At 45.7% G+C, this 57,671-nt stretch carries 50 protein-coding genes and 1 pseudogene (1 of these 51 running past the window's edge); 29 read left to right on the top strand and 22 right to left on the bottom strand.

Annotated elements, in window-relative coordinates:
- Nucleotides 1-848, bottom strand: the 5' portion of a protein-coding gene (gene aroB / locus H6F74_RS03270; RefSeq protein WP_190436226.1) for a 3-dehydroquinate synthase. It extends 250 nt beyond the left edge of the window; the window shows 848 of its 1,098 coding nt (coding positions 1-848); its start codon is at nt 846-848; its stop codon lies beyond the left edge, outside the window.
- Nucleotides 849-949: 101 nt separating this feature from the next.
- Here aroB and H6F74_RS03265 point away from each other — a divergent pair, with 101 nt between their 5' ends.
- Nucleotides 950-1,045, top strand: a complete 96-nt coding sequence (locus H6F74_RS03265; RefSeq protein WP_190436420.1) for a cytochrome b6-f complex subunit PetL — start codon at nt 950-952, stop codon at nt 1,043-1,045.
- Nucleotides 1,046-1,127: 82 nt separating this feature from the next.
- Here H6F74_RS03265 and H6F74_RS03260 read toward each other — a convergent pair whose 3' ends face one another.
- The 5 genes from H6F74_RS03260 to H6F74_RS03240 all read right to left on the bottom strand — a co-directional run bounded on the left by H6F74_RS03260 (nt 1,128) and on the right by H6F74_RS03240 (nt 4,669).
- Nucleotides 1,128-1,640, bottom strand: coding sequence for a hypothetical protein (locus H6F74_RS03260; protein ID WP_190436224.1), 513 nt, complete (start codon nt 1,638-1,640; stop codon nt 1,128-1,130).
- Nucleotides 1,641-1,920: 280 nt separating this feature from the next.
- Entirely contained in the window at nt 1,921-2,304 is a 384-nt protein-coding gene (locus H6F74_RS03255) for a hypothetical protein (protein WP_199300787.1), read from the bottom strand.
- A 618-nt stretch (nt 2,305-2,922) separates the two neighbouring features.
- Nucleotides 2,923-3,087, bottom strand: coding sequence for a hypothetical protein (locus tag H6F74_RS03250; protein WP_190436221.1), 165 nt, complete (start codon nt 3,085-3,087; stop codon nt 2,923-2,925).
- 371 nt (nt 3,088-3,458) lie between these two features.
- Entirely contained in the window at nt 3,459-4,376 is a 918-nt protein-coding gene (locus H6F74_RS03245; protein WP_190436218.1) for a histone deacetylase, read from the bottom strand.
- 53 nt (nt 4,377-4,429) lie between these two features.
- Nucleotides 4,430-4,669: a hypothetical protein gene (locus H6F74_RS03240; protein ID WP_190436215.1), complete on the bottom strand. Its 240-nt coding sequence runs from the start codon at nt 4,667-4,669 to the stop codon at nt 4,430-4,432.
- 216 nt (nt 4,670-4,885) lie between these two features.
- On the opposite strand from H6F74_RS03240, the gene H6F74_RS03235 reads away from it, so the two are divergent.
- The 4 genes from H6F74_RS03235 to H6F74_RS03220 all read left to right on the top strand — a co-directional run bounded on the left by H6F74_RS03235 (nt 4,886) and on the right by H6F74_RS03220 (nt 11,198).
- A complete protein-coding gene (locus H6F74_RS03235) occupies nt 4,886-6,184 on the top strand; it encodes a chloride channel protein (RefSeq protein ID WP_347269470.1) in 1,299 nt (432 codons plus the stop codon).
- Between the two features lie 329 nt (nt 6,185-6,513).
- The gene (gene gyrA / locus H6F74_RS03230) at nt 6,514-9,060 is read left to right on the top strand and encodes a DNA gyrase subunit A (protein ID WP_190436212.1); all 2,547 of its coding nucleotides are present in this window, start codon (nt 6,514-6,516) and stop codon (nt 9,058-9,060) included.
- Nucleotides 9,061-9,084: 24 nt separating this feature from the next.
- Complete coding sequence (gene lnt, locus H6F74_RS03225) at nt 9,085-10,791, top strand: apolipoprotein N-acyltransferase (protein ID WP_347269471.1); 1,707 nt, start codon at nt 9,085-9,087, stop codon at nt 10,789-10,791.
- A gap of 68 nt (nt 10,792-10,859) precedes the next feature.
- Nucleotides 10,860-11,198, top strand: coding sequence for a DUF4870 domain-containing protein (locus H6F74_RS03220; RefSeq protein WP_190436205.1), 339 nt, complete (start codon nt 10,860-10,862; stop codon nt 11,196-11,198).
- Between the two features lie 89 nt (nt 11,199-11,287).
- Here H6F74_RS03220 and H6F74_RS03215 read toward each other — a convergent pair whose 3' ends face one another.
- From H6F74_RS03215 to H6F74_RS03205, 3 genes are all read right to left on the bottom strand, one after another.
- Nucleotides 11,288-13,165: a tetratricopeptide repeat protein gene (locus H6F74_RS03215; protein ID WP_206756285.1), complete on the bottom strand. Its 1,878-nt coding sequence runs from the start codon at nt 13,163-13,165 to the stop codon at nt 11,288-11,290.
- Nucleotides 13,166-13,244: 79 nt separating this feature from the next.
- Nucleotides 13,245-14,591 carry an AAA family ATPase gene (locus H6F74_RS03210; protein ID WP_190436199.1) on the bottom strand — a complete coding sequence of 449 codons (1,347 nt, stop codon included), beginning with the start codon at nt 14,589-14,591 and terminating at the stop codon, nt 13,245-13,247.
- Between the two features lie 240 nt (nt 14,592-14,831).
- Entirely contained in the window at nt 14,832-15,650 is an 819-nt protein-coding gene (locus H6F74_RS03205) for a DUF4142 domain-containing protein (protein WP_199300786.1), read from the bottom strand.
- A 433-nt stretch (nt 15,651-16,083) separates the two neighbouring features.
- On the opposite strand from H6F74_RS03205, the gene H6F74_RS03200 reads away from it, so the two are divergent.
- The gene (locus tag H6F74_RS03200) at nt 16,084-18,105 is read left to right on the top strand and encodes an FAD-dependent oxidoreductase (RefSeq protein ID WP_190436407.1); all 2,022 of its coding nucleotides are present in this window, start codon (nt 16,084-16,086) and stop codon (nt 18,103-18,105) included.
- 204 nt (nt 18,106-18,309) lie between these two features.
- Here the strand turns inward: H6F74_RS03200 and H6F74_RS03195 are convergent, their stop codons facing one another.
- The gene (locus H6F74_RS03195; RefSeq protein ID WP_190436196.1) at nt 18,310-18,855 is read right to left on the bottom strand and encodes an isochorismatase family cysteine hydrolase; all 546 of its coding nucleotides are present in this window, start codon (nt 18,853-18,855) and stop codon (nt 18,310-18,312) included.
- Nucleotides 18,856-19,055: 200 nt separating this feature from the next.
- A complete protein-coding gene (locus H6F74_RS03190) occupies nt 19,056-20,063 on the bottom strand; it encodes a hypothetical protein (RefSeq protein WP_190436194.1) in 1,008 nt (335 codons plus the stop codon).
- A 79-nt stretch (nt 20,064-20,142) separates the two neighbouring features.
- Between H6F74_RS03190 and H6F74_RS03185 the strand changes: the two genes are divergently transcribed.
- On the top strand, nt 20,143-20,751 hold the full coding sequence (locus H6F74_RS03185; RefSeq protein WP_199300785.1) for a hypothetical protein: 609 nt from the start codon (nt 20,143-20,145) through the stop codon (nt 20,749-20,751).
- 176 nt (nt 20,752-20,927) lie between these two features.
- The gene (clpS, locus tag H6F74_RS03180; RefSeq protein WP_190436191.1) at nt 20,928-21,251 is read left to right on the top strand and encodes an ATP-dependent Clp protease adapter ClpS; all 324 of its coding nucleotides are present in this window, start codon (nt 20,928-20,930) and stop codon (nt 21,249-21,251) included.
- Between the two features lie 48 nt (nt 21,252-21,299).
- Here the strand turns inward: clpS and H6F74_RS03175 are convergent, their stop codons facing one another.
- Complete coding sequence (locus H6F74_RS03175; RefSeq protein ID WP_190436188.1) at nt 21,300-22,586, bottom strand: acetylornithine/succinylornithine family transaminase; 1,287 nt, start codon at nt 22,584-22,586, stop codon at nt 21,300-21,302.
- Between the two features lie 192 nt (nt 22,587-22,778).
- On the opposite strand from H6F74_RS03175, the gene H6F74_RS03170 reads away from it, so the two are divergent.
- Complete coding sequence (locus H6F74_RS03170) at nt 22,779-24,470, top strand: sodium:proton antiporter (protein WP_242021773.1); 1,692 nt, start codon at nt 22,779-22,781, stop codon at nt 24,468-24,470.
- On the opposite strand, the gene H6F74_RS03165 is transcribed toward H6F74_RS03170, so the two are convergent.
- On the bottom strand, nt 24,467-25,144 hold the full coding sequence (locus H6F74_RS03165) for a TrkA family potassium uptake protein (RefSeq protein WP_190436186.1): 678 nt from the start codon (nt 25,142-25,144) through the stop codon (nt 24,467-24,469). The genes H6F74_RS03170 and H6F74_RS03165 overlap by 4 nt on opposite strands.
- 102 nt (nt 25,145-25,246) lie before the next feature.
- Here H6F74_RS03165 and H6F74_RS03160 point away from each other — a divergent pair, with 102 nt between their 5' ends.
- A complete protein-coding gene (locus H6F74_RS03160; protein WP_190436183.1) occupies nt 25,247-26,335 on the top strand; it encodes an NAD-binding protein in 1,089 nt (362 codons plus the stop codon).
- A gap of 34 nt (nt 26,336-26,369) precedes the next feature.
- Nucleotides 26,370-26,498: pseudogene (locus H6F74_RS30855) on the top strand (PD-(D/E)XK nuclease family transposase); the annotation flags it as partial.
- Between the two features lie 150 nt (nt 26,499-26,648).
- Here H6F74_RS30855 and H6F74_RS03150 read toward each other — a convergent pair.
- Both H6F74_RS03150 and H6F74_RS03145 read right to left on the bottom strand, forming a co-directional pair.
- Nucleotides 26,649-27,215, bottom strand: a complete 567-nt coding sequence (locus tag H6F74_RS03150; RefSeq protein WP_190436180.1) for a retropepsin-like aspartic protease — start codon at nt 27,213-27,215, stop codon at nt 26,649-26,651.
- Nucleotides 27,216-27,546: 331 nt separating this feature from the next.
- Complete coding sequence (locus tag H6F74_RS03145; protein ID WP_190436177.1) at nt 27,547-27,753, bottom strand: glycogen debranching protein; 207 nt, start codon at nt 27,751-27,753, stop codon at nt 27,547-27,549.
- A gap of 487 nt (nt 27,754-28,240) precedes the next feature.
- Between H6F74_RS03145 and H6F74_RS03140 the strand changes: the two genes are divergently transcribed.
- The 9 genes from H6F74_RS03140 to H6F74_RS03100 all read left to right on the top strand — a co-directional run bounded on the left by H6F74_RS03140 (nt 28,241) and on the right by H6F74_RS03100 (nt 38,219).
- Complete coding sequence (locus H6F74_RS03140) at nt 28,241-29,239, top strand: ABC transporter substrate-binding protein (protein ID WP_190436174.1); 999 nt, start codon at nt 28,241-28,243, stop codon at nt 29,237-29,239.
- Nucleotides 29,240-29,289: 50 nt separating this feature from the next.
- Nucleotides 29,290-30,291: an ABC transporter substrate-binding protein gene (locus tag H6F74_RS03135; RefSeq protein ID WP_190436170.1), complete on the top strand. Its 1,002-nt coding sequence runs from the start codon at nt 29,290-29,292 to the stop codon at nt 30,289-30,291.
- A gap of 34 nt (nt 30,292-30,325) precedes the next feature.
- A complete protein-coding gene (locus tag H6F74_RS03130; RefSeq protein ID WP_190436167.1) occupies nt 30,326-31,330 on the top strand; it encodes an ABC transporter substrate-binding protein in 1,005 nt (334 codons plus the stop codon).
- Nucleotides 31,331-31,332: 2 nt separating this feature from the next.
- Complete coding sequence (locus H6F74_RS03125) at nt 31,333-33,954, top strand: ATP-binding protein (protein WP_190436164.1); 2,622 nt, start codon at nt 31,333-31,335, stop codon at nt 33,952-33,954.
- Nucleotides 33,955-34,356: 402 nt separating this feature from the next.
- Nucleotides 34,357-34,650 (top strand): metalloregulator ArsR/SmtB family transcription factor, encoded by a 294-nt coding sequence (locus H6F74_RS03120; RefSeq protein ID WP_190436161.1) that lies wholly within the window; start codon nt 34,357-34,359, stop codon nt 34,648-34,650.
- A gap of 37 nt (nt 34,651-34,687) precedes the next feature.
- Complete coding sequence (locus H6F74_RS03115) at nt 34,688-35,527, top strand: phosphate ABC transporter substrate-binding protein (RefSeq protein WP_242021772.1); 840 nt, start codon at nt 34,688-34,690, stop codon at nt 35,525-35,527.
- Complete coding sequence (gene pstC, locus H6F74_RS03110; protein ID WP_199300784.1) at nt 35,508-36,359, top strand: phosphate ABC transporter permease subunit PstC; 852 nt, start codon at nt 35,508-35,510, stop codon at nt 36,357-36,359. Before H6F74_RS03115 ends, pstC begins: the two co-directional genes overlap by 20 nt.
- Nucleotides 36,360-36,458: 99 nt before the next feature.
- Nucleotides 36,459-37,376 (top strand): phosphate ABC transporter permease PstA, encoded by a 918-nt coding sequence (pstA, locus tag H6F74_RS03105; RefSeq protein ID WP_190436153.1) that lies wholly within the window; start codon nt 36,459-36,461, stop codon nt 37,374-37,376.
- A gap of 33 nt (nt 37,377-37,409) precedes the next feature.
- Nucleotides 37,410-38,219: a phosphate ABC transporter ATP-binding protein gene (locus tag H6F74_RS03100; RefSeq protein WP_190436150.1), complete on the top strand. Its 810-nt coding sequence runs from the start codon at nt 37,410-37,412 to the stop codon at nt 38,217-38,219.
- Here the strand turns inward: H6F74_RS03100 and H6F74_RS03095 are convergent.
- From H6F74_RS03095 to H6F74_RS03085, 3 genes are all read right to left on the bottom strand, one after another.
- A complete protein-coding gene (locus tag H6F74_RS03095) occupies nt 38,184-38,705 on the bottom strand; it encodes a GNAT family N-acetyltransferase (protein WP_190436144.1) in 522 nt (173 codons plus the stop codon). The genes H6F74_RS03100 and H6F74_RS03095 overlap by 36 nt on opposite strands.
- 53 nt (nt 38,706-38,758) lie before the next feature.
- Entirely contained in the window at nt 38,759-39,883 is a 1,125-nt protein-coding gene (locus H6F74_RS03090) for an RNA polymerase sigma factor, RpoD/SigA family (RefSeq protein WP_190436140.1), read from the bottom strand.
- Nucleotides 39,884-40,418: 535 nt separating this feature from the next.
- Complete coding sequence (locus H6F74_RS03085) at nt 40,419-40,634, bottom strand: hypothetical protein (RefSeq protein ID WP_190436445.1); 216 nt, start codon at nt 40,632-40,634, stop codon at nt 40,419-40,421.
- Between the two features lie 90 nt (nt 40,635-40,724).
- Between H6F74_RS03085 and priA the strand changes: the two genes are divergently transcribed.
- Complete coding sequence (gene priA / locus H6F74_RS03080) at nt 40,725-43,328, top strand: primosomal protein N' (RefSeq protein WP_190436137.1); 2,604 nt, start codon at nt 40,725-40,727, stop codon at nt 43,326-43,328.
- Nucleotides 43,329-43,391: 63 nt separating this feature from the next.
- Here priA and H6F74_RS03075 read toward each other — a convergent pair whose 3' ends face one another.
- The 3 genes from H6F74_RS03075 to H6F74_RS03065 form a co-directional block, all read right to left on the bottom strand.
- Nucleotides 43,392-44,120 (bottom strand): Uma2 family endonuclease, encoded by a 729-nt coding sequence (locus tag H6F74_RS03075; RefSeq protein ID WP_190436133.1) that lies wholly within the window; start codon nt 44,118-44,120, stop codon nt 43,392-43,394.
- Between the two features lie 33 nt (nt 44,121-44,153).
- The gene (locus H6F74_RS03070; RefSeq protein WP_190436130.1) at nt 44,154-44,834 is read right to left on the bottom strand and encodes a response regulator transcription factor; all 681 of its coding nucleotides are present in this window, start codon (nt 44,832-44,834) and stop codon (nt 44,154-44,156) included.
- A 61-nt stretch (nt 44,835-44,895) separates the two neighbouring features.
- Nucleotides 44,896-45,987: a HAMP domain-containing sensor histidine kinase gene (locus tag H6F74_RS03065; protein WP_190436127.1), complete on the bottom strand. Its 1,092-nt coding sequence runs from the start codon at nt 45,985-45,987 to the stop codon at nt 44,896-44,898.
- Between the two features lie 250 nt (nt 45,988-46,237).
- On the opposite strand from H6F74_RS03065, the gene kdpA reads away from it, so the two are divergent.
- The 8 genes from kdpA to H6F74_RS03025 all read left to right on the top strand — a co-directional run bounded on the left by kdpA (nt 46,238) and on the right by H6F74_RS03025 (nt 56,559).
- Nucleotides 46,238-47,923 carry a potassium-transporting ATPase subunit KdpA gene (gene kdpA, locus H6F74_RS03060; RefSeq protein ID WP_190436124.1) on the top strand — a complete coding sequence of 562 codons (1,686 nt, stop codon included), beginning with the start codon at nt 46,238-46,240 and terminating at the stop codon, nt 47,921-47,923.
- A gap of 128 nt (nt 47,924-48,051) precedes the next feature.
- Nucleotides 48,052-50,175 (top strand): potassium-transporting ATPase subunit KdpB, encoded by a 2,124-nt coding sequence (kdpB, locus tag H6F74_RS03055; protein ID WP_190436121.1) that lies wholly within the window; start codon nt 48,052-48,054, stop codon nt 50,173-50,175.
- Nucleotides 50,176-50,246: 71 nt separating this feature from the next.
- A complete protein-coding gene (locus H6F74_RS03050; RefSeq protein ID WP_190436118.1) occupies nt 50,247-50,516 on the top strand; it encodes a potassium-transporting ATPase subunit F in 270 nt (89 codons plus the stop codon).
- Between the two features lie 180 nt (nt 50,517-50,696).
- Entirely contained in the window at nt 50,697-51,278 is a 582-nt protein-coding gene (gene kdpC, locus H6F74_RS03045; RefSeq protein WP_190436115.1) for a K(+)-transporting ATPase subunit C, read from the top strand.
- An 83-nt stretch (nt 51,279-51,361) separates the two neighbouring features.
- Complete coding sequence (locus tag H6F74_RS03040) at nt 51,362-52,525, top strand: sensor histidine kinase KdpD (protein WP_190436111.1); 1,164 nt, start codon at nt 51,362-51,364, stop codon at nt 52,523-52,525.
- A gap of 19 nt (nt 52,526-52,544) precedes the next feature.
- Complete coding sequence (locus H6F74_RS03035; protein WP_190436395.1) at nt 52,545-53,753, top strand: anhydro-N-acetylmuramic acid kinase; 1,209 nt, start codon at nt 52,545-52,547, stop codon at nt 53,751-53,753.
- A 383-nt stretch (nt 53,754-54,136) separates the two neighbouring features.
- Nucleotides 54,137-54,595, top strand: coding sequence for a hypothetical protein (locus tag H6F74_RS03030; protein WP_190422532.1), 459 nt, complete (start codon nt 54,137-54,139; stop codon nt 54,593-54,595).
- A gap of 425 nt (nt 54,596-55,020) precedes the next feature.
- Entirely contained in the window at nt 55,021-56,559 is a 1,539-nt protein-coding gene (locus H6F74_RS03025; RefSeq protein WP_190436108.1) for a serine/threonine-protein kinase, read from the top strand.
- A 380-nt stretch (nt 56,560-56,939) separates the two neighbouring features.
- Here the strand turns inward: H6F74_RS03025 and H6F74_RS03020 are convergent, their stop codons facing one another.
- Nucleotides 56,940-57,137 (bottom strand): NblA/ycf18 family protein, encoded by a 198-nt coding sequence (locus tag H6F74_RS03020; RefSeq protein ID WP_190422536.1) that lies wholly within the window; start codon nt 57,135-57,137, stop codon nt 56,940-56,942.
- Nucleotides 57,138-57,671: the final 534 nt, after the last annotated feature.

The following is a 57,671-nucleotide window of genomic DNA, read 5'->3' as shown; positions in this document are numbered from 1 at the left end:
GCAATTTCACCCGCCGCTACCATGCCAATAGCTACAGCTTCACCGTGATTAACTACGCGGTATTCGGTTAAGCTTTCGACTGCATGACCGATGGTGTGACCGTAGTTGAGAATTGCTCTGAGTCCAGCTTCTTTTTCATCTTTGCTTACTACATCAGCTTTAGCTTGGCAAGAGCGAGTCAGGATTTCTTGTAATAATCCTGGGTCTAGATTGTCCAGACAGTCGAGATATTGCGATCGCTCCATCTGAGAAAATAATTCTGCATCCCAGATAATCCCGTACTTAATAACTTCTGCGATTCCAGCCCGAAACTCGCGCACAGGCAAAGTTTTCAGCACTTCTGGATCTATTAAAACTTCTCGCGGTTGATGGAAAGCACCAATTAAATTTTTCCCTTGGGGATGATTAACTCCCGTTTTCCCGCCAATTGACGCATCAACCATCGCCAACAGCGTTGTCGGTACTTGCACAAAGTTAATCCCGCGCAGCCAACTGGCAGATGCAAAGCCAGTCATATCGCCAATCACGCCACCGCCCAAAGCTACCATAGTTGAGGAACGTTCTAAACGATTTTCTAAGGCAGCGTCGTAGATTTTTTGTAGTGAGTCGAGAGTTTTGTAGCTTTCGCCAGCTGGGAGCGTAATTTGTGCGACTTCAAAACCAGCTTCCTTGAGGGATGCGATCGCCACTTCCCCATAATATTGAAAAATTACCGGGTTAGAAACGACTAATACCTTCTTACCCAGGTTTAGCGAGATGATTCTGTTGCCGAGTTTTGCCAGATTGCCAGATGCGATCGCAATCTCGTAAGATTCCTGTGGTAAATTAACCCCAATAACCGATTCCATAAGTCTTCCCCATCAAAGAGCGATCGCTTGTCGGCTGTATTCTACTCCAGTTGATGATTCAATAGTTCATAGTCGATATTAGGTTAACGCGAAAAATGGATATCTCTGCTGCGATCGCTTACATTTTGATTTTGGGTGCTGCCTTTGGTGCAGCTTTAGCGCTATTTTTCGGTCTTCGCGCCATCAAGCTAATTTAACAAGGATGGATTGGGGATTGGGGACTAGGGACTAGGGACTGGGTAAGATTCTTTCCAATTCCCAATCCCCAATCCCCAATCCCTATTTTCCTGAGACTGTCAGCTGTTGCAAATTTCGCTTCTTACTTTCTACTTGATTGTCAGTAGCTAGACGCGCCATCTGGATTGTTTTTGGGAAAACTCCTACCAACTGAGCCAAAATGTCATCCGGCATTTGCGTAGTTGCTTCGGGGCCAAAGTATCTCTCAAATAGCCTTAAAATCGCCACGGCACGGTGCAACGGTACGCAATGCTCAATTGCTTTTTGATTCAAGCGAATCCATTGCTGCCGGATGACATAAGCTTTTTGACGTTCTGCAAGAGACTCTGGGTAAACCACAGACGGATTGCCGATGGGGATTACCCGACGGCAATTGATATCAAACAAACTGCCCACAGCTGCGCCTGGGCCTGCCATTTCCGCATGATGCCGATGGCAGATGATTATAGCACTGCCGGGAAACCCGTTGACCTTAAGCAGTTGCCCACTCTTCAACTGATTTAAGATTTCTGTGGGTTGAGCGATCGCGATGGGGACGAGAGCTTTGTCTGGCATCGTAGGTCACAGAATCTTCAATTTTAAGTTTTATACATTTCTTTATATACGGAAGTGATTAAAACTGTGTGAGGGGTGTGATACCCATCTTTCTTTTAAGTGATCTTCCTCACAATATTTTTGTCACAAGCACAGTACGTGTGCAAGAAATTTAGTTAGCAAGGGAATTATGCCGCCCAACCTGTACTCGTCTCTACATGATGCCGAGGACGCGCGAAAAACTATGCTTGTGTTCTCTCTCTGATTAAGTTCGTCTGGCGGCATCCAAGAGCGCCTGAAATTACTCTATGGTCGCCAGAGGTAATATTGCTGTTTTAGCGTTCTGGTTGAGGAGCAGTTTGCCTGTAGCACTGACACTAAAATCTTTTCCGGGTGTGAATCCTTTGCCAATCAACTGCTTGCAGACAGCGACTGAAGTAATTCTGCGGATTTCTTGCATCACATCGCTAGGAATCAGATGTTTTATAGTCCAGATAACTGATTCGGTGTCAAACCACATCAAACGCTCAATACTCACCAGCATCACACCAGCTACATCTTCAAGCGTCATCTGAGTTTTGAGATTGGCAATTAGGTCTTCCCCTATCTGGCTGTTACGGGTCATCATTGCCGCAGCCATCTTGCCAATTTCTTGTTCCAACTCTAAACAGTTCATTTCTGCCATTTGAGTTTTCTTCCTGATTGTTTTCGCAGTTCTGCCAAGTATACCCAAAGAAAGACGTAAATATTCCGTTAGATGGATGTAAAGAAAAGTTTTTTTTCTAAAATTATATGAACCCTGTTTATCACTCGACCTAAAAAAGCAAACAGTCGCCTTTAACGGGAGAAGCGATCGCTTAGTGCATAGATTGGCATAAATCTCAAAGCTTCCTGACCGAGAAGGGAATTGGGAATTGGGAATTGGGAATTGGGGAAAAAGTCTTACCCAGCCCCCAGTCCCCAGTCCCCAGTCCCCAGTCCCCAGTCCCCAGTCCCCAGCCCCCAGTCCCCAGCCCCCTTAGCTAAAAAAAAACCCCTGAATAGGGGTAGTTGTTGTCTCTACTGGTGAATACTTATCGATGTTGAGTCCCAGGTACTGTGGAGTAAGTCTAATCTGGGTTCTTAATCAACATCACTTGTAAAATCTGGACAATGGAACAAACTCATAGCAGTCTTCTTACAGGAAGTGGGTATTGGCGTGTTCTACACGGTCAATGCTGACGATTCCGAAAATCTGTAACCGTTGAGTGCGACGCGAGTGTTGAGTGCGTACAACTCAACTGACGAATACTGTGAGAACTGTCTAGCGAGAACCGAATTGCCGTGTTGGGAAATTGTCGTCAGATTTTTCTATCTTTTCGATTGCTGTCAAACCGATGTATGAAGCCGCCAGCAGCAATCCTGCTGAAACTAGATAGGCGTTTTCAATAATCCGGAGTGCTGTTTCAAAAGTAATGTAGGTAGTCATTGGTTCGTCTTTTCAGCTTTGGGCTGTTGTTTATCTTCCCTTATTACTCCACACCTTGGCTATGAATTTCCTCAGAAAGATCACTAGATTCTGCTTCAACCCAAAAAATTTCCCCGTAATTATACGGCTACGACTTGACCGCCTGAAAAGTAAAGGTAATATAAGGTAACTACAAAAACCGTAAAAACACTGAGATTGACTACCAGGGGAGTGCTTTCCTAAAGCAGCATCGAAGAGAAGCTTTGCACTTTTATACCATCTCGTTACTAGCTTTCGCCTCAAAACAAAATGTTCCCAGGCTATGTAGCCTAGGAACGAAAGCAAAGGTAAAGGCTGAGACTGGGGACGAGAGGAAGGAGAATGTCTTCCTTCTAGACCAAACACCTTTCGATAGTCGCTAGGACAGACTCAGATAGCGCCGAGAGATCATAACCGCCTTCAAGACCAAAAAGGATGCGACGGGTTACTTGCAGACAATAATCTGTAAATACGCCAAAATCTTGCGGTTGCAAGTTGATGCTGGCTAACGGATCGTCTGCATTTGCGTCGTAGCCTGCACTGACAATCAACAAATCTGGCTGAAAGTCGGTTAAAAAAGGCAGGATTTTTTGTTCAAAACGCGGTTTATAATCAGCGATCGCGCTGCCGGGAGGTAATGGTAGATTTAGTACGTTGTTGTAGTTTCCTCGTTCAGAGGCTTTTCCGGTGCCGGGATAGCAAGGATACTGATGCAGGGAACAGTAGGCAATTTTGGGATGGGTTTCGACAATATCTTGCGTACCGTTGCCGTGATGAACGTCCCAGTCGAGGATGGCAACGCGGTTGATTCCTGGTTGTTCAAGGGCGTGGTAAGCTGCGATCGCGGCATTCGAGAACAAGCAAAACCCCATGCCGGCGATTCTCTCGGCGTGATGTCCGGGGGGACGCGCTAGCACAAAGGCTGGGTTTCCGGTTTCGAGTACCCTATCCACTCCATCCAGCCATGCACTCACGGCTAATAACGCGACATCGTAACTCTGGGGGGAAACCAGGGTATCGCCGTCCAAGTGTCCGCCGCCGTTTTGGGCGATACGCTGGACTCTCTCGATGTGATCTTGAGTGTGAACTTGTTGTAAGATAGGCGCGATCGCTCTATCTTTCACTGGTGTCGGCAGCTGCCAATCAATTTGAGATGCCCAAGGAGCAGCATTTATTGCTTGTACAATTGCTGTTAGGCGTGCTGGTCTTTCGGGGTGAAATTGTCCAGTGTTGTGATTGAGAAAGTCATCCGAGTAGATTACTGGCAGCATAGTCGGAGCAAATTAGGCAGCATTGATGCTTTCTGGCATTGTATCTATCGTGGTTATTTGTCTTCCTCCGATAAATCTTGCTTATAAATATTGTCTATCATATCTGTTCCGCCTGGGTCGTTAAGCGATTGCATTGGCGGTGCGACAGCCGGGTTATTGATCAGGTATTGTGGATCTTCTTCCATCAGAGTTTCGTTGATTGATGGAGGCTGTTTAATTTTAGCGATCGCTTCTTTGACTTCTGGCTCTAATTCTTTGTCTTGTTCGTTCATGTTTTCTTCTTGTGCGCCCATAGCTAATTCCAGGCTTCTACTTGTATTTACTCTGTTTCAGCTTAAGCTTGCCTCTGGTAAGGCACCCACTACCTTGAGGCTTAATTTGAAATCAAATATTTTCACCCTATTAGGTTTCGATATCTCTAAAATCCATAAATTAAAATTCTTCGGCTTACTTCTGGAGTTAGCGTAAAGTAAGCAACTCTTTCGCCTACGATATCAAGGAAACAAGCCGTGTCACCCAGAAATCGCCCTCCAAATAATGAAACTCAACGCTGGACATTTCCTCAGCTTTTTGGGCTGGTAAAGCGTAATCCGTTAATGATTTCCCGCTGGGTCTTCCGCTGGGCGATTGTTGGTACTGTTTGCGGATTATTCGCTGGGTTGTACTGGAACATTCTGGAGTTGATGATTCACGTCCTACACCAAGTTGAGGGGCCGAGACTACTCCTATTGATGCCTCTGGCTGGTTTACTTGTTGGCACGGTAATTCATTTTTTAGGAAATCCGGGAGAAATTGCCGTAATTGTCGATAATATCCACTTTCGCGGCGGACGGCTGGATGCAACTAAAAATCCGTCAATGATTCTGGCATCTCTACTCAGCATATCGGCTGGCGGTAGTGCTGGCCCAGAAGCGCCACTGGTACAAGTAACCGGATCTTTTGGTACGTGGGTAGCGGATCGCTTGCATCTGGAGGGGGAAGACCTGAGAACGATGAGTTTGGCGGCGATGGCTGCTGGTTTCACTGCTTTGTTTGGCGCACCTCTTGGCGGTGCAATATTCGCTTTGGAAATTTTGCACCATCAACACGTTGTGGAGTATTACGAAGCAATGCTTCCAGCGATTGTTGCCAGTTGTGCGAGTTATCTCGTGTTTGCTGTAATTACTAAACTGGGTATTGCACCGACTTGGCATTTTCCCCAGTACCTTTTAGAAAACGTTGATGATTATGGCTGGGCAATTTTGTTCGGGGTTATTGGGGCGATTGCTGCATGGGTGTTTATGGCAATTTTTCGCGGGTGCGATCGCATCTTTGCCCGCATCGGTGGCCCGATTTATTTCCGCACCACACTCGCAGGTCTGGGATTGGGCATTTTAGCGGTATCTTTCCCCCTAACTCGTTATTTTGGTCACGAAGAGTTAGATACCGTCTTGGTGGGTAACTTTTCTGCTGTTTTCCTCTTTACTCTAGCTTTGGCAAAGATGGCTGCGATCGGCGTTACTGTCACTGGAGGTTGGCGGGGTGGGTTTATCATCCCGCTATTTTTTACAGGTGCGTGTTTGGGGAAAGCGATCGGAATTTTAATTCCCGCACTCAATCCTTCTCTTGCCATGATTTGCACAATGGCAGCGTTAAACGCAGCAGTGACGCGAACACCTATAAGTACCACTTTATTGCTGTCGAAACTTGCCAATATCAGCCCTTTAACGCCAATCTTGTTCGCTAGTTTAATTGGCTTCTTTCTCGCACCCAAAGCACCTTTGATTGCTTCTCAACTCAAGACTCAACAAGAAGCGATCGCAGAATAGTCATTGGTCAATATTCATCAGCAGCTATTGTGTCCGTATGCGATCGCGCACTAAGCTGATCAATTTTCTCGCCATAGCGACCAATCAATAAAAACCCTCATTCCTCGCACGCACAGCGGACGTAAGATAATCCTGTTCGGTTCCTGTTTCGGGGAGGGTTGGGGAGGAGTTTTTCGACACACCAATTGTCAATGACTAACGCCCAATAAAAGCCAAAATGTGATAAAATTTTCATATAATTTGTCATTCTTTAGAATTAAGGCGGAAATAATCGCAATTTTTTGCGTATTATCTGCCATTATTCTACATTTTTGGAGCTTTTTCATAGTATGACCACTTCCCAGGAGCGGATTATCCCAACGGATTTAGGGAATGAGATGTCCCGGTCTTACCTGGAATACGCAATGAGCGTAATTGTCGGTAGGGCGCTGCCAGATGCCAGGGATGGTCTGAAACCCGTACATCGTCGCATTCTCTACGCAATGCACGAACTGGGGCTTACCCACGATCGTCCTTTCCGCAAGTGTGCAAGGGTGGTGGGGGAAGTGCTGGGTAAATACCACCCCCACGGTGATACTGCGGTATACGATGCTTTGGTACGGATGGCGCAGGATTTCTCCATGCGCGACCCCCTGATTAACGGACACGGCAACTTTGGTTCAGTTGACAACGATCCGCCCGCGGCAATGCGATACACTGAATGCCGCCTAAGATCCCTCACAGGAGCCGCCCTTTTACAGGATATTGAGTCGGAAACTGTAGATTTTGGGGATAACTTCGATGGTTCCCAGCAAGAACCGCTGGTATTACCGTCGCGCATTCCCCAAATGTTGCTCAATGGTTCCAGTGGTATTGCGGTGGGGATGGCAACGAACATTCCACCGCACAATCTGGGAGAGTTGATTGATGGATTAATGGCGCTAATCCAGAATCCAGAAATAACCGACCTCCAGTTGATGCAGTATATTCCGGGGCCAGATTTTCCCACAGGAGCGCAGATTCTGGGAGTATCTGGGATTAAGGAAGCTTATACAACTGGGCGCGGATCGATTACGATGCGGGGTGTCGCTGAAATAGACACCATTGAACATCGGGGACGACCGGATCGGGAAGCGATTATTATCACTCAGTTGCCTTACCAAACGAATAAGGCAGCGTTGATTGAGAAAATCGCCGACATGGTGAATGATAAGAAGCTGGAAGGGATTGCAGATATTCGGGATGAAAGCGATCGCGATGGGATGAGAATCGTGATCGAACTCAAGCGAGACGCTTATCCCCGCGTTGTCCTCAACAACTTGTACAAGCAAACGCCCCTGCAAGCGAACTTTGGGGCGAATATGCTGGCGCTAGTGAATGGGGAACCCCAAACGCTCACAATCAGACAGTTCCTCACCGTTTTCCTAGATTTCCGGATTGAGTGCATCACCCGCCGCACCCGCTACGAACTGCGGAAAGCAGAAGAAAGAGATCATCTGCTGCAAGGGTTACTGATTGCCCTGTTGCACCTAGATGAGATGATTGAGTTGATCCGCCGCGCCGCCGATACACCAACGGCAAAGACGCAGATGATGGACAACTACGGGCTTTCTGAGGCGCAAGCGGATGCAATTTTACAGATGCAGTTGCGGCGACTGACTGCACTGGAAGCTGAGAAAATTCGCTTAGAACACGATGAGTTACAAGCGCAGATTGCCGACTTGCAAGATATTTTGGCACGACGCGAACGTATCTTAGAAATCATCCAAACCGAGGTGACGGAAATCAAAACCGTCCACGCGACACCTCGCCGCACCGTCATCGAACACGCGGAAGGTGAAATTGACGACACCGACTTAATCGCCAACGAAAAAGCCTTAATTCTGCTAACAGAACAAGGTTATCTCAAGCGGATGCCAGTTAACACCTTTGAAGCGCAAAGCCGCAACACCAGAGGTAAAAAAGGTACTGGCATGAAAGAGGATGATGGCGTTGAGCATTTCCTCACCTGCTGCGACCACGATAGCGTTTTATTCTTTAGCGATCGCGGGGTCGTCTACTGCCTCAAAGCTTACCAAATCCCAGCTTCTTCTCGCACGGCGCGGGGTATCCCCATTGTGCAAATGTTGCCCATTCCCCGCGACGAAAAAATCACCTCAATCGTGTCGGTGAGCGAATTTAGCCGGGAAGAATACCTGGTAATGCTAACTAAAGGCGGCTACATCAAAAAGACAGAATTAGCTGCTTTCAGTAACATCCGCTCCAATGGCTTAATTGCCATCTCCTTAGAAGAGGGAGATCAATTGCGGTGGGTGCGACGCGCTAGAGTGGATGATAGCATCATCATCGGATCGCGCCAAGGCATGGCAATTCACTTCCGCACCAATCACGAGCAACTGCGTCCCTTGGGTCGTGCTACTCGCGGAGTCAGAGCAATGGCTCTCCGTACTGGGGATGAACTGATAGGCATGGATATACTGCCAAGTCAAGTAGTCGCGAAAATAGCGGAGATTGAAGAACCGGAAGCAGCTGAAGACGCTCCCATCCTCAACGGTAACGGGCCGTGGGTGCTAGTAATTACAACAGGCGGATATGGGAAACGGGTGCCAGTTGGTCAATTCCGGCTGCAAAATCGCGCTGGGATGGGATTAGTTGCCACTAAGTTCCGCAAGCCTAACGATAAACTAGCTGCTCTGCGAACCATCAATGAAGGTGATGAGCTAATGATGGTGACAAGCCGAGGCATTATCATCCGTCAAGCAACAGATGCGATTTCCCTGCAATCAAGAATGGCAACAGGGGTAAGAGTGCAACGACTTGATGAGGATGATGCGATCGCTGCGGCGGCGTTAGTTCCCCCCTCTACTGGTGATGAGGAAGAAGTTCCAGAAGAATAAACCATGAAGGAGGAAGGATGAATGATGTTGAACATATTTCGCCTTCCTCCTGTCTTGATAAAGCGCATTTCTTGGCGTTCAATTATTGCCTTAGCAAGTGGTATCTTGATGGGGTTAACCACTGCACCAGTAGGTGCGTGGTTTTTTGCTTGGATTGCCTTAGCGCCCCTGTGGGTTTTGGTTGTCGAAGAACGTAAAAAGTTAGAAGTAAAAGAGCAAAAGAAACGAAAATTCTTTCTTTTACCTTTTGCAACTCCCCTTTTTAAGGGGGGTTGGGGGGATCTCCTTTTGCCTTTACTTTGGGGAATCGGCTATCACGGCGTAGCTTTATTTTGGATTACCGGGATTCACCCGATGACGTGGTTGGGAGTTCCGTGGCTGGCGAGTTTAGCGATCGCATTCTTCTGCTGGACTTTTATCACCCTTTGGGGAGCCGCATTAGTTACAACTTGGGCAACTTGTCAAGCTTGGATTAATCGAAACTCCAAAATTTCTGCCTTAATGCGCGTTTTAATTGGAACAGCTTTGTGGTGCGGACTTGAAAGTCTTTGGGGTTCCGGAAGCCTGTGGTGGACTTCCCTTTCCTTCACCCAAAGCCCTCACAATCTGGCAATTTTACACCTCGGTCAAATCTCAGGGCCCAACACAGTAACAGCAGCAATCGTCGCAATAAATGGCTTAATTGCCGAAGCCTTAATTAACCGCAAACAAGGCCAAGAAAAAACTAATTCTACCTCTTCCTCTATATCTTCTGCGCTTGGGCGGTTCCTTCTCCACCCAGGCTATTTAAGTATTGCGGCTGGAATATTTATAGGGTTGCATCTCATAGGATTTGGATTGTACAGCCGTCCCCTACTTCAACCGCCAGAAGCAGCATTAAAAGTAGGAATTATTCAAGGAAATATCCCCAATAAAATCAAATTTGATCGGACTGGCTGGGAGCGTGCTATAGAAGGATACACCAGCGGTTATAAAGCTTTAGTACCAGAAGTTGATGCAGTTATAATCCCAGAAACCGCATTGCCCTTCGTATGGAATCAGCCAGAAAGAGTTGGCAGTTCCTTCTACTCAGCTATTAAGGAAAACGGTGTTGTTGCCTGGGTGGGAGGATTTGGCAAGCAGGGAAATAACCTGACAAATAGCTTATTTACTATCACTGGCAAAGGTGAAATTTTCAGCCAATACGACAAAGTTAAACTGGTGCCTTTGGGAGAATATATTCCCTTTGAGCAATTTTTAGGAAAGATTATTGATAAACTTTCCCCTTTAGATGCTCAGCTAATTCATGGGAAACAAAACCAAATATTTAATACACCTTTTGGTCTTGCCATCATCGGGATTTGTTATGACTCCGCCTTCCCCGAACTTTTCCGACATCAAGCAGCTGCGGGTGGGCAATTTATTCTTACAGCTTCTAACGATGCTCATTACACCTCAACGATGATGGGTCAACATCATGCCCAAGATTTGATGAGGGCGATTGAAACTGATCGCTGGGCTGTCCGCGCAACTAATACTGGATTTTCTGGTGTGATAGACCCCCACGGCAGAACTCAGTGGATTTCTAGAATGAATACTTATGAGATTCACGCACATACAATTTACCGCAGACAAACGGAAACTTTGTATGTGCGTTGGGGCGATTGGTTAACGCCATTATTGTTGATTGGTGGCGCGATCGCGTGGTTCTTCAACAGCTTCTGGAGAAATAATTATCGTCCGAGAGACTGATGGCAAACTAAAGTTTTGAAAGGCTACCATCGAAGTGCGATCGCATTTCGTAGATGAGAGGCAGTGGCATGAGTGACTTAGATCGACGGAAGCTTTTATCTGGGCTATGTCATGGAGCAATCTTTTTGAGTTCCACTATCGTATCTATCGGCATACCCATTGCAATTTTGTTCATCACCGATGATCCAGTGGTCAAAGAGAACGCCAGAGAATCCCTCAACTTTCACATCAATCTTTATATTTATTCAGCCATTTGTCTGATGCTGAGTTTTATCGTAATTGGTATACCACTGTTTATTTTGCTAGGCATTGCAAGTTTTGTAATGCCAATTATTGCTCTTGTCAAGGTTCTCAGCAATCCTAATAAACCCTACCGTTACCCGTTGATTTTTCGTTTAGTGCAATAGCAAATAATAGCTAAGCGAGCGGTGTAGATCCAGATTTACTAGCTTAAAAAAAGACTTTTGCTAAAGCGCGATCGCTTACTTCCTCAATTTTATGTGTTACCGCTAATGGAACTCTCTTGAGCATCCGCCATCTGCTGCACATCAGCAATCATTTGGCTAACGTTTTCTACCTCTGGAGACGTGAATTGTTGAAAAACTGCTAAAGATTCCTGCAAGTAGGCTACGGCTGTAGTAAAGTCTCCCTGAGTATATGCTAATAACTTCCCTATGTTCATCAAAGCTGATGCTTGAAATTTCTCCTCACGCAGGTAATTCCAACATTTAAGAGCCTGCTGATAAAACTCAATTGCCTGTTGATATTGCTTTGAGAAAGTGTAAACATAACCCAGAGTATGCACAACTACGGCTTCAAACCGGCACTCACCAATTTCCCGTGTTATTTTCAGACACTGCTGATAACACTCAATTGCTTGTTGGTACTGCTCTAGGGCATTGTAAACACCGCCCAGATCATTCAGAGTTAGAACTTCAAATTGACGATCACCGATTTCCTGTCTAATTTCCAAGCACTGGTGATAACATTCAATTGCTTGCTGGTACTGCTCTAGGTCTCTGTAAACACCGCCCAGCTTATTTAGAGCCATCCCTTCAATTTTGCGAGTACCGATTTCCCTTGCAATCGCCAAGCACTGCTGATAAGACTCAATTGCTTGCTGGTACTGCTCTAAGGCATTGTAAACATCACCCAGAGCATTCAGAGGTATGGCTTCAAATTTACGATCACCGATTTCTCGTACAATTGCCAAGCACTGCTGATAAGACTCAATTGCTTGCTGGTACTGCTCTAAGGCATTGTAAACATCGCCCAGATTGCTCAGAGTTATAGCTTCAAATTTACGATTACCGATTTCCTGTCTAAATTCCAAGCACTGGTGATAACACTCAATTGCTTGCTCGTACTGCTCTAGAGTATTGTAAACATCGCCCAGAGCATTCAAAGCGATACCTTCAATTTTGCGAGTACCGATTTCTTTTACAATTGCTAAAGACTGCTGATAAGACTCAATAGCTTGTTGGTACTCCTCTAACAAAGAGTAAGCATCGCCCAGAGAATTCAGAACTATGGCTTCAAACACGCGCTCGCCAGTTTCCCGTGCAACTCCTAGTGATTGCAGGAAGAAAGCCATCCCTTGCTCAACTTGCCCCTGTTTGACATAGATAGCTCCTAATTGAAACATAACAGTAATTTTTTTGTTTTTTAAATCCTCATTTTTATTTACTAACTTAAGTGCTTTTTCCAGGTATTCTGTCGCTTTTGTGAATTCAAACTGGTTGCTGTTAACCTCTCCTAACTGAGTCAAAATATCAATCCGGGTCTGTAAATTATCTTCTGTTTCATGACAACCAGAGGGGCTGTATTCCATCAAGAGTCTATGTAACAAATCAACTCGCTCTTGTTTTTCAGGCAACTCTAACTCATTGATAATTTTTTCAGATTGGAGAGTTTTGGCAAGGGCATCATCTTTAGTAGATTGAACTGTATTAAAGTGAAAAACGCCTGATTTCCACGCCCAAAAATCAGGTGCAAATTTAGCTAGACGAGTAATCGCATAATCTGGTAAGCAAAAAAGAATAGGATGAGGGACGCTTTTAGTAAAGGAATCCCGAACAAAGTTGAGATCCTGTAGCACGGGTGGGTATTCCCCAAACATCCCAATTGATTTTTCTAACCCTTGCAGGATTAAAACTAATTTTTTATCAGGGTCAATATTTATATCTGGAAGCTTTTGGATTATTGCATCCCTCAAAAATCGCAGTTCCGGATTGTTAAAATTTAGCAACTCAAACTGAATATCTTTGCATTTAGGATGCTTTTTGAGTGCTTCTATCAAAGTATCTAAATCTTTATAAAAATTAATTTCTATAAATCCAATTGTAAAACCTTCAGCAAAATCTAGAAAAGTCAACAGTTCAGATAACTGCTGCTGATTTATAGAAATAAAGTTATTGAAATTTGAAGCTAATTCAGATAGCTTCAGGTAATCATTAAGGATATTGGAGACCTTGTTTAAGAGCTTTTTGGAAGGCATCTATTTGCTTAATCACTGGGTTAACGTAGTTCCACCGATTGGTGCCGTTATATTCTAAAACAGATGTATTAAACAGCATCAATTGCCCTATCTCGTCTTTATTAATATCTTTATTTATGCACACTTCTGCTAAGAGAGGATAGTGTTCTGTAGGAATAACTCGCTCAAAGTTAAATTGCTCCTGTTTAACTGCATAGGTGACATCTTCAACCGTAATTTTCTTGTGACCACGAGTGCTGGCAGTTTGGCAAGCAGTTCGCATCATCTGCATTAACTGGCGGACATGACCACCGCTGGCTTTTGCTAAATTTAGTAAGGGTTCGGGCGATTCAAATACAGCCTCAATTTCGACTCGATGCTCAATCAAACTGGCAACCGCGTCTAGTGCTTTTTGGTTATAGTCTAAATCTACGCGATCGCGTTCAAATTCATAAATATTTACCATTGGTACAATGTTGGGTTTATCGAAAACGTTATTTAAGTTTTTTTCTGAATAAAGTATAGAAATAGGTACCGTGTAGATAATCGTGCAGTGTAGTTCTTGCAACTGTGCTGCATAGTCAAAAAACAAATGATTGCCAACATTCGGTGGTACTCGATCTAGATTATCAAAAATTATCAAAAATCCTTTGGAATGCGGAAATTTAGTTCGTAATTTTTTATAGCCATCACTCACCAAAAGATTAATATCACTTTTGAGGCGAGAAATATCTCTTTCTAGCGCTTCTCTAATTGATATTTTTTTCTTTTCCGAACCTTTGATTTGAGCAGTTACTTTAGCTAATAATTTAGCAATAAAAGGAATCTCTGCACCGGCTTCTGCTGTTGTTTCTATACCAACAGAGTTTTCTATAGTTGTTTCGGTCTCTTCAGTAATATCTTTAAACCAGGACTCAAAGCTATTTAGAAGTTGAGTGTCAAACTTTAAACCCAAAATGCGTAATTCATACTCAACAAGCTTGATAATCACCAAATACAAATCTGTATAACGAGCATCGTTAATATCAATTTCTTCATCTGATTCTAAGTAAATCACCCGATAATCAGATTCCCATCGACTCTTAATGCGCCTCAGCTCTGTACTCTTACCGCAGCCTCTATGCCCTGTAAATAAAAGTGTAGTAAATTCTCCAGCTTCTTGAAAGTCTAAAATGGTGCTAACATCTTCAACCGCCTGAGTTTTCCGTACCGTTGATAGGTGAACATAGTATCGCTGGATGTTTTCACCTTCTAGTGGGCGTACATCACAAACCCGATACGCAGCTTTAAGAGTCGTAGCACGATTGGGAGGAAGTGGAACCATCGGGTTAGCCTAGTTGTAGTAACTGAATAGAGCTATAAAAATTTATATAGCCAAATTCTAGGCGATTTGCTGTGCCATCTCAAACCCTATCGTGTCTTGCGGCAAAATCTACAAAAGCGTAGGTATGCAAGTAGCGCTTGCATACCTACGCTTTGCGATCGCTCCTTCCTCCAAATCTAGCAAAGAGCGATCGCACTCTCCCAGAGGAAAATGCGATCGCTCTTTAGTTATTGCCCGATGCTACTGGTTCATCTGTGTCCCAGGAGTCATCTGCGTCCCAGGATTCGTCTGGGTTCCACGGTTCATCTGCGTCCCAGGAGTCGTCTGGGTTCCACGGTTCATCTGCATACCCGGTCTTGCAGGGGTAGCATCGTTTTTTCCAGCAAATGTGTTGCGTGTCATCGTCGCCGCCATTTGCAAATGGCCCTGCACCCTTGGCAAAATCCTAGCAGCAAAAGTTCTCAGATCCGGATCTTGTCCCAGCAGCACTTGACGCTGGTACACAGCCTGACTTTCCATGTGACCGTTAAGCCCGCCCTCCATCATATAGGCTTTATCGAAATTCTCTCCAGACAACTGCTGAAGCTGCATCATTGCTGCTTCATACTTTGGCCCGGGAGTGGTTGGAGGAGTGACACCCTTCTGGGCGGCTAAGCTCATGAGTTCTTTATTTGCTTGCGTATGCTCGTTAATCATCTGCTGAGCGAACTGCTTTACCTCAGCGTTTGTTGACTTTCGCAACGCTAGTTGCCCAAGTTGTACTTCTGCTATTCCCCCGTGAGCAGCATCCATAACAAACTGCCTGTCTAAGGCGCTAAGTTGGTTGTTTCTTGGCGACATTCCAGGTGCTGGCGACATCGGCCGGTTTGGTGACATTCCAGGTGCTGGTGACATTCCAGGTGCTGGCGACATCCCAGGTGCTGGCGACATCCCAGGTGCTGGCGACATCCCAGGTGCTGGCGATGTGGGTCGGCTTGTTTGAGCTACGGCTGAGTAACCCAAAGACGCAAATAGTCCAGCTGCCACCAGAGCGGCAGTTGCTGTTGCCCGTCTAATCATTGTCAAAGTTCCTTACCTTTCTGAGTTTATATGTGTCCTAATACATTTATTAATCTGTCACCAGATTAATAATTTTAGGACGGTTTTAAAGCGCGATTTTTGTGATTTTTACCCAGACTAGGAGGAATATCTGAGCAGTCAACCATCTATTGTTAATGATGCTTTACTTTGGATAAATTCCCTCTTTCTTTAGGTATGTGTATTTACCAATTAAAGCTAAAACTTAATTCTAAAGAAACTATTAGACACCTAACTATAGATAGATGAAGGTTTATCAAAAAGCAAAATTAAAAAAACTTTAAAAGCAGTGCTTGGGCAATATCCAAGTCACAAAGAGGCACTTGTGTAGCAAAAGCTTGCATTGAACAATTTGGGAGTGGTAGCGTCACAGAGCTAGTTAAATTTACGTAGAAGCTGCAATATAGCCCAAATGATGAAGCGATCGCTCCTTAGCCTCACTATCGGCTTAACTTTCCTAGAATCAGTCGTTCCAGTCGCCTTGGCCGCGCCACCCAGAAGCCCAGACCAAACTGTAGAATGTGAAATTTTGGTTGCGGGAGGCGGACTTTCCGGTGCCGCAACAGCGTATGAAGCCTTGCTATCCGGGCGAACCGTTTGCTTAACTGAGATTACCGACTGGGTAGGCGGACAGATTTCCGCCCAAGGAACTTCAGCACTAGATGAACGCCCCACCCAGCGCCAGCAGCTATTTTATTCTCGCGGTTACTTGGATTTGCGGCAGCGGATCAAGAGTAAATATGGAGAACTCAACCCAGGCGACTGTTGGGTAAGCGAATCCTGCTTTTTGCCCAAAGATGCTCATAACATACTCTTCAATCAGTTAAAAGATGCCGCCAGACGGGGAAAAGGTACGCTGAAATGGTTTCCCTCGACGGTGGTTAAGGAACTAGACATCAACCAAAGTGGGAAACTGATTCAAGGCGCGATCGCTATCCAGCATCGTCCAGTTAAAGGCGCACCACCGCTAAACACTTTACCGCTGTCTCAAACCATCGAAGATTCCTATCGCTACGAGAATTCCCCTCAGTTTGAAAAAAGTATTGTCCGCTTCGTACCCCAGCAGCGGAAAAAGCAAACCGGGGGAACAGCCCCTGATTGGTATGTAGTTGATGCAACGGAAACCGGGGAATTGATAGGCTTAGCGGACGTTCCCTATCGGCTAGGTATCGACCCCCGATCTTACCTAGAACCATCGTCCTCCAGCGAAACAGGCGATCGCTACTGCACCCAAGGCTTTACCTACACCTTTGCTATGGAGGCAACCGATAAACCGCAAGCCCACACTGCGCCGCCGTTTTACGAACAATATGCGCCTTACTACAGCTATGAATTACAGCGATTGGCGGACTTTGGGCTTGTCTTTACTTATCGGCGCATTTGGAGTCCGAAAGAGGGACAACAAACCAAATTTGGGGGTGTTACTTATAGCGCACCAGCACCTGGCGACATCTCGATGCAGAACTGGACTTGGGGTAACGACTACCGCCCTGGAACTGCCGAAGATAACTTAATTTACTCCCGCGATCAGTTGCAAGCCAGCGGACAGCTACAGCCCGGAGGGTGGATGGGAGGACTGCGGACAGAAACCCTCCGTAAAGGTGAAGAAAATGCCTTGGGATATTTCCATTGGTTGGTAGCCGGAACTACTGATTCTCAACTAGGCGTAAACGTCAAGCAGCCGCAACCAAATAATCGCTATTTGAGTGGGCTAGATTCCCCGATGGGAACAGCACATGGCTTGTCTAAGTACCCATATATGCGGGAAGGACGGCGGATTATTGGACGACCTGGTTGGGGACATCCCCAAGGCTTTACCTTGTGGGAAATTGATATTTCTCGTCGCGACTACAACGATGAATATTACCGCAACACTCTCTCACCACAAACCTATCGTAGTTTACGGGCAGCAATTGCAGGTTTTGAAGCAGCAAGTGCGATCGCAGGCACCAAGCCTTTAGATCAAATCATGCGGCGCAGTCGTTCCACAATTTACCCGGATTCTATCGGTATTGGTCATTATGCGATTGACTTCCATCCTTGCATGACTATGAGTCCGGCAGAAGCCCCAGGTAACAAAGAACGTGAGGGCGAACGGCGGGGTGCAGGACAAGCGTATCCGTTCCAAATTCCACTCAGAGCATTAATTCCCCAAAAAATCGACAATATGTTAGTCGCTGGGAAAAGTATTGCCACCAGCCACATCGCCGCCGCCGCCTATCGGGTACATTCCTTTGAATGGTCAGCTGGTGCAGCTGCGGGAACAACAGCCGCTTTTGCCTTGGAAAACGGGATAATGCCTTATCAGCTAGTAGATGAACTGCCACGTCCGGAACCGCAATTAGAAGCACTCAAACGTCGTTTGCAGAAAAATAGCAACCCAATTACTTTTCCAGATACCTCAATTTTTAACCAGAATTGGGAAGAGTGGAAGTAAGATTTGCTAATGGCTAATTGCTAATGGCTAATTGCTAATTGCTAATTGCTAATTGCTAATTGCTAATTGTTTTTTTATTACTATAGCAATCCTATCTGAGGCGTAAAATTCTCTCTTTTTTCTTTTTGGAACGCCTCGGTGGTTCGTTTTTTTACAAACCAATTAGGATTGCTATATTAGCAATTAGCAATTAGCAATTAGCAATTATTTTGCCGTTTCTACAGGTGCAGCCAGCCACCCATCGCTTACACCAGCGTCGCGCAGCCGCATAGCACCGATATTGCGGCTGAGTACCGCTAAACCTGCCAAGTGAGCTTGCAAGCCTGCCGTACTAGCGCAGCAATCGGTTAGGATAATTGGTTCTACGCTGATGTCAAAAAGATCCATTGCGATTTTTAACACGCACATATCGGTATCGATACCGACGATGAAGATCCGCTTAATATCATGCTTTGAGAGATAGTCTGCCAAGGAATCCGGCAGCCCACATAGTCCCCACTTGGAAAAAATGAGGTCTTCTTCTGCAAAGGTTTGGAGTTCCGGGACAATGTTTGTGTCTGGTTCGTGGTTGCAGCCGTCCCAGTTGAGGAAGCGACTATATGGCCCATTTTGCGAGTTGATAAACCGAGTAAACAAAAGCGGTGTATAGTGCGATCGCGCGATCGCACGGGCGATGCGTCGTGGGATGTGATGGGTGAATTCGTTGATGAAACCGGGTTGCACATCAACGATCAGTAATGGCTCGGACATTTAAACGGTATTTTATAAATTGAGGAATCTATCTTTCATAATTAGAAGAGTTATTAAAGGGAATTTCTACCCCTCTAAAGTTATAAACCCACTTTTGCAGCCTAATTTTAGGTTAGGTTGAGGCAACCGAAACCAAACAAAGGCTCATTAATTGTTGCTGGTGGCTAATTGAAGAATTACCATTAGCCATTAGCCATTAGCTACTTTTCAGACCAAATTGGCAATTGATTAATTTCTTCTAGGGTTAACTCGACATAGGTGATGTCATTTTCCTGGGCAACTTCTTGACCAAAATAGCCCTCCGGGCCATCGTGGGTGTGGGGGCCGCTGATACTAGCTGTATACTTGCCTCGCAGACGAGCTTGATTATATTCGCTGCCAACGTTCCACAGCCAGCGCGACGGGAAAATAATGCCGCCTATATCTTCAACCCAGTCTCGACGACCTCGCAGATGGTAGAAATGCTCGCTGGCATTAAAGCCAGTTCTGCCATTAAAGACACCACCAATCGAAACTATAATGATTTTTGCATCTAGCCACTTGTCAAGATAGGCAGCTGCACCCAAGGAAACTTCTACACCGCCACTCGTACCAGCGAGAATAATTTTAAAAGGTTTATTCTGAAGCTGTGCGATAGGATACTTAGCATTCATCCGTTCGATGATGGCATCGGCAATTCCCTGATTATAAACTTCGCCATAGCGAGGATCGGCTGAGATTGCGAATCGCCAGATATTGCGAATTTTGATCAGCACGTTTGCTATTCCAAACCAACCATCTGCCTTATTAGCAAAGTTCCATAGGGGAGCTAGCACTCGCTGACCTCCTAAACCCTTGTTAGCTGCTGAGTAAGGGAAAACATCCCCTACGGCTACGCAGTTGGGATTAATTTTAACTATCCGGTCTAGAAACTCTTCTTCTCCGGGAGTTAATTCATTAGCAGAAAAATCCCCCACTCCTGAGAGATAAACAATGTAACAATTTATTTGGGAAGATTTAACAACAGAAGTTACCGCATTGTTAGGTGGCAGAGTATAAGGCTGGTTTTTCTTCAATCCTACAGTTTCAGCCCCTTGCCCTAGCCACCACATCAGTGTTCCGACAGGCGAGATGATTCCCCAAATTAGGAGGATGAATCCCGCTAGGATCAATAACCTTAAGGTTCCACCCCGAAGCCATAGAAGTATCCGCCCAATTAGTTGCAGCATTCAAGAATGTCTAGTTACCTGATTTCATTATCATGCCGCAAAGGTTGAACTTTTTTTGTAATCTGCTGTCTGAAACTGTATGCTATCAAGTTGTCAGCAATTGCGATCGCAGGGATTCAACGTGAGTGACCAGAAATCAAAAGGCAGTTTTGGAAAGACGCTTTGGAAGGCTCTCTCTTTGGATGCAAATTTTTATGAAAATGCTCCCAATACTCCAATAACGAATCGCATAGCCCGCACGATGGTGATTTTCGCCGCAGTGTCTCACGCTTTGGGCAGTGCAGTCATTTTATTAATTAATCGGGCATCGCTTCCTGTGCTGGTTGTCGCACTTTTGATAGATGGCATCAGCGTCGTGGCAGGCTACTATTTTTGGACTTTAACTATCTCGAAGATTGGGGATTGGCTAAAGCCGAATCATGTAGCGTTTGGGGATTTGCTGATTCCGATTGGCTTTGCCTATGCTCCCCAAGTGCTGAACTTCTTAACGTTGATTCCTTTGCTTGGGCGGGGTATTGAGTTGGGGCTATCTGTCTGGAGTTTGCTGGCTGTTATTGTTGCAGTACGCCAAGGTTTAGATATTACTACGGTTTGGGCAGCGTCGATTTGTTTGGTGGGGTGGCCTCTGATTCAGATAGCGATTGGCTCTGTACAGGTACTTCAACAGGATTTGGTAGGGCGCTTTTAAGGGATAAAAATTTAAAATGCCAGACAAGCGTGGTGCGGGACGTATTACCCAAAGCGTCGCCAGGTTAGAAGTTGGGGGAGGTTAGGCTTTGGTTTGGGGGATTTCTGTAATAAATCGTTAAAATGAGATAAATAGCTGTAAGTTAATTTTGTTAAAGTATTTTCGGAAACTGCCTTATGACTAGCAGACTTTCAGCGGTTGACGCGATCGCCTCTGCACCAATTCAAGCTCCTGAACGGTCTAGTCAAGTTGTCCGCAAACAATATCCCAATTACAAAGTCATCGTGTTGGACGATGATTTTAATACGTTTGAACACGTTCACGAGTGCTTGGTGAAGTATATTCCCCAGATGACGAGCGATCGCGCTTGGGAACACACCTACGAAGTCCACTTTGAAGGTCAAGCACTCGTTTGGGTTGGCCCCCAAGAGCAAGCGGAACTTTACCACGAGCAACTTTCTCGCGCTGGGTTAACTATGGCTCCTGTGGAAGCGGCGTAAAAAAGATAGCTAATGGCTAATAAACAATTAGCCATTAGCCATTAGCCATTAGCCATTAGCTATAACTGTTGCCATTGCTTTTTCAACTGCTTGCAAGGCTTGGTCTATTTCTTGAGCTGATACAATTAGCGGCGGGACAAAGCGGATTACTTTGGGGCCTGCGGGGACGAGTAACACACCGTTAGCGATCGCTTCTTTGACGACATCAGCACTCGTTAGCTGAGTTTCGGCGTTTAATTCCATACCATTAATTAAACCCCAACCGCGCACTTCGCTAATTTGGTCGGGATATTTAGATGCGATCGCTTTCAACCCGGCCCTTAACTGTTCGCCGCGTTCTTGCACATTAGCAAGCAGATTTTCTTTCTCTAGGGTTTGACAAACAGTTAAAGCCACAGCACAAGCAAAAGGGTTTCCGCCAAAGGTGCTGGCATGATCTCCCGGCTGGAAGACATCACAGAACTTCTTGCACATTGTCGCACCAATCGGGATGCCGCCCCCTAATCCCTTAGCAGAAGTGAAGATATCCGGTTCAATTCCCAGATTTTCATATCCCCAGAATTTGCCGCTGCGACCCATGCCAACTTGCACTTCATCTAAAATTAGCAAGATGCCGTTCTCATCGCATATTTTCCGCAATTCTTGGAAGTATTCCACATCGCCGGGACGCACGCCGCCTTCTCCCTGCAAGGCTTCCAGCATAATTGCGGTGACGGCTTGATCGCCTTCGTCTAGGGTAGCGATCGCATTCTTGATCGCCCCAATATCGTTGTATGGCACGTAGAAAAATCCCGGCATCAACGGGTCAAAATTCTTCTGATACTTCGGTTGACCTGTGGCGGTAATCGTCGCCAACGTGCGCCCGTGGAAGCTGGCGTGAGCAGTCAAAATAATCGGCTTTTGTATCCCTTTGACCGTGTGGGCGTATTTCCGAGCCAGTTTAATCGCCCCCTCGTTTGCCTCAGCCCCAGAGTTGCAGAAAAACACCCGATCCGCGCAGGAATGCTCAATCAGCCATTTTGCCAGTTCCCCTTGCACGGGGATGTAATACAAGTTAGAAACGTGATGCAGAGTCTGAATTTGCCGCGTTACTGTTTCCACCAAGGCTGGGTGAGCGTGTCCTAGAGTACAGGTAGCAATCCCGGCTACAAAGTCCAGGTACTCGCGTCCCTCCGTATCCCACAAACGGCAACCTTCACCCCGTTCTAAAGCGATGGGATACCGCCCGTAGGTGGTCATCACAGACTCGTTAAAGCCTGCTGGATCGTAAGGGGAAGATACTACTGGCCCTGACTCGGCTGGTATTGACGGATCTTGAATGAGAGTTTCTATCACTGGTTACTCCTGGTGAATTTTTTATGGTTATTTCGCATCTTAATGGGAATTCTCAAAAATTTTTGTCTAAACGGAACATCAAACCATGACAAAGCAATTATTGCATCTAAAAATACTGGTTGCTGGTGCGATCGCTCTGTGCTAACGTAACTGCGAAAACTCTACATCTGTAAATGTAAACTGGAGCGTGGAATGCTGCGATCGCTCCTCACGTTTGTTTGTACCAATCAGCTAAATCAGATGATGCGTCTATTCTCCTTAGCGAAACCCCTTGTCTGGTGCTTTCCGCAGCCGTTTATTCTCGCTAATCTTAACGAAACCAACCAACAGCCTCAAGCAAACATTGCAGAATTAGTCCCGATTCTGATTATTCTCCTGCTAGTTGCCACAGTTGTTGCCCTAGTGACACAGCGGCTTCGCGTTCCCTACGTCACGGGTTTAGTGTTGGCAGGTTTGCCGATTACAGAGCTATTTTCTCGTCGGATTGGACTAGATCCTTCCCTGGTGTTGAATCTTTTCCTGCCAATCCTCATCTTTGAAGCTGGCATCAATACAGATGTCAGCCGTCTCCGAAGCACATTTAAACCAATTGCCCTCTTAGCTGGCCCTGGGGCTTTACTTTCTTCTGCGATGATTGCCGTTCTGTTGAAATTTGGACTGGGGCTAGCTTGGATACCGGCGCTACTAATTGGAGTCATTCTCGCAAACACTGATACAGTTTCAATGATTGCCGTTTTTAAGGAGATACCTGTACCCTCCCGGCTTTCCACCATCGTTGAAGGAGAAACCCTATTCAACGATGCCGCCGCCCTAGTTTCATTTAACCTGATTCTGACCGTGTATTCGACAGGTTCGCTCACGGTATTAGAAGGAATCCAACAACTGTTATTTGTTGCCGTAGGAGGCAGTCTCGTCGGCTTAGTTTTGGGCTACTTAAGCATACCTGTATTTATTCGTTTACACGACCCCCTTAGCAGTCTTTTACTGACAGTTGCAGTTGCATTAGGAACCTTCCAGATTGGGCAATCTTTAGGGGTATCCGGTGCTGTGGCTGTGGTTGTGGCTGGATTAATTTTCGGGAATATTGGACTTTCTCGCAGCACGTCTGCTTCCGAGCGAATTGCGTTGTTGAGTTTTTGGGACTATGCCAGTTTTGCGGTCAATACCTTTATTTTTCTGCTGATTGGTGTAGAAATAAACCCGGTGACGTTCTGGAGGACTTTGCCAGCGGTTCTGCTTGCGGTTTTGGCTTACCAAATTGCGCGAGTTCTCACTGTCTATCCGTTGTTGGCTGGGGTACGTTTGTTTGACCGTCCGATTCCATTGCGTTGGCAGCACGTCCTGTTTTTAGGTAACATCAAAGGCTCTCTTTCAATGGCTCTTGCCCTCAGTTTACCTACAACACTACCGGGGCGAGAGCAGCTGATCGCCTTAGTGTTTGGTGCGGTGCTGATATCTCTCGTAGGGCAGGGTGTAAGTTTACCTTGGTTTGTACGGCGGTTGCAGCTATCCCATTTCTCAGATTCTCGCCAGCAGGTTGAGGAATTGCAAGCTCAGTTGATTGCTTCTAAGGCAGCTCAAGATGAACTGGATAGTCTCCTGAAAAAAGGAGTTTTGCCAAAAAGTGTTTACGAAGAAATCCGAGCCGCATATCAGGTGCGAGTGGCAGGGGCAGAAAAAGCGCTGCGGAATCTTTATAATCGTCGTCCGGGAGAATTAGTTGAAGGCGATCGCTCAAAACTTGACGCGATTAGACGACGATTGCTATTGGCAGAAAAAGGGGCGTTGAATGAGGCAATTCGGCAGCGAATTCTCTCTGAGGAAATCGTGCAAGGGCGGATAAAAATGATTGATGAACAACTGATGAAACTAGAAGATGATTAGGTGCAACCGTTGATAAAATCGATGGCTTGATGTAATGATCCTGGCTTCGTTACCATTAATATCGTCGCTCCCGGCTCTAAAACTGTACTGCCGTTGGGAATCTCTAAATCCATGTGGGGATGGGATTGATAACCAATAATTAAAGATCCCGTAGGAAATTGGGGTTCTTGAGCGATTTCAGCAAGGGTACGACCGACAACATAGCACTTTTCTGGAATCGAGAGTTTTAAAACTTCTATTTGACCCTGCTCAAAGTGCATCATTGATTCTACTTGCGGATACTCAATCGCATTTACCATTGTGGAAACTCCTAAATCGACGGTACTGATGATATGAGAAGCCCCGACAAGGCGTAGGGGTTCGGCAAAATCACGGTGGCGCATTCGACTCACAATATGGGAAACGCCGTAGTGTTTAGCGAGAGTGACCATTGCTAGATTTAAGGCATCGTGCCGGAGAACGGCTGCTACGGCATCAGCTTTGTGAATCCCGGCTTCTAATAGCACTTCGGTACTGACAGCACTGCCTTCAAAAGCCATTGCGCCGACTTCTTCGCGGGCATAACGGCAGGCACTCGGATCGATATCAATTACGGCGACGGTATGCCCCAGTTCTACCAGCCGTTGCGCCAAATCCAACCCAACAAGTCCGGCTCCGCCAATGAGTACGTACATAGTTGATCTCTAAGAATGTTGACTTTATGTTTCACTTTACAAGTTGGGAACAGTTATCCTGCGATGGAATGCTCATTTTTTTTTACCTCTATTTTGATCTAAGTGAGTACAGGCACTGTACGCGATTCTCGGACAGCACTTGAACAAAAATATCGACGTATCCGCAAAGAGCTAATTGGCGGGACAATCGCTCTCGGCGGCGTAGCCCTCGGCGGCACTCTTTGGTATAAGCTGGTTGAAGGCTGGTCGTGGTCAGACGCGGCTTATATGACTGTGATCACCCTGGCAACTGTGGGGTATGGGGAAACTAATCCTTTAGGCGATCGCGGTCGGCTGTTTACCATTACCCTGATTTTGATGGGTGTGATCAGCATTGGTTATATCGTCAATCGGTTTACAGAAGCCCTGATCCAAGGCTACTTTCAAGAAGGAATACTACTGAGGCAACGGAGGCGTTTGGTGGATTCCTTAAATGAACATTACATCCTTTGCGGATTTGGTCGCACCGGGCGGCACATTGCTGTAGAATTTGCTGCCGAGGGCATCCCATTTGTGATTATTGACTCTCAGCCAGAGCAAGTAGAGGAGTCACAGGGGCTGGGTTATATTGCCGTACAGGGCGATGCTACTCTGGATGATACTCTGCATCGGGTAGGAATTGAGCGGGCGATTTGTTTGGTGGCGGCGTTACCTTCGGATGCGGAAAATCTTTATACGGTGCTTTCGGCAAAAACGCTGAATCCGCAAATTCGCGCGATCGCGCGTGCTAGTACGGAAGAAGCTGTACAAAAGTTGCAACGCGCCGGGGCTGATGCTGTTGTCTCTCCTTATATTACTGGCGGTAGGCGCATGGCTGCTGCTGCCCTTAGACCCCAGGTGATGGATTTTGTGGATGGGATTCTCACGGGGACGGATCGGGCTTTTTATATGGAAGAGTTTCTGATCGATCCCCAAAGTTGTCCGGTTGTCGGGCAATCTTTAAGGGAAGCGAGGTTGCGATCGCAATCTGGTGCTTTAGTTCTGGCGATTCGTCGCGCTGATGGCACTCTTATTGGCGGCCCCACTGGTGAAACTCAATTAATGCCTAAAGATTTACTGATTTGCATGGGTACGGCTGAACAATTACGAATGCTCAGTCAAATTCTTATTCCCATCAGTTCCCGCAAGTTTCGTCCACCTAAACACACTTAAAATTAAGCTTATGTCTAATTACTAATTACCAATTATGGTCTTCATTAATCCTAAGATTGATTATGCTTTCAAGAAAATCTTTGGTTCTCTGCAAAGTAAGGATATTCTAATCAGTTTCTTAAATGCTCTTTTCTATGATGCTCAACTTGTCATCAAAGATTTATAAATCATCGATCCTTATCAAGTTCCCCGCGTTTCTGGCTTAAAAGTGCTATAGGAAACCAATTTTTTTTTCAATTTTAGGCTAATGAAAGGAAGAGGGAAAAAAGAAGAACTTTTTTCCCTCTTCCCTTTCCCTTTTCCTTTTCCCTTTTTACCGCCGCCGTTCTCTAAACACAATCATGTTTTGTCGCATCGTGACGTTATAACCGCTGAAAAAGTTTTGTCCTAAAAGTGGCGCTCCGGCTACTAAAACTGTAAAATCTTCTATTACAGCACCGCCTACGTCAATAGAAGATACACGTCCTACTGGTACTTCAATAGTCTCACCATTAGCTACTCTTACTCGTGTTGTACCAGTCTTGCGAAACCCTATTTGATTTGCCATCTGTGGGGTAATTATTGTTACGCTTGCCCCAGTGTCTACCATCATCGGGAATCTACGCCTGTTGTTAAAAGTAACTTCAACTACGGGTATTCCCGACTGCCGTCCTATAATTGGGACTTCAAATATTTGTTGGTTTCTTCTTTGTTCCAAACGCTCCCTTCTTTGAGCCAATTGGTTTGTGCTTGCGGGACGTTCATTTAGAGGTGAGTCTAAAGCAGCTGCTAAAGCTTTTTCAGAGGTGTCCCCATAGCTGTTATAGGCAACAGTGGTAAATGCTAGTGTGCTAGATAGTAAAAGGAGTGTGGCACCAAATCGAGAATGTTTTTGCATCATAGTGTGTAATAGATGCGCTCAAGAGCGTCACAAAGTGAGTTTTACAAAGCTGAATTTTACAGTACGCTGAACTTGCAATTCGCGTAAGCAACAACTGTTTGGCTTTACTGAAGTTATGGTAAAAACAGTAGCAAGAAATGCCCAACTTCTCAGGAGCGGCATGACATCAGTAATCAGTTTTGTTTATCGCCACAAAGTCAGAAGAGCCAAATTTATCTACAAGTGAAGTTCCAGTTTTCCAGATTAATTAGCAAATAAATTTGCCAAACTCCAGATGATCCCAATCGCACCCCTGACGAAAGAGCTAATAAACAAGAGCTTTCATCGATTATTAATCTAGCTTTAGGGCGTTAACTGGCACTTCGTCCCAAGAATCGACTGTCCGCAATCTAGCAATCCAACCTGCACATTTTTGAACTTCAGTCAAGTTCTGTTTGTAGGAATCATGACAATCTTTTGCCTGCTCCTCATCACAACAGGCAATGCAAGCATGGATCATACCAGACGGGTCGATCTGTTCGTTTACCCAAATCGTCATTAGGCCATTCCCCCTGAATTTTAAATGGATGGACTGGTTGAGTAGAGTTATTTGTTCAACTCAAGAAAAATCGCTTACTTCAAGGGCGGCACTCGCGCTTGTTCGAGGGATTTTATATTGATTTGTGCTTAATCTACTTATACCAAGTCGCGTTATCTAATACACCAGACCGTAATCGCAAGGCAAAGGTGTTTTGCAATTGTGGATTCAGTTGTGTAACTGATTAGCCTGCATTGATACCAACACCATTAACCACAGATATACAATACCACCGTTAAATCTTAGACAAAATTGGGAATTCTAAGAAAGGAACCAGAGGCGGTAGCCTTCTTAGCGCATCACTCAATTGGCTCAAGGGAGGGAAACGTTACCAAGCGTTCTGGACAGCGATCCATCCCTAAGACAAGCGCCGGAGTTAAGAATCGCCATCCTATTAGGTTAACTGCGAAAGGCAGTAGGACTCTAGTTCAATCACAAATTTAGTTTCATGAAATCTCGAATTCTCCGCTTTGCGTCCCTTTTCTTACTCAGCCTGGTACTCGTCACAGCTTGTAATAGCACGACAACCGTAACTTCCCGCCCAGAACAGCCGCCCTTGGAAGTCGGCTACAATCTCTGGCCTGGGCTTTTTCCGATAGCGATCGCATCTGAAAAAGAATTCTTCACGGCCCAAGGGGTGAAAGTCAAACCCGTCTATATCCAAAACTTTTTAGATTCGGTGTCTGAGTTCGCTGCTGGAAAATATGATGGAGTCGCCATCACAGTAAGTAGCCTGATGAGCATTATTGGGAAAAACCCAGATGTGCAGATTGTGATGGCAACTGATGAATCGGCTGGTTCTGACGCAATTGTAGTTCGCCCGGATGTTAAAAGTGTCCCTGATTTGAAGGGCAAGCGCCTCGGAGTCAGGTTAGGCGAAGGAGAATTATTTGTGAGCGAAATGCTCCAGAAACATGGTTTGACTACCGATAATGTAACTCTAGTCAACGTAGAAGGAGAAGCGGTTCCAGCACGTTTTAAGAGCGGTGATATTCAAGCGGGACATACTTGGGAACCGTACCTATCTGAAGTTACTAAATCGGGAGGGCGAGTCTTATTCAGCAGTAAGGATACACCCGGCTTAATTTCAACTGTAATTGTGTTTCGCACTTCGGTATTACGCGATCGCCTAAAAGACGTTCAAGCATTTATTCGCGCTTGGTTCCAAGCTCAAGACTATTGGCAGGCAAATCCCGAAGAAAGTAAAGCGCTGATTGCGAAAACGCTCTCCATCAAACCTGAAGAAGTTTCCACTGAGGGGGTCAAGTTGTACACCTTAAAAGACAACTTAAAAGCCTTTACTCCCAGTTCTACAACCGAGTCGTTGTACCATACCACCAAATTGTACGCTGACTTCTATATTCGCACCGGAGGGCTAAGCACTGCGCCAGATATTCAAAAACTGATTGATCCGTCCTTTGTGCAGCAGTTGCAATCGGGAAGTTGACACAAAAGGCAACATCACCCCATTCAATGAAAAATTAACAGTTTTTCTGTATGAAATCTCAGTTTATCCGTTTTGTGTCTCTTTTATTGCTCAGCATTGTGCTGGTTACAGCCTGCAATGGCACAACCTCTACAAACTCTAAGCCTGAGCTTCCACCGCTGCGAATTGCCTACAATCTGTGGCCAGGATATTTCCCGATGGAGATTGCTTCAGAACAAGGATTTTTTGCCGCTCAAGAGGTGAAAGTTGAACCTGTGTATTCAGAAAACTATTTAGGGGTTGTCTCTGATTTTAGTGCAGGTAAATATGATGGCATCATCGTAACATTGGGTGGTGTTATGAGCATGATTGGGAAAAACCCCAATATACAAATTGTCTTGGAAACCGATCAATCGGCTGGTGCTGACACTGTAGTGGTGCAACGCGATATTAAAAGTGTGGCTGACTTGAAGGGCAAGCGACTCGGCGTGAAGTTAGGCGACTACGGAGAATTGTTTGTTGTCAAGATGCTGGAGAGTAATGGTCTTACGACCGATGACGTGACCCTAGTCGATATAGAAGGGGAAGCGATTCCAGCACACATAAAAAGCGGTGATATTCAAGCCGGACAAACTTGGTATCCCTACACATTAGATGCACTGAAAGCCGGAGCGCAGGTACTATTTACCAGTAAGCAAACGCCTAGGTTGATTCCGAATGTCATCGTGTTTCGCAGTAATGTAATACGCGATCGCCCTGCACAGATAAAAGCATTTGTCCGAGCTTGGTTCCAAGCCCAAGATTATTGGAAAGCCAACCCAGAAGAAAGCAAAGAACTGATTGCTAAAAGGTTGAAGATTAAACCGGAGAGCGTTTCAACCGATAACATTCAGCTGTCCACCTTGAAAGAAAACTTAAAGGCGTTTACTCCCGGCTCCACAGAAGAGTCGTTGTACCATACCGCCAAATTGTACGCCGACTTCTCAATTCGCACAGGAGGGCTAAGCACTGCGCCAGATATTCAAAAACTGATTGAGCCGTCCTTTGTGCAGCAGTTGCAGCCAGGAAGTTGACCGCATTCAGTCACACACATCAACAGGTTTTAGCATGAAATATCGATTGCTACGCTTTGTATCTCTTGTATTACTCAGCATTGTGCTAATCACCGCCTGCAATAGCACGACAACAGTAGTTACTTCGAGTTCACAGTCTTTGCCTCTTAGGGTCGGCTATAGTCTCTGGGCTGGACACTTTCCAATAGCGATCGCCCAAGAAAAAGGGTTCTTCCAAGCGCAGGGTGTTAAAGTCGAACCCGTTTATTCAGAAAACTTTCTCGTACCCCTGTCTAACTTCAGTGCTAATAAAAATGATGGGGTTGCTCTGCCATTAGGTAGCGTTATGAGTAAGCTTGGCCAAAACCCAGAGGCAAAAATTGTTTTAGTCACTGATCAATCAGCTGGTGCTGACGCAATAGTAGCTGGGCGCGATATAAAAAGCGTGGCTGATTTGAAGGGCAAGCGGCTCGGCACTAAGTTAGGTGATTTCGGAGAACTGTTTGTCACCAAGATACTAGAAACTAAAGGTCTTTCTAGTCAAGATGTTAGCTTAGTCAATATAGAAGCAGAAGCAATTCCAGGTTTCTTAAAAAGTGGTGAAATTCAAGCAGGACAAACCTGGGAACCCTATGTGTCTCAAGCAGTCAAATCTGGGGCTAAAGTGCTATTCACCAGTAAGCAGACCCCTGGGTTGATTCCAGATGTCATCATGTTTCAGGGCAATGTGCTACGCGATCGCCCTCAAGATGTGAAAGCATTTATTCGAGCTTGGTTTCAAGCCCAAGATTACTGGAAAGCTAATCCAGAAGAAAGCAAAGCAATAATTGCCAAAACCCTGAAAATTAAACCTGAAACCATTTCAACAGATGGCATCCAGTTGTCTACTTTGCAAGACAACTTAAAGGCATTTACTCCAGGTTCGACAACAGAGTCGCTGTATCATACAGCAAAATTGTACGCCGACTTTTATACTCGTACCGGAGGGCTAAGCGCTGCGCCGGATATTCAAAAACTAATCGATCCGTCCTTTGTGCAGCAGTTACAAAAGGTAAATTGACCGTGAAACATTTCCAACTTTCTACCCTACGCAATAAGCTGATCTTTTCTTTCTTGGGTGTGGCGCTCCTCCCCTTGCTGGTACTGGCATTCTTGAATCAGCGAGCCACGCAAAAAGTGCTGACGGACAATGCTAATCAAACCCTCTTAGCAGCAGCCACCCAAACTGCTCTCAGTATTGATGCTTTTATCAACTCTAATCTGGACGCTGTACGAGTGGAGGCACAGTTGCCAGTCTTCAGCAAGTACTTAGGTTTACCTGCTAACCAGAGACAAAGTATCGCCGCAGAAGTTGAGGGCGCTTTACGTTCGCTCAGCCGTAAAGATACTTTGAATATCTCCTCATACGCGCTGCTCGATCGTCAGGGGCGAGATGTAATTGATACCTATACACCAGATATCGGTCTAGATAAATCTGACTGGGATTACTTTCAGCGACCGTTTAAAACTGGCTTACCCTATGTCTCGCCCATCCAGTTTTCTCCAGGTAGTAATGAGATCGGTTTATACTTCAGTAGTCCGATACGAAATGCGTCGGGAAATATCATCGGTGTCTTGCGTATCCGTTATAACGCTGCTGTTGTCCAGCGATTGGTTAGCCAAAATACCGACCTGGTGAAAGGAAGCGCATCCTTGGCGATTTTGCTGGACGAGTACCATATCCGTTTAGCTCAAGGCAACGCACCTGAGTTAAATTTTAAATCGGTCACGCCCCTGCCACCTGCCCAAGTGAAAGCTCTGCAAGCAGAAGGACGGTTGCCGCAAGGGAAAATGGCAGACCTGTCAACAAATTTGCCTACTTTTGAGCAAGGTCTAGATAACGCTGCAACATCCCCTTACTTTACAACCGCCTTAGACGCTAGAAGTAATAAGCCGAACGCAGCAGCAGTTACCAAGTTAAAGACGCAGCCGTGGTTTGTGGTTTTCGTCCAGCCTGAAGCGGTATTTCTTGCACCAATCGAAGCCCAAATCCGCGACACGCTGTTGCTGGCTCTAATTATTACCGGGGTTGTGATCGTTGCTGCTGTTACGATGGCACAACTGCTGGCTAAGCCGCTGATTTACCTAAGTAGCACGGTTACGCAATTTACTACTGGCAACCTCAAAGCTCGTAGCTCGATCCAATCGAAGGACGAAATTGGCATTTTAGCAACAAGTTTCAATCATATGGCACAGCAGGTGGGTAAACTGCTGCAAGGCTTAGAAGAGCGTACTAACGAACTGGAAGTGAGCCAGCACGTTACAGTAGCGGTGAGCGAACTCTCGAAAGCGCTTCTCGATCCGGAACTCCTATTGCGGGAAGCGATCGCCCTGATGCAAAATCGCTTTGGTTTACACTATGTTCAGATATATCTATTAGATCAAACGAACAGCAAACTGGTTAGGTGGGCTGATGGCAGTTACGATATACTCAGGCAAGACGAAAGTGCCTATATCTCGCTAGAGTGCGATCGCTCTGTTGTCGCTCATGCGGCCAGAACTCACCAACCCGTCTGGGTGGATGATATCAGTAATGTATTGACAGAAAAAGAATTACAACCTGGTCAAGAGGGTTCTGAGGTAGCCATCCCCCTGATCAGTCGTGGCACGCTTTTGGGGGTGCTTAATATCCAAGATTACCAAAGCGATCGCTTCAGCCAAACCGATCTCGATACATTCAAAACTTTGGCTGGACAAATCGCCACGGCTTGGGAAAATGCTCGTTTATTTGAAAAAATTCAAAAAGCTGAAGCTAAATACCGAGACAAAGCTAAAGAGTTGGAACAAACGCTACACGAGTTAAAACAAACTCAAACACAATTGATTCAAACCGAAAAAATGTCTAGTTTGGGTCAGTTAGTGGCTGGCGTAGCCCATGAAATTAATAATCCGGTTAACTTTATCTATGGCAACGTCACCCCTGCCACTGAATATCTGCAAGATTTATTGCAATTGCTGGATTTGTATCAGCAGCACTACCCCGATCCTGTCCCGGAAATTCAAACGCATATTGAAGAGATTGAGCTTAACTACCTGACAGAGGACTTTCAGAAAATCTTGTCCTCTATGAGATTGGGATCTGAGCGTATACGTCAAATTGTTCTTTCTCTAAGAAACTTTTCTCGTTTGGATGAAGCGGATATGAAAGAAGTTGATATTCACGAGGGCATTGATAGTACGCTAGTGATTTTGCAAAATCAACTCAAAAATAAACCAGGGCATCCTGAAATTCAGGTGATTAAAGAATATGGAAAATTGCCCTTGGTCGAGTGCTATGCCGGACAAATCAATCAAGTATTTATGAATTTACTCACGAATGCGATTGATTCTCTAGATGAGTACAACCGTAAGCGATCACTAGAAGAAATTAAAGACGATCCCGGCACTATCCGGATTTGCACCAAGGTTGTAGACCGCAATCAAGTAGAAATCCGGATTATAGACAATGGTTTAGGTATTACACCAGAGGTTAAACAAAGACTATTCGATCCTTTCTTCACCACGAAAACTGTTGGTAAAGGGACTGGGCTTGGCTTAGCGATTAGCTACCAAATTATTGTTGAAAAACATAAGGGAAATTTAGAGTGTATTTCTACACCCGGAAAAGGGGCTGAATTGGCGATGAGGATTCCGATTAGAGTTTAGAATAAGTGTTTTTTTAAGAGAGCGATCGCGTTTAGCAATCTCATACCACTAATTTTCTATTAAATATACATAGTACACCGTTTTTGTCAAGCTGGTATTAGAAACCTAACCCTCAACCCTTTTCCCTATTCCGGGAAGAGGAAATCACTCTTAGCCCCTACCCGCACTTCGTGCCGCTAACGCGAAAACAGCGCTTCGCTGACCCTAACGTAGGGCAGAGGTATCCCTTGAAGTATGGAGCTGGTGCCTATATACACTTGGAAACCAACTGCATAACCTCATGTTCCTTTAAGAAAATATTAAGGTATAACTAATGAATGGTTATTGATATGAATATAATTTGATATCAATAACCATTCAGCTCCCTCCTGGGTTTATTCCCAACTTCCACAAGGTGAATCCATGCAGTCGTTTTGCGCCCAAAAACTGAAAACCTTGGCAGACTCAACACGGCTTGAGGTTTTAGAACTCTTGATGAACGGTCCCAAGCACGTTGGCGAGATAAATGCAGTGCTGGGGTTGCAGCAGAGTTTGCTATCGCACCATCTCAAAGTTCTGCGGGAAGAAGGTTTTGTGACGGCGACGCGAGATGGTAAAGCGGTGCTTTATCAGCTAGATCCCGCAGTTGAGAGGGCAAATGCTGGGAAGGCGATTGACTTGGGATGTTGCCTACTCTCGTTTGAATCACACAGATAAAAAAAACTTAAATTCATCACAGATGAAGAACCTAAAAATGCTTGCCTTCCTTTCGACGGGGTTAGCTGCTTGCTTCTGGCTGCAATCTTGTGCCAAGCCCCCGTCAGTGGCAAACCAGTCGTCCGATAACTTACAAGGCAAACTGGTCTTGACTGGATCTAGTACGGTAGCGCCCCTTGCTTCAGAAATTGCCAAGCGGTATGAAACTCAACATCCGGGAGTCCGGATTGACGTGCAATCAGGTGGCTCTTCGCGGGGAGTTGCAGATGCCCGTCAGGGTGTAGCGGATATCGGCATGGTGTCGCGAAGTCTCAAAGATAACGAAAAGGATCTGCAAGCCTTCACCATTGCTAAAGATGGCATCTCGGTCATTGTTAATAAAGACAATCCAGTTAAAAGTCTGAGTGACAAGCAAATTGTTGATATTTACAACGATAAAATCAATAATTGGGAACAAGTCGGCGGGAAAGATGCCCCGATTACGGTTGTTAATAAGGCTGAAGGTCGCTCTACTTTAGAACTTTTTGCCAGTCATTTCAAATTAGAAACGAAAAATATAAAAGCCGATGTAGTGATTGGCGATAACGAGCAAGGAATCAAGACAGTAGCCGGTAATCCTAATGCTATTGGTTACGTCTCTATTGGTTCTGGCGAATATGCTGCTACCCACAATACTCCCATCAAACTATTGCCAGTTGAAGGAGTAGAAGCCTCAATTGCCAACGTCAGTAAAGGCACTTTTCCCATTTCTCGCCCTCTGAATCTGGTGACGAAAACTACACCCACTGGATTATCAAAGAATTTTATTGATTTTGCCAGTTCCCAGAGCGTGCAAGACATTGTAAAGGAGCAATATTTTGTCCCAGTTACGAAATGAAGCCATCCTCGTCTGGATGTTGCGAGGAATGGCGATTGTTTCCGGTGCAATTGTTCTCCTAATTCTAGTTTTCCTGATTTGGGAAACCTTACCTATCCTGCAAAGTATCGGGCTGACACGCTTCTTCAACGACCCCTCTTGGCATCCAACGAGTGATGAATTTAACCTAACACCAATGCTTTCGGGGACGCTTTTAGTGATGTCTGGCGCAGTGTTAATAGCAACTCCGGTGGGCATTCTCTCAGGAGTTTTTTGTCACTATTACGCACCCCCAGTTTTAGCCAAACTTTACCGACGATTGATCGAGCTTTTGGCAGGTATTCCCTCGGTGGTTTATGGCTTCTGGGGTTTAGTTGTGCTGGTGCCAATTATCGGACGGATTCACCCGCCGGGGCCGAGTTTATTAGCTGGAACTTTAATTCTGACACTAATGATTTTGCCCACCATTGCTCTAGTAGCGGACGCTAGCCTTGCCAACGTTCCCCCAGATTATCTGCGGGGGGCGGCGGCGCTGGGATTGGGACGCTGGGCGATTGTACGCGGGGTGGTTTTCCCGGCGGCAAAGTCAGGGCTATTAACGGGGATCATCTTGGAAACCGGACGGGCAATTGGCGAAACAATGGCAGTGCTGATGGTTTGCGGTAACGTGGTTCAGGTGCCAAAAAGTGTTTTTGAACCAGTACGGACGTTGACGGCAAATATTGCCTTAGAGATGGCTTACGCAGTAGGAAATCACCGCGCCGCCTTGTTTGTTAGCGGGTTGGTATTAATGGCGATGATTGTAGCTTTAGTAATTGCTGCGGAAAAGAGCAACAAAGGACACATTTATTAATGCGGTTCAATTAGAATTACCAACAAAAATTTGCGTAAGTTCGGTTTAGTTTCTCAAGCCAACCTGCAATTATTTTTAACTAGATAGGATTACACCCCTATGACTAATCCCTTAGGAAAATTACAAGTAAAAAGGCAAAATACAAAAGAAAAAACCAAGTTTTTGCATTTTGACTTTTTACCTTCTTCAGAGCTACTTTCAACCGTGGTCATTTGGGCTGTTGTGGCTGTGGTAACAGCTTCGCTGTTGTGGCTGTTAAGCGATATTATCTGGCATGGTATCGGTCAAATTAACTGGGACTTTCTAACAACAGAACCGCGCAATGCTGGGCGAAATGGGGGAATCGCCCCAATTTTAGTCTCGACAGGGCTAATTGTGGGAGTCTGCATGGCGGTTTCAATTCCTCTGGGAGTGGGGACTGCTATATTGCTGGCTGAGTTCACCTCGAATGATAGTATTTTGGGACGTTTGGTGCGCCTCAGTTTAGATGTTTTAGCAGGTGTACCTTCGATTGTTTTCGGTCTTTTCGGTAACGCTTTCTTCTGCAAAACTTTGGGGATGGGTTTCTCTATTCTTTCCGGTGGGTTGACGCTGGCGTGTATGGTGCTGCCGATTCTGATTCGCTCAACGCAGGAGGGTTTGCGAGGTGTACCGGACGATTATCGACGTTCGGCGGCGGCGCTGGGACTCTCGCGTACAGCAACATTATGGGAGTTACTGCTACCAGCAGCAATGCCTGGGTTAGTGGTGGGGTTACTGTTGGGTTTGGGACGAGCGATCGCAGAAACTGCTGCTTTAATCTTTACCAGCGGTTACGTAGACCGAATGCCAGAGTCATTGTGGGATTCCGGGCGATCGCTCTCTGTGCACATTTACGACCTCGCCATGAACGTTTCTGGCGGTGAATCAAATGCCTACGCCTCCGCCCTAGTATTAGTCAGCTTTCTATTACTAATTAATGCGGCAATATCTTGGCTAGCGGAGCGTTTTCGGCAATCACGAATTTGGATAGCGTAAGTTTCTCTGCGTCCTCAGCGGTTCAAATTTTTCATGAAAAATACAAGCAAAAACGAGCAACACTCAACATTACTCCTAACTCAGCCACCGGAAATACAAACTGAGAATTTAAGCCTGTCTTACGCTAATAAACCAGCATTTAAAGATGTCACATTCTCCATCAAATCCGGTAGCATTACGGCGCTTATCGGCCCTTCCGGCTGTGGCAAAACTAGCTTTTTAACTTGCCTGAACCGCCTCACCGATTTAACTGCAAGCTGTCGATTATCAGGGCGGATTCTGCTGGGAAATCAAGATGTGCAAGAAATCGATGTAATTTCATTGCGTCGCCGCGTGGGAATGCTATTTCAAAAACCCAACCCGTTTCCGCTTTCAATTATCAGAAATATCGAATTTCCGCTTAGGGAACACGGAGTGAAAAGTCGAGAAAAAATCGATGAAGTTGTAGAGGATGCTTTGCGTGATGTCGGCTTATGGGATGAGGTGAAGGACAGGCTGAAATCTCCTGCCCTTGCCCTCTCCGGCGGTCAACAACAACGGTTGTGTCTTGCCAGAGCGATCGCGCTCAAACCTGATGTTCTCCTAATGGATGAGCCTTGCAGCGCCCTCGATCCCCTTTCTAGTGAAGTGGTAGAGGATTTAATCGCTAATCTGCGCGGTAAATATACGGTTCTCGTCGTCACCCACAATCTGGCACAGGCAAAGCGCATTGCTGATGATGTGGCGCTATTTTGGTTTCAAAATGGCGCAGGACAATTGATCGAATCCGGTTCAGTTACCCAGATATTTGCATCCCCACAGCACCCTCTAACGGCTGCCTACGTCACTGGCAGAAGAGGTTAATGGTGCAGATGCTAGGTTGGTGAGGGATTCGCCAGCCACTCGGCAAATCCGCCAGTCGGGTAAGACATCTGCACCCATGCGCTGATAGAATGCGATCGCGGGTTGATTCCAATCCAGCACGCTCCACTCCATCCGGCCGCAGCCACGGTCAACTGCAAGCTTTGCCAAATAGCTAAAAATCTGTTTACCAATACCTTGACGACGATATGCTGGGAGAACAAACAAGTCTTCCAGATAAATTCCCGGCTTGGTGAGAAATGTCGAATAGTTATGAAAAAACAGGGCAAACCCGACTGCTTGCCCATTATATTCAGCTATAATCGCCTCCACATAGGGTTTAGAGCCGAATAAGTGTTCTTTCAGGTCGTTAGCATTGCCAGTGACAGCATGAGATAGTTTCTCATACTCTGCCAGCCTCTCAATCAAGCGAAACAGCATTGGCACATCAGCTGGAGTAGCTGGGCGCAAATTCAAATCATTGATCATTTGTAAATAGCTAATAGCTAATTGTAAATTACCATTAGCTATTAGCTGATAACTTAACTAAGCCAACCTTTCAAACGTTTAGCGACTTGGGGACGGCGCAGTTTTCGCATTGCTTTGCTTTGAATCTGACGCACTCGTTCGCGGGAGAGATTGAACAAACAGCCGACTTCTTCTAATGTGTAAGGTTCGCTGCTAGTTAAACCATACCGCAGAGAGATGACATCTTTTTCGCGCTCGGTGAGAACATCGCCTAAGACTTCCCAAATTTCCTGACGCATCATCGCTTCGCTCATTTGTTCTTCGGGAGATTGGTTATCACCATCTTCCAGAAGATCCATCAGCTCGGTTTCTTCGCCCTTACCTATGCGATGATTTAGAGAAAGCGATCGCCTCCGCAACTGTAACAACTGCCGCAACTGGTTTGGCTCAATTTCTAGAGCCTTCGCCATTTCTTCTTCTGTAGGATTGCGGTGCAATTCTTGCTTTAGTTCCCGCTGCGCTTTTTTGAGTTTATTCAGCTTCTCAACAATGTGGATTGGCAAGCGAATTGTCCGAGCATCATTCGCAATTGTCCGGGTAATTGCCTGACGAATCCACCAATAGGCATAGGTAGAAAACTTATAACCTTTGTCTGGGTCGAATTTTTCCGTCGCGCGGTTTAATCCGAGTGCGCCTTCCTGAATCAAATCCAGAAATTGAACGCCCCGATTTAAATAACGTTTAGCAATAGAAACAACCAAGCGCAGGTTTGAGCGAATCATCTTCCTTTTCGCTACTCTACCGCGATAAAGGTGATGCTCAAGCTGCCTTTCCGTCATGCCATCTGCTGCTGCTATTTCTGCTTTTGTAGGCTTGCGTCCCAACTCCTCTTGCAATTTTTCTTGAAGCGCCTCTATTTTTACTAAAAATTGGACGCGATGCGCTAACTCTACTTCTTCCTCTGGTTTGAGAAGTGGATAGCGGGCCATCTCTTTAAAGAAAGCTCCCACTGTATCGTCGGAAACAGTTTTGCGGTAGCCGGAAGGACGGCCAGCCGCTAATTTATCCACTTCCTCTGAGATTTCAGCTTCGACACTGCCTATTTCATCAGATTCCTCTAGATGGTGTTGGGGAATATCTGCAAAATCGTTATCAGATATAGATTCCACGTCACTTGGGTTCAGTTCAGCAATATTCATAACAAGGTCTGAGTCGGTATTGGATAAAGCGAGTGTGTTTAGATGATTGCTCTCTTTGTACATATCCATGACGGACTGAAGACAAGCTCTCTAAGCAAAGAATCAAGGCTCAATCTTTATTTCTCCTTTTTACTTCTCTGCTATTTTTGTTGTTCATTTATCTGATAGTGACTTAAGCAAATAGCTACCAGTATTGAAACAATCAAAATGTCTTTTTCCCACCTGTTGAGAAAGCAAATTGCTTTTTTAGGCTACCAAAATATTCTTTTCTGATTGTTCTCCTGATTACAGAATATATAATTCCTTTAGATTTGGTGGAGATTCGGATAAAAAATCAGGAGAAATGAAGGTAAAGCTTTAGTCTATCAGACGGTTGCCTTTAGCTTTCACGTCGTGGATAAAATTCCTTGAAATAACTTATAGCAAATGCTTATCTTTGGGATTTTTGATAGTTTTGCTGCCTCCTTTTGTAACCAAGGGATTTTAAAGGTTTTTAAAATTTAATTGGTTATGCCAACAGGATCTCATATAATTATTAGCTTCGCTCTCTATCAATAGGGAGAAAAACACAGATGCGCTTTTTGCATGATAGATAGAGGGTAGCAAATTTACTTAGGACTGGGGGTTGAGGGCTGGGGACTGGGGACTGGGGACTAGGGACTAGGGGCTGGGGACTAGGGACTAGGTAAGACTTTTCCCAATCCCCAGTTCCCAATCCCCAATCCCCAATCCCCAATCCCTGAAAGGTCAACAGCCAGCTAAAATTAACTGGTTACAGTAAGCGCCAGGAAGCGGTCTGCCGGGTGATGGCATCCGACTGCCAAGGTGGAGGGGAAAGAGTATGTCGTCAAATCCCAATTTCGTGCTACAAGGCAGTGCGCTGGAGAGTCGAGCGTCCTACCAGTCTGGTTCTCCAGAGAATCGGTGGGTTGAAGTGCTGGTAGATTGTCCAGAGGCAGAAGCGCAAAAGAAATTGTATACGTACCGCTTGCCAAGTGAGTTGCAAGTGCAGCCGGGGGATATTCTGAGTGTGCCGTTTGGGACGCAGGTGCTGGGAGCGATCGCTATCCGCATAAAAGACGCACCACCACCGGAACTGAATAGCGCCAAAATCAAGGATGTTGAGGATGTGGTCAGTGCTGGGTTTTTCCCGCCCAGCTACTGGCAGCTGCTCAACCGAGTAGCTGAATATTACTATACCCAGTTAATTCAGGTGATTCGGGTAGCATTGCCACCAGGATTGCTAGGGCGATCGCAGCGAAGAATTCGTCTTATTAAAGGAGACAAGGGAGATTTCCCAATCCCCAATCCCCAATCCCCAATCCCCAATCCCCAATACCTTAGTCGAGCGGCTCGTCAAATTCTAGAAATCCTGCAAGCTCAAAGTGCTGGAGACTATAGCTTCGCCTACCTACAACGTCAAGTCAGAGGAGCATATCGAGCAGTACGGGAGTTATTGCGGAATAACTTGGTAGAAAGTTACCTAGAACCGCCTAGAAAAGGACGCCCAAAGTTACAGAAAGCAGTAACGCTGGTTGTGGATGTTTTCCCGATGGATGTGACGCAACGCCAACGAGAAATTTTGGAAGTGCTGCGAAGACGCGGCGGTGATTTATGGCTGACAGAGTTGCTGCAAATTTGCAACGCCAGTTCATCCACCGTCAAAGCCCTGGAGCAAAAAGGTTGCGTTGTAATTCAAGAGCGGGAGATGTTGCGGAGTGCGGCAGAACCCGCTTTAGCTGAGGATCAACCGAAAGAGTTGACAAATGACCAAGCTCAGGCATTGGAAGTCATCACAAATTTATCTGGGTTCGCTGAGGTGCTGTTGCATGGGGTGACGGGGAGTGGGAAGACAGAGGTATATTTACAAGCGATCGCGCCCATCTTAAAATCAGGGCAATCGGCACTCGTTCTAGTGCCAGAAATTGGTCTTACGCCTCAACTAACCGACCGATTCCGCGCCCGTTTTGGCAATAAAGTCTGCGTTTATCACAGCGCCCTTTCCGATGGCGAACGTTATGATACTTGGCGGCAAATGCTCGCAGGTGCAGCTCAAGTAGTAATTGGCACCCGTTCAGCCATCTTTGCCCCCTTACCGCGACTGGGGCTGATAATCTTAGATGAAGAACACGACTCCAGCTTCAAGCAAGACCAACCAGCACCAACCTACCACGCCCGCACTGTCGCTACTTGGCGCGCTCAGTTGGAAAATTGCCCCCTACTTTTAGGTTCCGCCACACCTTCTTTAGAAACCTGGGTGAATATTAACCAGGGGTTCAGCGGAGAGTCGGGGATTGTACTTTCCCCCAATCCCCAATCCCCAATCCCCAATCCCCAGCCCTCAATCACCCATTACCTCTCATTACCAGAACGCATTCAATCGCGTCCGCTACCACCTGTAGAAGTGGTAGATATGCGCTCTGAGTTGCAGCAGGGGAATCGATCCATTTTTAGTCGGTCGCTGACTGAGGGACTGCAACAACTGCAAGAACGAGGACAGCAGGGGATTTTATTTATCCATCGCCGGGGACACAGTACCTTTGTTTCTTGTCGCAGTTGCGGGTATGTGGTGGAGTGTCCGCACTGCGATGTTTCTCTGGCGTATCACCACACCCATGAGGATGCGGCGGAATTGTTGCGATGTCACTACTGTAACTTTGTGCGATCGCATCCTCAATCCTGTCCCGAATGCGGTTCTCCCTACCTGAAATTTTTCGGCAGTGGTACCCAGCGAGTCGCCCAAGAATTAGCGCAAGCTTTTCCCCAATTGCGCTTCATCCGATTCGATAGCGACACCACCCGCACCAAAGGCGCTCACCGAACCCTGCTAACCCGCTTTGCTAATGGGGAAGCCGATTTGTTAGTGGGGACTCAAATGCTCACCAAAGGTCTAGATTTAGCTCAGGTGACACTCGTGGGAGTTGTCGCTGCCGATGGTTTGCTAAATCTACCCGACTACCGAGCTTCAGAAAGAGCATTTCAAACCTTGACACAAGTTGCAGGTCGTGCTGGTCGAGGCAATGACCCCGGTCGAGTAATTATTCAAACTTACACCCCAGAGCATCAAGTAATTCAGGCAGTACGCCGTCACGAGTACCAGTCTTTTATCGAGACAGAATTACAACAACGAGAGGCGCTGAACTATCCTCCCTACGGGCGTTTGATTCTGTTGCGGCTAAGCAGCACTGATGCCGCCCAAGTTCAGGAAACTGCCGAAATGTTGGCAGCAACACTTACTGAGAAAGATGAGGATACCACTGGTTACGAGATATTAGGGCCAGCACCCGCTAGTATCTTACGGGTGGCGAATCGATACAGATGGCAAATTATGCTGAAGTTTGCGCCGGATTCGCTGCCACATTTGCCAGATTTTAATCAATTGCGTCTTCTTTGTCCGTCCTCAGTCAGCTTGACAATTGATGTTGACCCGCTAAATCTGATGTGATGGGTGATGGAAAGTTAGGAGTTATTAACTCTTAACTCCTAGCTACTTGCAATTACCAATCCCCTAAGTTAGCTCATCGGGATTAACGCCCATTGCTCTTAACCGTTCTGCCAAGCGTTCAGCGCGTTCTTCTGCCAGTTGGTTACGCTCCCACCCTGTGAGCAGGAGATTCCCTTCGTGATCCCACCAACGCAACCACGGGAGTTCCATATTCATGTATTGACCCTGCCAAATGCCCAATTCTACCCCTAAAGGCTCGATGGGATAGTGTCCGCGCTCGTTAGGCTGCATCACATGATAGCGCCCGTTAATTAATTGGTACACTTCCACTCGTGCCAGATTGACTTCATAGATGCCATAGAAGGGAACGCGAATCGCCTGCTCGTAAACCCAAAACTTGCCAGTTATCGGGGTTCTGTCTCGTTCTTGGGAACCATCCCCTGAGACAAACTCCAGCACAATCAGAGGTGCAACGTATTCTTGCCACAAGACATAAGAACGCCGCACTTTACCATTCAAAGTTGGCGGGACATTCGGCACATAAAACCAGTCTGGTGCTTCTGCTCCTCTTTCTGGGGGTTCTGTTATCCGCCAATAGATACCGCTATCTTGACCGATGCAGTATTGCCTATCGGGATGCAGTTGCACTAAGACTGGCTCTATAGAGTCTGTCAGTAGAATGCTCTGAGGATGTTCTTGTAAGTTTTTCACAAATGTGCCATCCGACTCTGGTAACTGGGTGTGGTCGGGAAGGGTGAAACCGACAGCAAATGGTGTTTCTGCTGAGGTCATGGGAGCCTCCTACTATAAATGAATCTTGATTAATTATTCTTGTAGTAACAAATCTGCGGCTACTAATCCTTTTTGAATTGCCAAGATGGCGGCTTGAGTGCGATCGCGCACCTCCAGTTTTTGTAAAATGGCATGGACGTGAACCCGAACTGTACCCAAGGCAATATGCAGCCGTTCGGCAATTTCTTGATTTGTCTTCCCAGTGGCAATCAATGCCAAAATTTCCTGCTCCCGACTGGTAAGCAGATTTGCTAAAGGTTCAGCGGTTTTGGATGAAGTTGGTGTCGGTGTATCGTCAAATGCGGCGCGAATTTCTGCGGTACCCGTTTGATCCCACCATGAGGCACCTGCGGCGACTGAACGCAGTGCTAAAATTAACACCTCAGCTTCGATTCCTTTGAGACAATAGCCATGAGCGCCAGCAGCAATTAACCGTTCAATCAAAGGCTTTTGGGAATGAGAAGTTAAAACCAAAATGGGCATTTTTGGATGACGTTGTTTGATTTGGCGACACGCTTGAACGCCTCCTAACCCAGGTAGTCCCACATCCAACAGCACTACATCTGGTACATGGCAATTCGTCAATTCCACAGCGGTTTCGTCATCAACTGCTTCACCAACGACTTCTAACCCTGCCTGTTGCAACCGCATCCGCAGTCCCAGGCGAAACAGTTCATCATCTTCCACCAACAGAATCCGCAGCGAAGGTTTCATTTCAAAGGTCTTGGAGTTTTGGTCGGAGAAACGAAAAAAGCTAACTTATCATTTTTCATTTTCAATTTCCAGCAGGTGGGGAGGTAGGCAGTCGGAAGCCAAACATTGCCCCGCGTGGTTTCTGGTTTTCTCCCCAAATTGTACCGCCGTGGGCTTCAATAATCTGACGAGTCAGATATAAACCGAGTCCAGATCCTGTGGCAATGCGATCGCTATGTCCTTGGTAAAATCGCTCAAATAGGTAGGGTAACTCTTCTTCTGTGATGCCCTGCCCATTATCGAGAATTTTCACAATTTGATAATCAGCATGGTACTCCAGTGTGACTTCTACCTTACCGCCACGCGGGGAATGATTAATGCCATTAGTGAGTAAATTTATGAAGACTCGCTGTAATTGCAAGGCATCTCCATTCACCCACAAAAAGCGGCGAAAATCGGTTGAACCATGACTGAGAGTAATATACACCCGACGCGAAGACGCTAAATCTATCAATGTAGCGATCGCTTCCTCGGCCAAGATAGCTAAATTCACAGGTGAAAGCACCAATTCTAGCCCTTCGGTATCGTTACGATAGACATCCAGCAGCGTTTCTACCAGTTGTAATGTGGAAGTGTGAGAACGAACCATCATCGCCAAAACTTGTTGTTGCTGAGGCGTACAAGCACCGAAGTGTCCTAATTGGAAAGATTTTATCGTTTCAATCGCGCCTAACAAAGGAGTTTTGAGATCGTGTGTCAAAGTGGAGGCAAAATCTTCACGAATACTTGCCAGTTGTTTTTGCGATCGCAATTGGGCCTGTTGTCTCTGCATCGCCTCTTCATAACGCTGGTTGCGATGCAGCAACCAGCAAGTCACCGCCAACGCCATCACTGCAATCAATCGGTTTGCTACCGTTGACGGTTGGATCGGTTCAATACTAGGAGAAAACAAATTGAAGATAGTTAAACTAGCAGCAGAAAGCGTGAGTGCAAGCGCTGCGGGACGACTCAAGCGTGAATTCGTCAGTAAAATTGGTGCGATGTAAAGGTAGCCAAATACGTAGGCTGGAGGTGTAGAAAATTCCAGCATAATCAAGATAGCAAATGCCCCTGCAATTAGCCAACGCATATTGGAGTGCTGATTTTTATTAATAAGATTTGCTTTGATAGTCATTAAGGTGCGTTACCTCTTCATCAGCCATAGTTTTAATATTCTGCTCAACGGCAACACATAACATATACTTTACCTATAAAAATGAATCTATACTTGCAGGTATAGTAATACATATCTAGTTAAATTATACATTTAATCTAATTGCGCTATTTGTTAGCTAATATTCATAATAAAAATTAGGCAGATTAAAAACAAGTTTGTCTAATCAACCTGAAAAGTTTTAAAGACTAGATTAAACTAGGTTTAATTTATGTGGCAAGGCTTCTTTCAAATTTTCATAACCTTACTGATTGTGGTAGCAATAACCCCGGCTTTGGGTGGCTACATGGCACGTGTGTTTAAAGGAGAGAGAACCTTTCTAGACCCGGTAATGATACCGATAGAAAAAGCTATATACGCCCTTGGGGGTGTGCGAAGTAAAGAGAATCAGACGGGTTGGCAGTATGCGCGATCGCTGCTATACACAAATCTAGTCATGGGATTTTTAGTATATTTAATCCTGATGGCTCAGGGATTTCTTCCCTTAAATCCTACGAACTTAGCTACGCCTAGGTGGGATTTAGCACTGCACACCACAATCTCATTTTTGACCAACACCGACCAACAACACTATTCTGGCGAAACAACTTTTAGTTACCTCAGCCAGATGGTGTGCCTAGGCTTTTTAATGTTTACCTCAGCTGCCACGGGTTTAGCAGTGGGAATTGCCTTTATTCGCGGTTTAACTGGCAGATTACTGGGTAATTTTTACGTCGATATTATCCAAGCAATTACGCGAATATTGCTGCCAATTTCCATTTTAGGTGCCTTGCTATTAATTATTTTGGGCGTACCAGAAACATTGGCAGGCTCAGAAACTGCAACCACTTTGGAGGGAGCAACTCAAATCATTGGTAGAGGGCCAGTTGCTCACTTTGAAATTATCAAGCAGTTAGGAGAAAATGGCGGCGGATTTTTTGGCGTTAACTCGGCTCACCCGTTTGAAAATCCTAATGCAGCTTCCAATCTATTAGAAATCATCGCCATGATTTGTATTCCAACGGCGTTGATTTATACCTATGGAGTGTTTGCGGAGAATATTAAACAGGCATGGCTGCTTTTTTGGATGGTATTTATCATCTTTGTAATATTGATTGGAGTGTCTGCTGTTGGAGAGTATCAAGGCAATCCGCTAGTTAATAATATTTTGGGGGGACAGCAACCAAATTTAGAGGGGAAAGAAGTTAGATTTGGGTGGGTTCAAACAGCATTATGGGCAGTCATTACCACGGGAACGATGTGCGGTGCTGTTAATGGAATGCACGATTCTCTGATGCCGCCTGGTGGATTTTCCACCTTATCTAATATGTTCCTGCAAATTGTTTGGGGCGGTCAAGGTACAGGAACAGCTTACTTGTTTGTTTACCTAATTTTGACCGTATTTCTGACAGGTTTAATGGTAGGAAGAACGCCAGAGTTTTTGGGGCGCAAAGTTGAGAAGCGGGAAATCGTCCTTGCTAGCGTAGTGCTACTTGTCCACCCGATAGCAGTTTTAATTCCCAGCGCGATCGCACTTTCCTTTCCCGATACCCTTGCTGGAATTACTAACCCCGGCTTTCACGGCATTTCCCAAGTAGTTTATGAATACACCTCAGCCGCTGCTAATAATGGTTCTGGCTTTGAAGGGCTTCAAGATAGCACCTTGTGGTGGAATCTGAGTACCAGTATCAGCATTTTAGCAGGACGGTATATTTCAATGATCGCCCTGCTGCTTTTAGCCGACAGTATGGCTCATAAACAGCCCGTACCCGAAACTTCCGGAACTCTCCGCACAGATACCCTGCTATTTACCGCCGTCACATCTGGCGTAATTTTAATTCTAGGTGCGCTGACGTTCTTCCCAGTTCTAGCATTAGGGCCTATTGCTGAAGCTTTTCAAATTGCCAGCGGCTCTTAAAGGTAGAATCTTGCAAATTTTTAGGCTATCGATATCAGAATAAATGCGCCTTAAAAACAAAAATTAAGCGCCTACTGTAACGATTTTCTTTGCCTAATATAGCGTTTAAAATTCTTGGATTGGCATACATGACATCTGAAAATCCGGCTTCACCCCAACCCCCCCGCCAACCGCAAGGGAATCGCTCCTCACGCAAACATACACCGAAAGCAAATACTAAAGGCCTTTACCAGAGAGCTTTTCGGGATGCTTTTGTCAAGCTCAACCCACGGCTGATGCTCAAAAACCCAGTCATGTTTCTGGTATGGGTTGGCACCATTATCACTGCACTGGTGACAATTGACCCTAACTTATTTGGCACAATTCCTGGGGATCAGCGCCTCTACAATGGTCTGATTACGCTGATTTTGTTCTTTACCCTATTATTTGCAAACTTTGCTGAAGCAGTAGCAGAAGGACGCGGTAAAGCTCAAGCAGATGCCCTCCGTTCGACTAAATCAGAAACCACTGCCCGAAAATTGGCGGATGATGGCTCAATTCAGGAGGTAAGCTCGACTTCTTTGCGACAAGGCGATCGCATAAAAGTTATCTCCGGTGATATCATCCCTGCTGACGGGGAAGTAATTGCAGGTGTCGCGTCGGTAGACGAATCAGCAATTACAGGCGAATCAGCCCCCGTACTCAAGGAACCCGGTTCTGACATCGCCAGTTCCGTCACTGGCGGTACTAAAATTATCTCCGATGAACTTACTCTCCGGGTAACATCTGATCCTGGTAAGGGATTTCTAGACCGGATGATTGCGCTGGTGGAAGGCGCAGAACGCAGCAAGACACCGAATGAAATTGCCCTGACGGTATTGCTGGCGGTTCTAACTCAGGTGTTTCTAATTGTCGTCGCAACTCTCTCACCCATCGCTAACTACGTAAATAACCCGGTTACTATAGCCACATTAATTGCCCTGTTGGTGGCGCTAATTCCGACGACAATTGGGGGATTACTGAGTGCAATTGGGATTGCTGGGATGGATAGAGTCGCCCAGTTTAACGTAGTAGCGACATCAGGAAGAGCCGTAGAAGCTTGCGGCGATGTCAATACGCTGATTTTGGACAAAACTGGCACGATTACACTGGGAAACCGCTTAGCGGAGGAGTTTATCCCAGTTAACGGTCACTCAGTCTTGGACATGGCGAAAGTGGCTTTGGCGGCTAGTATTTTTGATGAGACACCAGAAGGAAAGTCAATCGTCAGACTGGCAGAAAAATTAGGCGCAAGTGTAGTTTTTGACCGCAAAGCCGCCCAAGGGCTAGAGTTTAGTGCCAAAACCCGGATGAGTGGTACAGATTTGCCGGATGGGGGGGAGGTACGTAAGGGCGCTGTGGATGCGATTAAAGGATTTGTGCGCTCGCGAAGCGGGGCGGATGCCTTATCGCAAAGCAGTAGTTTAGCACCAGACCTTGATCAAGCTTACGAACGTGTTTCCCGACTCGGCGGAACACCTCTGGCGGTTTGCAAAGATAGCGACATCTACGGCATCGTTTACCTGAAAGATGTTATCAAACCAGGTATACGCGATCGCTTTGACCAGTTGCGGCGCATGGGTGTACGCACCGTGATGCTCACAGGGGACAACCGAATTACAGCCGAGGTAATTGCCCAAGAAGCCGGAGTCGATGATTTCATCGCTGAAGCTACGCCAGAAGACAAAATCGCCGTTATTCAGAGAGAACAAGCTGCGGGTAAACTGGTGGCAATGACTGGAGACGGCACTAACGACGCTCCCGCCTTGGCTCAGGCGAATGTGGGTGTAGCAATGAACTCTGGCACCCAAGCTGCGAAAGAAGCGGCGAATATGGTGGATTTGGATTCTGACCCCACTAAATTAATTGATTTGGTGACAATTGGCAAACAGTTGTTAATTACTAGGGGAGCGCTGACTACATTTTCTCTAGCAAATGATATTGCCAAATACTTCGCGATTATTCCCGCAATATTTACCTCCGCTGGAATTGGCAGTCTCAATATTATGGGTTTAGCTAGCGCTCAATCGGCAGTTTTATCAGCGCTAATTTACAACGCTTTGATTATTCCGGCTTTGATTCCTCTGGCGCTAACTGGGGTGAAGTTTAGACCCCTATCGGCTAATCAATTGTTGCAACGTAATATTTTGATTTATGGCTTAGGTGGGGTAATTGCACCGTTTATTGCGATTAAGGTGATTGATGTTTTGATTGCGGCTGTGGGTTTGGCTTAAAGGGAATGAAACCCATTAGCTCTCGCCATGTGCTTCGGTTTAAACGCAAAGAAAGAAGGAAGAAAACTCAGATGAAGAAAATTAGTTTTTTGGGCGATATGTTGCCGATAGAGGTGGTAGAAGGAATTGACTATTTAGTTGCGCGATCGCGTCGCAAACCTTTGCCGAGGCAGTTGTTTCTCCTCATCTGCTTAAATTTAGTTATTATCCCGGCTGTACAAGCGGCAACTGGAGGAGAAATTTCGCGGGGACAAGCCTTTTGGCTGACTGCACTCGGTTTGGTGACGCTGACGCTTTCTGTTTACTTGTTTGTCGTCATTTTCCAACCCGAACGCTTCTAAATTTTAGATAGCAACTAATAGTTTTTAACAATTAGTAATGTAGTAATGTAGGTTGGGTTGAGGAACGAAACCAAACATTGACATGGGGGAAGATGGGTAGAGCGACTAAGCGTTACCCATCCTACAAATAATTAGATCCATCTACTTAGCCATTGGCAATTAGCAACTGTTTAGATTTTTATGCGCGAAGCAATAAGAGCAATTCGAGTAACCTTGATTCTTTGGCTCCTGACAGCACTGATTTATCCTTTACTGATATTACTGGTTGGTCAAGTTTTCTTTCCGTTTCAAGCAAATGGCAGCTTGCTCAAAAATCAGCAGGGACAAGTCGTTGGTTCTGCCTTAATTGGTCAAAGCTTCTCTTCAGATGAATACTTCATAAGTCGTCCCAGTGCTGTAAACTACAGCGAAGGAAAAGATGCCCTACCTACAGGCATTTCTGGTGCAAGCAATTTGGCTCCGAGTAATCCAGAATTAGTAAAGCGAGTGCAAGCAACAGCCCAACAGCTTCAAACAGCTAATATTCAGCCTACAGCTGATTTAGTTTATGCCTCTGCTTCTGGTCTAGATCCGCATATCAGCGTGGCATCTGCGTATGCCCAAGCCCCAGGAGTAGCAGCGGCTCGATCTTTATCTGTCGATCTGGTTCAAGCATTAATTCCCAGATACACTAATGGCAGATTCTTAGGTATTGTTGGCGAACCAGGAGTCAATGTCCTTCAGCTAAATTTAGCGCTGGATAATTTAAAATCTCCTAGTTAACAAACTAAAGTTGGAAAAACGGTAATTGCTAATGAGGAAAAAGCGATTACCTTTTTTTTTAGTTAAAAACTACCTTTTTTTTTATGATTTCTAAAAGTGATATGGCAATTTACTCGTCTAATACCTACGTTCGTCCCCCACGACGAGGCAGGCACAAAATATTTATTGGAATGGCTCCCGGTGTCGGCAAAACTTATCGGATGCTAGAAGAAGCCTACAAGCTTAAACAGGAAGGCATTGATGTTGTTATCGGGCTGCTGGAAACTCACGGGCGCAAGGAGACGGCTCAAAAAGCTGAGGGGTTGGAGATGATACCCCGAAAAACAATTGTTCGCGGGGGAATGACGCTGACAGAAATGGATACAAATGCCATTTTGGAACGTCAGCCATCTCTGACGTTAGTAGATGAGCTGGCGCATACTAATGTGCCTGGTTCTGAACGGGAGAAGCGCTACCAGGATGTTGAGGTAATTCTGAATGCGGGTATTGATGTGTACTCGACGGTGAATATCCAGCACCTGGAAAGTCTCAACGACTTGGTGGCGCGAATTACGGGCGTTGTGGTACGAGAACGTATCCCGGATAGATTGTTGGAAGAAGCAACGGAAGTTGTGCTGATTGATGTCACGCCGGAAACTTTAGAAGAGAGGCTGGTAGAGGGGAAAATCTACTCGCCGGATAAGATAGATAGGGCTTTACAAAACTTCTTTCAGCGGCGTAACTTAGTCGCGTTGCGAGAGTTAGCCCTGCGGGAGGTGGCGGACAACGTTGAAGAAGATGCCATTACTTGTACGCCGACAGATGAATTTTGCAGCGTTCACGAGCGGGTGCTGGTCTGTGTATCAACTTATCCTAATTCTATGCAATTGTTGCGGCGGGGGGCGCGAATTTCTGATTATATGAGAGGTCGTTTGTACGCCATTTTTGTGTCTCATCCGGAACGCTTTTTGACAAAGGAAGAAAGTTTATATATCGAGACTTGTGAGAAGCTTACGCGGGAATTTGAGGGTGAGTTTATCCGAGTAACTAGCCCCGACGTACCGAAAGCGATCGCAGAAGTAGCGCAAAAATACCACATTACTCAAGTTGTGCTAGGACATTCTCAAAAATCTCGTTGGGAGTTATTCTGGAAAGGTTCTTTTGTGCAGCAGTTAATGCGCTATCTTAAAACTATCGATTTGCACGTCATTGCTTCGGAAAAACTAGATTCTAAGCAATCCCTGAAAAATGATAAAGTTAACACTTAAGTTTAGATTTTAAATTGTTATTATGCGCGTAATTGGTTTGATAAGCGGCACGTCAGTGGATGGTATTGATGCTGCTTTAGTGGAAATTTCTGGTAAAAACTTGGATATAGAAGTGACTCTGTTAGCTGGAGCTACCTATCCTTATCCAGATGCCTTGTCAAAGCAAATTCTAGAAGTTTGTGGCGGGGCATCTTTGTCAATGGCAGAATATGCCCAATTAGATGATGCGATCGCATACGCTTTTGCACAAGCCGCCCAAAACATCCAAAACGGCAACCCGACCGCCGAATTAATTGGCTCCCACGGCCAAAACGTTTACCACCGTCCGCCCACAGACGATTTGGAATTGCCGATTTTAGATGGATTAAAAAAAATCTCAAATCCCAAATCCAAAATGGGGTACAGTCTGCAATTAGGTCGGGGTGCCTTAATTGCCCATCTGACAGGCATTCCAACTGTAAATAATTTCCGGGCTGCGGATATTGCCGTCGGTGGACAAGGTGCGCCTATGGTGCCAGCAGTAGATGCTTATTTATTGAGCCACCCCAACAAGCACCGATGTGTCCAAAATATCGGCGGTATCGGTAATGTCGCTTACCTACCAGCGCGTCAGGGCAACTGGCTAGAAGACATTCGAGGCTGGGACACCGGGCCGGGAAATGCGCTTCTAGACTTAACGGTGCAGCATTTTACCAATGGAAGCAAAACCTACGATCAAGACGGTGCGTGGGCGGCAACAGGTACTCCCTGTAAGGCGTTGGTTGACCAATGGCTAAGCCAAGACTACTTCCAGCAGTCACCCCCCAAATCTACGGGTCGGGAGCTATTTAGCTTTGAATATTTACAACAGTGTATAGCAGACGCTTCGGCTTATGAGCTTAGAAGCGCTGACTTGTTGGCAACGCTGACTGAACTCACGGCTGCGTCAATTGTTCACAGCTATCGAACTTTTCTGCCTCGGATGCCTGACGAGGTGTTATTGTGTGGTGGCGGCAGCCGCAATCTCTATTTAAAACAGAGGCTACAAAGGACTCTGGAGCCTGTTCCGGTGTTAACAACGGATGAAGCTGGTGTGAATGCCGATTTTAAAGAAGCGATCGCCTTCGCCGTTTTAGCATACTGGCGTAATCTAGGAATTCCCGGCAACCTTCCCCAAGTCACAGGTGCTGATAAAGCAGTGCTGCTGGGCGATGTCCATCTTCCCCACAACTCAAAAGACGCAATGTGAGGAATTATTAATTCAAAACTCAGAACAACAGACGCGATTTATTGCATCTGTACAATCCCAGTTCTTCTCTTTGGTGAGTAATAATACTAAAATCAGCGAGGGCATAAAGCCACAAAAGTATATGGGATTATTCGTAACAATAGTCCGGTTATACTAAATTTACTTGCCGCTTTTAATCTAATTTTATCCGGGAACGGCAATAGGGTTAATTTGGATATCTAGAAGTGGTGGCATCATGGGATGAGAGTGTCAGAGGTTGAGTTCAAGAATTGTTCTCCCACTCTCCCACTCTTCCCTGAACCCACTCCCGATCCCAACCGTATTGCCTGCAACGGAAGAATAGTTCCTGGCGGTGTTTCATATAGGCAGCAAGGTAAACAAGCGTGGGTCACACGTTTTTAATGGAGGCAGGACGCTGGAGGCTACAGGGAACTTGGCTGGAGCGCAACGAGATGCCAATCACCGTGAGAGGCAGAACCTTAGTAGCTTGGGGTAGAGAAAATTGGTTCACAATGGTGACAATGCTGAGCTTTCCTAGTACCGATCGCCAGGAAATTTCTTTGCAGTATCGCGGGCGTTTTGATGCAGGCGATCGCCAATATACCTTTGTCCTACAGCACAATGTCTTAGGTCGCGTTGAAGGCGAGGGCTGGGTTACGCCAGAATCCATTGTTCAGCGCTACTGGGTATTAGGCGATCGCCAACGGCGCAGTGGCTTTGAAACCCTGCACAGGATGAACGACAACACCTACTACCTATCCAGTGGCATCATGGCGGGTCATTTTTTAACCAGCACGATGGAGGGTACCCTAGAGCGTCTGCCAGAATCAAACTATTCTTAATCGCTCACTCGCTTTGGGGTGCGGGCAGTCAGCAAAAAGTATAAAGTGTGAAGTATAAAGTGTGAAATATTAAAGTATGAAATATCAACCAGTAAATTTCCACCTCTAGTTTTTCCTCGCTCTTTGTCTAAAAACTCATAACCGTTTCATTTTATAGACTTGAGGCTTGACCCTTAAGCTTTCATCTTTTAGAATTTACGCCCTCGCCTCCTTACCTAGAAGGATTAGGGTAAATAAATGATGCGGTGTAAGTCCTGTCGTTAAGACTTGAAACTTCCTGGTTTTTGGTAAAAGCTGTTATACCATTTTGGATTGGAAATTGGGAATTGGTAATTGATCTTCTCCCCCAGTCACCAATCCCCAATCCCCAATCCCCAGTCCCCAATCCCTCCCCGACAGATGCTCCGCGTTTTAGGAGCCTAACTATGACGCCAGATCCCAACAATGGTCGCTTACTTGCCAATCGCTATCAACTCGTGGAGTTGGTAGGTAAAGGCGCAATGGGCAGAGTTTATCAAGCCAAAGATATGTTACTGGGAGGTGTCACCGTAGCCGTCAAGTTTCTCTCCCAGACACTGCTGAATCAAAAAATGCGCGATCGCTTCGAGCGAGAAGCCACCATCTGCGCTGTATTAGGAGAACAAAGCATACACATTGTCCGAGTCAGAGATTATGGCGTAGACGAAACCGAAATCCCGTTCTACGTGATGGAATTTCTGCAAGGAGATAGCCTTAGCGACGTTCTCAGAGATCGTCCCCTATCCGTGCCGAGGTTTTTAAATACAACTCGCCAAATTTGTTTAGGGTTACAACGCGCTCACCAAGGCATCCTTTTAGATGGCGAACTCTGCCCAATTATTCATCGGGATATTAAACCGAGCAATATTTCCATCGTTCAAGACACCACTTTAGGTGAATTGGTCAAGATTTTAGATTTTGGCATCGCCAAACTGCTCCAATCAGATAGTTCTCAGACCAACTCATTTATGGGTACTCTGGCGTATTGTTCTCCTGAGCAAATGGAAGGTAGAGAACTTGATAATCGCTCTGATATTTACAGTCTGGGCGTGATGATGTTTGAAATGCTCACAGGTGAAATGCCCTTAATGGCAGAAACTCACTCATTTGGCGGTTGGTACAAAGCCCATCACTTCATGCCCCCTCGAACCTTTGAGTCCGTTAACCCCGATCTGAAATTGCCAAAGGCATTAGAAAATCTGGTACTTAGCTGTCTATCCAAAGCACCAAGCGATCGCCCGCAAAGCGCCGCTCAAGTCTTACAAGCATTACAACCTTTAGAACAACGCTTTGGTCAAGGTCGGCAACTTGGTCAGCGCATCGGTGCAGTTTTATCCAAACTACCAGTTGTCGCTGAGCCTAAACCCAAGCATCTACCCTCAGCTGATGAAGTCTGTCGCTTAACTTCCTGGCCCAAAAACAAACCCATTGCAGAAATTGTATTTCCCCATCTGCTTCGCACTAGCCAAGAGAGTTTAGCAACCCTCTGGGTAATGCTGCATAAACAAGAAATTCACAATCGTGTCATCAGCACCCGCTACAACCAGTTTCTGTTTTTGATGTCTCCCCATCCAATGCTGCTGTGGATTACGGCCCTCTACAACCGCGAACTTGGCCCGCGTTGGCTCTCTTGCTACCTAGATTTAAAAACCCCGATGGGTCAGCAAATGGTGCGACAGTTAGGCGAAAGCGGGTGCTACCGTATTTTGTTCTTTGCCCTAGAAGAACCCCCTCGCTGTGCTAATGTGATGACCTCCACGATTGCCCCTCTGCAACGCCAAATGCTGCAAGAATGGGCAAATACCAGTCAGACTTTAGTATCAGCAGCCCAACCGCAGATGAGTAAAAGCCTTCTCAAGCAGGAGTTTGAGAAGTTAAAGCCGAAGATTCTGATCAAGCTTGAATCTATTCAAACATCAGATTATTCTTCAGATATCTCAGGATGATAAAAAGTTAAAAATAATTGTAGGTTGGGCCCGTGCGCCTCTGTTACCTAGCACTCAAAAATGCGTTGAGGTTTTAGTTTCGTTACCTCAAACTAACCAACAGTGTTTGAGTTTTTAGCTAAAAAATTGGTGTAAATTAAGCAACTTCCAAATTCCAGACCGGAATACTTTCTTGCTGAAGTGCGTAATTGAACAAACTAATCAAAAAATCTAATCTTGTACTTCAGCAAATAAAATAAGTAGCGGTTTTAACTGTAAACAGTTTTAAAAGATACACTCTATCGAAACTTGAACTAAAGTTGACGCCCCGGCATCCCCAGCTTCTTTCCTCCTTGGAACAAAGCAAGAGACGGAGGTCGCCTACTGCGACACGGGATGCTCTACTCAAATTGAGCATTTGGCTCTAAGCCCCATTGGTGCTTTAGAAGATGCTTGTATGTCGCTTCGCGCATCATCATTTGTTCGTAGAGCTTGACCAAGAAATGCTGAGCCTGTTCCCGGCTCATATTCTCCACCTGAGTTTCAAAAGAGCGAATACTGAATTGTTGTTCTAGAGACAGTTGTATAGGCTGGTTCATAGCTAACTCCGACTTTAGAGTGAGTGTGTTGTTTAGTAGATGAAGCAACGAAGTAGTAAGGCTTGACGGGGGCGAACAGGTTTTGTTTCTGCTCTTATTACGAAAGATAACAATTATTTGACAAAATGCCCATCTCTCTTAATGTGTACTTCTGTTATACCAAAAGAATGAAAACCAGCCCGGAGACTTTAACTCCAGGGCTGATGTAGTTTTATCAAGTTGTCAAAGGCAAAATTGCTCAATACGAACAAATGACTGAGTAAATCTACTCAGTCATTTGTTCGTAGCCGTTAGCTCTAGTTATAGGTAGCTGACTAAGGGGATGTCTGAAAAGTCATAATCGAGACGCTTCTAGGGTGGAGATCCCCCTAAATTCCCCTTAAAAAGGGGGACTAAGACTTGATTCTCCCCCCTTAAAAAGGTAGGGCTAATTTATTGTCAGCAGATGAAAAAGCTTGTCGAGGTCATGCTGGAGAAAACGTTGGGCTTTGGACAACGAACGGTACCCCCAATCACGGATGAGGTTAAGGACAA

It is taken from the genome of Trichocoleus sp. FACHB-90 (genome assembly GCF_014695505.1).
In the GTDB taxonomy this organism is placed as follows: domain Bacteria; phylum Cyanobacteriota; class Cyanobacteriia; order Cyanobacteriales; family FACHB-T130; genus Funiculus; species Funiculus sociatus.
This window is presented reverse-complemented; position numbering and strand designations above follow the sequence as displayed.

Coding starts and splice junctions, on each gene's coding strand:
- H6F74_RS03260 (WP_190436224.1), bottom strand. CDS start 1,640: ATGCCAGACAAAGCTCTCGTCCCCATCGCGATCGCTCAACCCACAGAA.
- H6F74_RS03255 (WP_199300787.1), bottom strand. CDS start 2,304: ATGGCAGAAATGAACTGTTTAGAGTTGGAACAAGAAATTGGCAAGATG.
- H6F74_RS03250 (WP_190436221.1), bottom strand. CDS start 3,087: ATGACTACCTACATTACTTTTGAAACAGCACTCCGGATTATTGAAAAC.
- H6F74_RS03245 (WP_190436218.1), bottom strand. CDS start 4,376: ATGCTGCCAGTAATCTACTCGGATGACTTTCTCAATCACAACACTGGA.
- H6F74_RS03240 (WP_190436215.1), bottom strand. CDS start 4,669: ATGGGCGCACAAGAAGAAAACATGAACGAACAAGACAAAGAATTAGAG.
- gyrA (WP_190436212.1), top strand. CDS start 6,514: ATGACCACTTCCCAGGAGCGGATTATCCCAACGGATTTAGGGAATGAG.
- lnt (WP_347269471.1), top strand. CDS start 9,085: ATGTTGAACATATTTCGCCTTCCTCCTGTCTTGATAAAGCGCATTTCT.
- H6F74_RS03220 (WP_190436205.1), top strand. CDS start 10,860: ATGAGTGACTTAGATCGACGGAAGCTTTTATCTGGGCTATGTCATGGA.
- H6F74_RS03210 (WP_190436199.1), bottom strand. CDS start 14,591: ATGGTTCCACTTCCTCCCAATCGTGCTACGACTCTTAAAGCTGCGTAT.
- H6F74_RS03205 (WP_199300786.1), bottom strand. CDS start 15,650: ATGATTAGACGGGCAACAGCAACTGCCGCTCTGGTGGCAGCTGGACTA.
- H6F74_RS03200 (WP_190436407.1), top strand. CDS start 16,084: ATGAAGCGATCGCTCCTTAGCCTCACTATCGGCTTAACTTTCCTAGAA.
- H6F74_RS03195 (WP_190436196.1), bottom strand. CDS start 18,855: ATGTCCGAGCCATTACTGATCGTTGATGTGCAACCCGGTTTCATCAAC.
- H6F74_RS03190 (WP_190436194.1), bottom strand. CDS start 20,063: ATGCTGCAACTAATTGGGCGGATACTTCTATGGCTTCGGGGTGGAACC.
- H6F74_RS03185 (WP_199300785.1), top strand. CDS start 20,143: ATGCTATCAAGTTGTCAGCAATTGCGATCGCAGGGATTCAACGTGAGT.
- clpS (WP_190436191.1), top strand. CDS start 20,928: ATGACTAGCAGACTTTCAGCGGTTGACGCGATCGCCTCTGCACCAATT.
- H6F74_RS03170 (WP_242021773.1), top strand. CDS start 22,779: ATGCTGCGATCGCTCCTCACGTTTGTTTGTACCAATCAGCTAAATCAG.
- H6F74_RS03165 (WP_190436186.1), bottom strand. CDS start 25,144: ATGTACGTACTCATTGGCGGAGCCGGACTTGTTGGGTTGGATTTGGCG.
- H6F74_RS03150 (WP_190436180.1), bottom strand. CDS start 27,215: ATGATGCAAAAACATTCTCGATTTGGTGCCACACTCCTTTTACTATCT.
- H6F74_RS03145 (WP_190436177.1), bottom strand. CDS start 27,753: ATGACGATTTGGGTAAACGAACAGATCGACCCGTCTGGTATGATCCAT.
- H6F74_RS03140 (WP_190436174.1), top strand. CDS start 28,241: ATGAAATCTCGAATTCTCCGCTTTGCGTCCCTTTTCTTACTCAGCCTG.
- H6F74_RS03135 (WP_190436170.1), top strand. CDS start 29,290: ATGAAATCTCAGTTTATCCGTTTTGTGTCTCTTTTATTGCTCAGCATT.
- H6F74_RS03130 (WP_190436167.1), top strand. CDS start 30,326: ATGAAATATCGATTGCTACGCTTTGTATCTCTTGTATTACTCAGCATT.
- H6F74_RS03120 (WP_190436161.1), top strand. CDS start 34,357: ATGCAGTCGTTTTGCGCCCAAAAACTGAAAACCTTGGCAGACTCAACA.
- H6F74_RS03115 (WP_242021772.1), top strand. CDS start 34,688: ATGCTTGCCTTCCTTTCGACGGGGTTAGCTGCTTGCTTCTGGCTGCAA.
- pstA (WP_190436153.1), top strand. CDS start 36,459: ATGACTAATCCCTTAGGAAAATTACAAGTAAAAAGGCAAAATACAAAA.
- H6F74_RS03100 (WP_190436150.1), top strand. CDS start 37,410: ATGAAAAATACAAGCAAAAACGAGCAACACTCAACATTACTCCTAACT.
- H6F74_RS03095 (WP_190436144.1), bottom strand. CDS start 38,705: ATGATCAATGATTTGAATTTGCGCCCAGCTACTCCAGCTGATGTGCCA.
- H6F74_RS03090 (WP_190436140.1), bottom strand. CDS start 39,883: ATGAATATTGCTGAACTGAACCCAAGTGACGTGGAATCTATATCTGAT.
- priA (WP_190436137.1), top strand. CDS start 40,725: ATGTCGTCAAATCCCAATTTCGTGCTACAAGGCAGTGCGCTGGAGAGT.
- H6F74_RS03075 (WP_190436133.1), bottom strand. CDS start 44,120: ATGACCTCAGCAGAAACACCATTTGCTGTCGGTTTCACCCTTCCCGAC.
- H6F74_RS03070 (WP_190436130.1), bottom strand. CDS start 44,834: ATGAAACCTTCGCTGCGGATTCTGTTGGTGGAAGATGATGAACTGTTT.
- H6F74_RS03065 (WP_190436127.1), bottom strand. CDS start 45,987: ATGACTATCAAAGCAAATCTTATTAATAAAAATCAGCACTCCAATATG.
- kdpA (WP_190436124.1), top strand. CDS start 46,238: ATGTGGCAAGGCTTCTTTCAAATTTTCATAACCTTACTGATTGTGGTA.
- kdpB (WP_190436121.1), top strand. CDS start 48,052: ATGACATCTGAAAATCCGGCTTCACCCCAACCCCCCCGCCAACCGCAA.
- H6F74_RS03050 (WP_190436118.1), top strand. CDS start 50,247: ATGAAGAAAATTAGTTTTTTGGGCGATATGTTGCCGATAGAGGTGGTA.
- kdpC (WP_190436115.1), top strand. CDS start 50,697: ATGCGCGAAGCAATAAGAGCAATTCGAGTAACCTTGATTCTTTGGCTC.
- H6F74_RS03040 (WP_190436111.1), top strand. CDS start 51,362: ATGATTTCTAAAAGTGATATGGCAATTTACTCGTCTAATACCTACGTT.
- H6F74_RS03025 (WP_190436108.1), top strand. CDS start 55,021: ATGACGCCAGATCCCAACAATGGTCGCTTACTTGCCAATCGCTATCAA.
- H6F74_RS03020 (WP_190422536.1), bottom strand. CDS start 57,137: ATGAACCAGCCTATACAACTGTCTCTAGAACAACAATTCAGTATTCGC.